Source organism: Rhizobium sp. 57MFTsu3.2, from assembly GCF_012932765.1.
Lineage (GTDB): Bacteria > Pseudomonadota > Alphaproteobacteria > Rhizobiales > Rhizobiaceae > Rhizobium > Rhizobium altiplani.
The window spans coordinates 57,672-115,342 of sequence record NZ_JDWI01000009.1 but is presented as its reverse complement, the minus strand read 5'-3'; the positions used below and the strand labels follow the sequence as shown (position 1 = coordinate 115,342).

Here is a 57,671-nt window from a genome sequence, read left to right as displayed (position 1 = left end):
TTGCCGCCGACATTCATGCGCGTGCGGATGACCGAACCGAGGAAGTGGGCGGATACGACCTGACCGGTCAGCTTCGTGTCGCATGGCGCGCTCTCGGCCAGCGATCCTGCCTCCGGACGCAGCGCCAGCGAGACTGTATCGCCAGCCTTGAAGGCGGCGACGGACTGCTTCAACGTCACGCCCTGGTCACCGATCTGGATGCGGTTGGCCGAGGGGTCGACAACCTTCGCTTCGATCATGTTGAGCGTGCCGACGAAGGAGGCGACGAAGCGCGTAGCCGGTGTGTTGTAGATTTCGAACGGCGTGCCGATCTGGTCGGCGCGGCCGGCGTTCATGACGACGATGCGGTCGGAGATCGAGAGAGCTTCTTCCTGGTCGTGCGTCACGAAGACGGTGGTGATGCCGAGCTTCTGCTGGATGGCGCGGATTTCCTCGCGCAGCGACACGCGGATCTTGGCGTCGAGGGCAGACAGCGGCTCGTCGAGCAGCAGGACCTGGGGGCGGACCGCCAGCGCACGGGCAAGCGCCACGCGCTGCTGCTGGCCGCCGGAGAGCTGATAGGGATAGCGATCCGCGAGGTGGTCGAGCTTGATCAGCCCAAGCATATCCTTGACGCGAGCGTCAATCTCGGTGGCCTGCGTGCCGGCGACCTTGAGGCCGAAGGCGACATTGTCGTGTACGGTCATGTTGGGAAACAGCGCGTAGGCCTGGAAGACCATGCCGATGTTGCGCTTGTTCGGCTTGAGATTGTTTTGCTCCTTGCCGCCGATGGCGATGCGACCGGCCGAGGGTGTTTCGAAGCCCGCGATCATGCGCAGGACAGTCGTCTTGCCGCAGCCCGACGGGCCAAGGAAAGAGATGAATTCACCCTTCTCGATCTGCATGTTGAAGTCATGCACGACCTGCGTGTTGCCGAAGGATTTCTTGAGGTTTGCGAGTTCGAGAAAGGCCATGAAAACCAGATACCTTACGACTTAGCCGGAGCGGCTTTGTGGAAGCGGGAGACGAGTTGCAGCAGGCCCATGCTGAGCCAGGTAATCGAGAAGGCGATGACCGCCAGGGCCGACGGCTCATAGGCGCGGTTGGCGCCAACCAGCTGCAGGTAAGGCCCGAAGGCCGGACGATTGAGGAGCGCGGCCATGGTGAATTCGCCCATGACGATCGCGAGCGTGATGAAGGCGCCCGAGAGTACGCCGCTCATGACGTTCGGAAAAATGCACTTGAACAGGATCGTCGCCCAGCCGGCGCCAAGGCTTTCCGCAGCTTCCGTCAAGGTGCGGACATCGATGGCACGCATGGCGGTGTCGACGGCGCGATACATGTAGGGCAGGGACAGCGTTATGTATGAAAGGACGAGCAGGATGTTCGTACCCGTGGTCGATCCCGTCAGCGGCAGGATCGAGGACGAGTTGTACATTCTGAGATAACCGAAGACGATCACGATTGCCGGGATGACGAGCGGCAGCAGCGTGATGAACTCGACGATCGGACGGATCTGCGGCAGGCGCAGGCGCACCCAATACGCCGTAGGCACCACGAGCAGCATGCCAAAGACGATCGTCAGAAGCGCCATCAGCATCGAATAACCGAAGGTTTCGCGGAACTGCGCCTCGGAAAAAACCGAAGCGTAGGCGTCAAAACTGTAGGCGCCGCGGCGCATGCGCAGCGAGAATTCAACGGTGGCGATGAGCGGCAGGACGAAGTAGATCGCGCCGAATCCGATCGATATCCAGGCTCCAAGGCGTGAAGTCTTCATTTTTGCCACCGTTCAGCGCGCATGCGCAGCATGATGTATAGGAGGTTGGACAGGCCGGTGATGACGATCATGCCGAGTGCCAGCGCATAGCCGAGGTTGGCGTTATGAAGCACGTCGCCGCGGATCTGTGCGTAGAGCAGGATCGGGACGATATTCAGCGAACTTCCCGTCAGCGCATAGGCTGTGGCGATCGCGCCGAAAGCGTTGGCAAAGAGCAGGAGTGTCGTGCCCATCAGGCTCGGCCAGAGAATTGGGAACGCGACCATGCGCCAGTATTGGCCGTTGGTGGCGCCGAGAATGAGCGCGGCTTCCTTCCACTCCTTTTTCATGCCGTCGAGCGCCGGCGTCAGGATCAGTACCATCAGTGGGATCTGGAAGTACATGTAGGTGAGCGTGAGCCCGAAGAAGCTCAAGAGGTTGAAACCGGTGGAATAGAGATTGAAGCCCAGCCAGTCGCGCATCAAGACGGTCACGAGACCCGTGCGTCCGAGCGTGGCGAGAAAAGCGAAGGCGAGCGGTACGCCCGCGAAATTCGAGGCAACGCCGGAAAAGGTCAGGAGGCCCGAACGAACCCAGGTCGGGAGCCCGCCGAGCACCACAGCCCAGGCAAGAAGGGAGCCGATCACCGCGCCACCGAGGGCTGAAACCACCGACACCTTGATACTGATCCAGTAGGCACTGAGGATCGACGGCGTGAACAGGTCGGCAATGTTCTTGAGGGTGAGTTCGCCTTCCGGGGTCAGGAATGCGCCGGCGACCAGATAAAGCGTCGGTATGATCAGGAACATCGCAGCGAAGATCATGAAGGGCGCGATGCCGAGCCAGTCTACGATCCTGTCGCGGTTTATCATGGGCGTGGCCGTAGCCACGGATGTTGAAACAGTGCTCATAGACGACGGCCTTATCGGGGCAATGAAAAATGAGACCTCTCCGCCCACAGAGGCGGAGAGGTCTTGCGTCAGAGATTACTTGACGTTGGCGCCAACGACGCTGTCCCACTTCGTCGTGATGGCGGCCTTGCCGGCAGCCTGTTCGTCGAGGGTGGGGAACACGGCCTTTTCGTAAGCAGCGGCCGGCGGCAGCTTGTCGAGGAGCTCCTGGGGGACCTTCTTGTTCTTCGCCAGATCGTTGAAGCGGATCGGGTGGCAATAGCCCTTCAGCCAGCCGAGCTGACCTTCGTCGGAGTAGAGGTATTCCATCCAGAGCTTTGCAGCGTTCGGGTGCGGAGCGAAGGCCGAGATCGCCTGAACGTAGACGCCAGCGACAACGCCCGAAGCCGGAACGACGACTTCAGCTGGTGGGTTGCCCTTGAGGGTATCGCGCCAGGAGAGACCATTGTAGTCCCAGGCAACGACGATGGGGGTCGAGCCCTGAGCGAGCGAAGCGGACTTGCCGATCACAGGAACGAGGTTTCCAGCCTTGTTGAGCTCGGCGAAATACGCGAGACCAGCTTCGCCAGCCTTGGTCGCGTCCTTTTCACCAGCTGCGATGCCGGCTGCGTAGACGGCCTGGACAGCCTGGTTAGAAGCGCGCGGGTCGCCAGCGAGCGCGATGCTGTTGGCGTAGTCGGACTTCTTCAGGTCGGCCCAGTCCTTCGGAACGTCCTTGACGATGTCGGTGTTCACGACGAAGGAGAGAACGCCGTAATAGTCGCCGTACCAGAAGCCATCGGCATCCTTGGCGCTGTCAGGAATGGAATCCCAGGTCGACACCTTGTAGGGCTGGATCAGGCCATCGGCCTTTGCGGAGGGGCCGAAGGAAAGACCGACGTCGATAACGTCAGGAGCCTGCGGTCCGGTGTTGCCCTTGTTGGCCTTGATGGCTTCGATCTCGTCGCCCGAGCCCGCGTCGGGGTTCAGTTCGTTGACTTCGAGGCCGTACTTGGCCTTGAAGCCGGCGATGACGTCGCCGTAGCCGCACCAGTCGTGCGGAAGCGCGATGGTCGTCAGCGTGCCTTCCTTCTTGGCGGCAGCGATAAGTTCAGCGCTTGGTTCAGCAGCTGCGATTGCAGTCGAAGCAACAACAATTGCAGTAGAAAGCGAAAGCATTTTCGAAATATTAGAGATCACTGTTGTTCTCCTTCGGGTTTTCAGTGTCCGACGATGCTGTTACTTACGTTACGTGAAGCTTTCGTGACAGTTTCATGACCTTCTTTTTTCTTTGTATAGCAGGCAGTTGGCGGCGATGTTTCATTTACGACACATTATTCGCTCAAGCGCCGAACGTCATCTCACTGTCGTATTTTCCCTCCTAACTGAGTTTGCGGAATAGCCTGGTCTGTTCGAACAGGCCCTCCAGGGTTTTCATGCGTTCTTTCGTCTCATCCCAGGTCGAGCTTTGAACGGCCTCGATCAGGGCTTCTACGATGAAGAGAGTGACGACGGACGTGTCCCAGGCCGATGGCGCCTCGATCTGCACACGGAACGTGTGACGCGCGAGCTTGGCGGCGGGCGATCCCCACTGATCGGTAAAGACGACGATCTCCGCGCCGCTTTTTCGGGCAGCGGTCGCGAGGCTGACCATTTCCTGCTCGTAGCGACGGATATCGAAGATGACCAGGAGGTCGCCGGGATTCATATTGAGTACGTATTGCGGCCAGCTGCTCGAGTTTGATGAGAGCAAAGCAGTGTTCGGACGAATGACTTGCATATGTGTAAAGAAGTATTCGGCCAGCGCGCCGGTGATGCGCCCGCCCACGAAATAGAGGCCGCGTTTGCGATCCGAGAGGAGCGAGGCGACGCTGTCGAACGTCGCCGTGTCGAGCGCGCTCAGCGTCTGGCGAAGATTGCCAATGATCGCGTCGGCAAAGCGATTGAGAATATGCGTGCCCGGCGCGTTGGAGGCCCATCGATCATGCTTGGCGATGGGGTTCGAGATTGTCGCTTCGACCTCCTGGTGGAGGTGCGCCTGGAAGTCGGGATAGCCCTTGAAGCCGAGCTTCTGCACCATGCGTACGACCGTTGGCGTCGATACGCCGGCGTTCTCCGCAATCGTCGTGATACTCCCCAATCCTGAGACTGGGTAGTTGTCCAGCAGGCTCTCGGCCAATTGCTTTTCGGCCCGCGTAAGCATGCCAAAATGCGAATGGATTACGTCCGAAACTGTCTTCGACGCAGCGCTCACGCGTTCTTGCTCCCCGGGATTGGTCTTGTGCCACTTTCCCACTGAAAGTTAACAACGCTGTCACAATCCATGTCAACTGCTGTCATGAAAAGAAATTTTCAGTCGCGCTTGACAGTCGGCAAAACCTGAAGAATTCTTTTCTTATACATTCTTTAATTAATGATCGGGATGCGCCTGTGGTGCCTGCTCAGTTCAAGGTCCTAAGTGAAGCGGAAGGCGACTGCGTTACCGTTGAGCGGCCGAATGGCGAGAGCCCGCTGCTGGTGATCTGCGAGCATGCGTCGCGTTTGATGCCCGAGCGATACGGTACCCTCGGTCTCTCCCGTGAGGCTCTGGAAAGCCATATCGCATGGGACCCTGGCGCATTGGCAGTCGCCCGCGGGATTTCCGAGGCGCTCGACGCCACGCTCGTCTACCAGCGATTTTCGCGATTGATTTACGATTGCAACAGGCCGCCGGAGTCAGCCGGCGCCATGCCCGAGAAGAGTGAAGTCTATGAAATTCCGGGCAATGCCGATCTCAGCGCGGAAGAACGCCTCGCGCGCACCGAAGCATTGTATATTCCTTTTCACGACGCCATTCGCGCACTGATTCGCGATCGCAGGGCGAGGGGGCAGGAGACGGTGATTGCGACGGTCCACAGCTTCACTCCTGTTTACCACGGCAAGACACGTGCCGTGGAAATTGGTATATTGCATGACGAAGACAGCCGCTTTGCCGACAGCGTGTTGAACGCCGCATCGACCGGCTCGCCTCTCTATAAAATCGAACGTAACGAGCCCTACGGCCCCGTTGATGGCGTGACCCACACGCTCATCCTGCACGGGCTTTCGAACGGGCTGCGCAATGTAATGATCGAGGTCCGCAACGACCTCATCTCAGATGAAGACGGCCAAGGGGTCATGGCCGGCTATCTGACGAGGCTTCTCCGGCAAAGCCTGGACGCCTGACAACGAAGAAAAAGACCCCAGGGAGCAGTCTAACTGCGATCCGCCCGTAGGCGAAAACGTCACGGGCACTTTGGCACTGGATGATCACTCGCAATCCCGCGGCTGATCGCTAACAGGGGGAAGTCATGTCCGACTACACGGATCACGACAAGAAGCAGGACACGCATATCCTGCACTCCATGGGCTATGCCCAGGAGTTGGAGCGGAGGCTGAGCGCGTTCTCGAATTTTGCCGTCTCGTTCTCTATTATCTGCATTCTTTCCGGCGGTATCAACTCGCTGGCGCAAGCGACTTCCGGCGCCGGCGGCGCGGCCATCGGCATCGGCTGGCCGGTTGGTTGCTTCGTTTCGCTGGTGTTCGCCGTCGCGATGGCGCAGATCAGCTCGGCCTATCCGACCGCGGGTGGCCTCTACCACTGGGGTTCGATCCTCGGCAACCGCTTCACCGGCTGGCTGACCGCCTGGTTCAACCTGCTCGGCCTCGTCACCGTTCTCGGCGCGATCAACGTCGGCACCTACTATTTCTTCATGGGCTCCCTTGGGACGAGCTACTTCGGCCTGACGGACACGACGACCGTTCGTATCGTTTTCCTGGTCGTCATCACCGGCGCACAGGCGCTCGTGAACCACATGGGTATCGGCCTGACGGCGAAGCTCACGGACTTTTCCGGTTATCTCATTTTCGCGACGGCGATCGCGCTCGCAGTGGTGTGCCTGTTGGCGGCTCCGTCCTACGAGTTCGGCCGTCTTTTCACCTTTGCCAACTATTCCGGCGAAGCCGGCGGCAACGTGTGGCCGGAGACTTCGGGCGCTTGGGTATTCCTGCTCGGTCTTCTGCTGCCGATTTACACAATCACCGGCTATGACGCTTCGGCCCATACGTCGGAGGAGACGGTCAAGGCAGCTCATTCCGTTCCGCGCGGCATGGTCTCCTCCGTTCTGTGGTCCGCGCTTTTCGGCTACATCATGCTTTGCGCCTTCGTGTTGATGCTGCCGAACATGGAAGAGGCGGCGAAGCAAGGCTGGAACGTGTTCTTCTGGGCGATGGACAGCCAGGTCAATGTCGTCGTCAAGGATGTGCTCTACTTTGCCATCTTCGTCAGCCAGTGGCTGTGCGGCCTTGCGACCGTCACCTCGGTTTCGCGCATGATCTTCGCCTTCTCGCGCGACGGCGGTCTGCCGGCCTCCAAGGCACTCGCCAAGGTCAGCCCGAAGTTCCGCACGCCGGTCGCGGCCATCTGGACTGGCTCGATCCTCGCGGTCCTGTTCGTCTGGGGCTCGTCGCTCGTTTCGATCGGCGAAACGCCGGTTTACACGATCGTCGTGTCGTGCACGGTTATCTTCCTGTTCTTCTCCTTCGCGATCCCGATCACCCTCGGCCTCCTCGCCTGGGGTTCGTCGAAGTGGGACAAGATGGGTCCGTGGAACCTCGGCGAAGGCATGTTCAAGCTGTTCGCGATTCTTTCGATCCTGGCGATGGTGCTGATCTTCGTCCTCGGCATCCAGCCGCCGAATGATTGGGCTCTCTACATCACCGTCGGCTTCCTCGTACTGACTGCGATCATCTGGTTCGGCTTTGAAAACCGCCGCTTCAAGGGCCCGCCGATCGGTGAGGAAGTTGCGCGCCGTCAGGCGGAGATTGCTGCTGCCGAAAAGGCAGTTGGCGAACGCTGAGGCTTCGACTTCCCTCTCAAACCGCGGGGCCGCGATGGCGGCCCCGTTTAACGGCTCAACGAAAACGCATCAGATGCGGCGCGCCCGTTTGACGGCATGCCCTTTCGTTGACCCGATTTTTTCAGTTCCAGGTTCAGGCGGATTCAATATGAGCATCTATACTCTCGACGATCTCAAGCAGGATGTTGCCGACGGGCGCATCGACACGGTTCTGGCATGCCAGGTGGATATGCAGGGCCGCTTGATGGGCAAGCGTTTCCAGGCCGAATACTTCCTCGAGAGCGCATGGAAGGAAACGCACAGCTGCAACTATCTCGTCGCCACCGACATGGAGATGGAAACCGTCTCCGGTTACAAGGCGACGAGTTGGGAAAAGGGTTATGGCGACTACACGATGAAGCCCGACCTTTCGACGCTGCGGCGGATTCCATGGCTTGAAGGTACGGCGCTCGTGCTGTGCGATCTGCTCGACCACCATTCCCACGAAGAGGTGCCGCATTCGCCGCGCGCGATCCTGAAGAAGCAGGTCAAGCGTCTGGAAGACATGGGCATGAAGGCCTTTATGGCCTCGGAGCTCGAATTTTTCCTGTTCGACCAGACCTACGACTCCGCGCACGCAGCCGGTTATCGCAACCTGAAGCTCGCCAGCGCCTATAACGAGGACTACCACATCTTCCAGACGACCAAGGAAGAAGAGGTTATGCGGGCAATCCGCACGGGGCTTCAGGGGGCCGGCATTCCGGTCGAGAACTCGAAGGGTGAAGCATCCGCCGGGCAGGAGGAAATCAATGTCCGGTACGCCGATGCGCTGACGATGGCGGACCGCCATGCCATCATCAAGAACGGCTGCAAGGAGATCGCCTGGTCGAAGGGCAAGGCAATCACTTTCCTCGCCAAGTGGCACTATAATGCCGCCGGTAGCTCGTCACATATCCATCAGTCGCTCTGGAGCGTGGACGGCAAGACGCCGCTTTTCCATGACGAGAAGGGCAAGTACGGCATGTCGCCGCTAATGGAAAACTACATCGCCGGCCTGCTCTCGCACGCGAGCGAGATCACGTATTTCCTGGCACCTTACATCAACTCCTACAAGCGCTTCATGGCCGGCACGTTCGCGCCGACAAAAGCGATCTGGAGCAAGGACAACCGCACGGCCGGTTATCGTCTCTGCGGTGATGACACCAAGGCGATCCGCATCGAGTGCCGTGTTGGTGGGTCTGACCTCAATCCCTATCTCGCTTTTGCGGCACTGCTTGCTGCGGGCATCGATGGCATCGAGAACAAGGTGGAACTCGAGGCTCCATTTGTCGGCGACGCCTATGGCGCTCGCCGCGTCCGCGAGATCCCGCGCACGTTGCGTGCGGCAACCGTTGCCATGACGAAATCGAAGATGCTGCGCAATGCCTTCGGCGATGATGTCATCGACCACTATACTCGCGCAGCCGAGTGGGAGCAGGAAGAGTACGATCGTCGCGTCACCGATTGGGAAGTGGCGCGCGGTTTCGAAAGAGCATAAAGCGTAGCCAAGCCGGACGGCGTCCTGTCACACGATTTCCATATCTCGGGAGATTGTTTGGGAGGTCCGCCGGTTTCGGCACGCTAAAACATAGGATGAAGATCATGGGAATGATCCAATGCATTTCACCGGTCGACGGATCGGTTTACGCCGAGCGCCCGGCGCTTTCGCTGGAGGCGGCGAAAGAGGCCGTTGCGCGTGCGCGCAAGGCGCAGAAGGCCTGGGCAAAACGCCCGCTGGAAGACCGTGTTCAGCTGGTGCTGAAGGGCGTCGCACGGCTCAATGAAATGTCCGACGTCGTCGTGCCCGACCTTGCCTGGCAGATGGGCCGCCCGATCCGTTATGGCGGCGAATACAAGGGCTTCAACGAGCGCTCCAACTATGTCGCCTCGATCGCTGCCGATGCGTTGGCGCCGCTTGTCGTCGAAGAGAGTGACAAGTTCGAGCGCCGGATCGAGCGCGAGGCGCATGGCGTCGTCTTCGTCGTGGCGCCCTGGAACTACCCCTACATGACGGCGATTAACACGATCGCCCCGGCGCTCATGGCGGGCAATGCGGTTGTTCTGAAACATGCCTCGCAGACGCTCCTGGTCGGCGAGCGGCTGGTGCAGGCCTTCGTCGAGGCCGGCGTTCCCGAGGATGTCTTCCAGAACGTGTTCCTCGATCACGAGACTACCTCGGCCCTGATTGCTGCTGGTAGCTTCAATTTCGTCAACTTCACCGGTTCGGTCGAAGGCGGTCGCTCGATGGAGCGCGCTGCGGCGGGTACGTTTACCGGGCTTGGCCTGGAGCTCGGCGGCAAGGATCCAGGCTACGTCATGGAAGACGCGGATCTCGATGCGGCGGTCGATACGCTGATGGACGGCGCGACCTACAATTCCGGCCAGTGCTGCTGCGGAATCGAGCGCATCTATGTGCACGAGTCGCTCTATGACAGCTTCGTCGAGAAGTCGGTCGCCTGGGTATCGAACTACAAGCTCGGCAATCCGCTGGATCCGGAAACGTCGCTTGGGCCGATGGCGAACAAGCGTTTCGCCAAGGTCGTGCGCGAGCAGATCGCCGATGCCGTCTCCAAGGGTGCCAAGGCGTTGGTCGATCCCAAGCTGTTCCCGCAGGACGATGGCGGCGCTTATCTCGCTCCGCAGATCCTGGTCAACGTCGACCACTCCATGGCCTTCATGCGCGAAGAAACCTTCGGTCCGGCTGTCGGCATCATGAAGGTGAAGAGCGACGACGAGGCAGTGGCCCTGATGAACGATAGCCAGTACGGCCTGACGGCTTCGCTCTGGACGAAGGATCCGGAGCGGGCAGGGCGGCTTGGTCGCGAGATCGAAACCGGCACCGTGTTCATGAACCGCGCAGACTATCTCGATCCGGCGCTCTGCTGGACCGGTATCAAGGAAACCGGCCGTGGCGGCTCGTTGTCGATCATCGGCTTCCACAATCTGACGCGTCCGAAATCCTACCATCTGAAGAAAGTCACAGCATGAGCAGCAACATCACAGCCAACTGGAGCTATCCGACCGCCTTCAAGTTAGGTCGGGGGCGCATCAAGGAACTGGCGGACGCCTGCAAGAGCCTTGGCATGAAGAAGCCGCTGCTGATTACCGATCGCGGCCTCGCGTCCATGGCGATCACCAAGACGGCGCTCGACGTTCTGGAAGACGCCGGTCTCGGTCGCGCAATCTTTGCCGATGTAGATCCGAACCCGAACGACAAGAACCTCGACGCCGGCGTCAAGGCGTTCAAGGATGGCGGCCACGACGGCGTGGTTGCCTTCGGTGGCGGTTCCGGCCTTGATCTCGGCAAGTGCGTGGCCTTCATGGCCGGCCAGACGCGCCCCGTCTGGGACTTCGAGGACATCGGTGACTGGTGGACACGCGCCGGCGTCGAAGGCATCGCGCCGATCGTTGCCGTGCCGACGACGGCGGGCACGGGCTCGGAAGTTGGTCGCGCCAGCGTCATCACCAATTCCGAAACCCATGTGAAGAAGATCATCTTCCACCCGAAGTTCCTGCCGGGCGTCGTCATCGCAGATCCGGAACTGACGGTCGGCATGCCGAAGATCATCACGGCCGGCACCGGCATGGATGCCTTCGCGCATTGCCTGGAAGCCTATTCCTCGCCCTTCTACCACCCGATGTCTGCCGGCATCGCGCTGGAGGGCATGCGCCTCGTCAAGGAATTCCTGCCACGCGCCTACAAGGAAGGCACCGACCTCGAAGCCCGCGCGAACATGATGTCGGCGGCCGCCATGGGCGCTGTTGCTTTCCAGAAGGGCCTCGGCGCCATTCATGCGCTGTCGCACCCGATCGGCGCGGTCTACAACACCCACCACGGCATGACGAATGCCGTCGTCATGCCGGCCGTGCTTCGCTTCAACCGTTCGACGATCGAAGACAAGATTGCGCGTGCTGCAGCCTATCTCGGTATCTCCGGCGGTTTCGACGGATTCTACAACTACGTGCTGCAGCTTCGCGCCGAGCTTGGCGTTCCCGACAGCCTGTCTGCGATGGGAATCAAGCCGGATCGAATCGATGAACTTTCGGCGATGGCGATCGAAGATCCGAGCGCCGGCGGCAATCCGGTCAAGATGACGCTCGAAAACACGAAGGCGCTCTTCAAGGACTGCTTCTGAATTTAGACAAGACGGCGGACCCAACTGGCCCGGAAAGCTTAGGCTTTCCGGGCCTTTTTATTCGTGGCGTCGTGTTTTCGAGGGGATGCAAGAAATGTCAGCCGCAATTTCAGGCGCCGTGTTTAGGAGTTGTTAACCATCATTGTAAAGGATGCGTTAACCGCACGATGTTTCGGAAAGTGCGCGACAGGGCCATAGAGAGGCTCACTTTTCCCTTCGAGGACCGTCCATGCCAGTCATCACTTTCGCAAACACCAAGGGCGGCGCCGGCAAGACCACAGCCGTGCTTCTTCTCGCCACCGAGCTTGCCCAGAAGGGCTATCGGGTGACAATCCTTGACGCAGATCCGCAGCACTGGATCACGAGATGGCATGAAGTATCCGGGCATGTGGCCAACATCTCGGTCATCGATTTCGTGACGTCGGCGTCGTTGCCGCTGCACATATCGGAAAACAAACACAATACGGACTACTTCATCGTCGATCTGCCCGGTGCGCGTAATCCGCTGCTTGCCACGGCAATCGGCCTCTCCGATCACGTGCTGGTCCCGATCCAGGGATGCGCCATGGACGCTCGGGGCGGCGCGCAGGTTCTCGAATTGCTGCAATATCTGGACGAGAAGGCCGGCATCCGTATTGGGCACTCGGTCGTGTTGACCCGTGTCAACTCGATGGTGACCACACGCGCGCTCTCCATCGTCAAGTCGCTGCTGAGCGAGCGCCAAGTGCCGGTGTTGGATACTGCAATCATCGAGCGGTCTGCCTTCCGAGACATCTTTGACTGTGGGGGCACACTGCATTCCCTCGATCCTGCCCGGGTAAGCAACCTCGACAAGGCGCGCGAGAACGCGCGCTGTTTCGCTGAAGAGATCATGGGCAAGGTCCCGGCAAAGCTCCCGGAGCCGGCGCGCAGCACTGGCCCGTTGATCCGCTCAGCCGCCTAGCGGAAACTGTCTGCTAAACAAAAAAATGCGCCCTTTGCGGCGCATTTTTTGTTGGTGGAATGGCAGGATCGATCAGTCGGTGAATTCGACTGTTACGCCCGGCTTGACCATCTTCGCCAGTTCGGTGGCGTCCCAGTTTGTCAGACGGATACAGCCATGGCTCTGGGTCCGACCGATCTTCGATGGTTCCGGCGTTCCGTGGATACCGTAAGTCGGCTTGGAGAGCGCCATCCAGACCGTGCCGACCGGGCCGTTCGGACCCGGCGGAATGTTCAAGATCTTGTCGTTGGCGCCCTGCTGGAAATTGATCTTCGGATTGTAGGTGTAGCCCGGATTGAAAGCTACGCGCTCGACGGTGACCGTACCCGAAGGCGAGGGCGTATCGGTCGAGCCAATCGAGGCCGGGTAGGCAGCAACCAAATTGCCCGCGTTGTCATAGGCAAAGACCTGCTTGCGGCCCTTGTCGGCAATGATTCGCGCGACCGATCCAGCTTTCACTTCGCCAGGATTGACAACCTTGATGACCGTGCCGGGAACCGTGAAGTCGATGCCCGGATTGATTTCCTTCAGGAAGCCTTCGTCCATATGGAAGCGCTCAGCGAGCATTTCCGTTGTCGAGGTGTAGCCGAGCGACGACATCGCGGCCTTGTGTGCGTAGTCCTCGGGGATCTCCGCGACATAGGGGCCAGCGGCATCCGCAGGCGTGATCGTGTAGCTCACCAGCGGCAGACCGCCGGTCATGCGAAGCTGCTCGAGGATGGCGTCCGTATTGTTCGGGTCGAGAGTCTCACCCGTCATCTGCTGGTAGGCATAGATCGCTTTGGTCACGTTCGCGCCCATGTGGCCATCGATCGCACCTGGGGACACGCCGGCGCGGTCGAGGAACACCTGAAGGGCGACGATCTCGGACTTCGACTTGTTCTTGAGCGTGATCACCGGCTCCTGAGGCGGCTTCGGCTGCGCCATCTCCGGCATTTGCTGGTCCGGCTCGATGGAAGCGTAGTTTTCGCCGCCTTGCGGGTAAGGCTGCTCGTCCAGGGGCTGTCGGTCGATAGCAGCGTCACGCGGGATCGAGCCGGTGACGGCGCCGCGTTCGGAATAGCGCGAATCGCCGTAGGGATCGTCGCCGTAGTAAGCGTCGTTATTGTAGGCATCACGCACGGGCGGGCGCGGGTAGTAACCGCGGGCGCGCATTTCGGTCGCAATCACATTGCCATAGGGATCGACCAGTACGCGGTTACCCCTGCGGTCGCGCGCGTAGGCGGCGCCGGATGGTACGTAGTCGAGGATATCGCCGTTCGGCGCCACGAAGACAATGTCGCCCTGGCGTCCGTTGTAAAACTGCTGCGCATCGGCAGAAGGCGCGACAGCGATGGCGAGCACGGCAGCTGCGGCAGACAATCCCGATCTTACAAAGCGATTCACGTCTTCATATCCTTCAGTGACTTGGCCGACACACACCTGCGAATTTTGACGCTAGTGTGGAATTTATGAAATCGTACTGAACAAAAGATAAATATTTGGTGATTTCTCCTTTGCTCATAAACCTTTGGGGTGAACTGCCGGTTCCCTGAAGCGGCATAGCAGCCGCGATTGACGAATGCCGCTGCGAGACATATCGCTGCATCAGTCGCCAGAACCGGGAGGAAGTTGGACAATGATCGAGTTTGCCGCGGCAAGAGGGCCGAAGCTGATGCTGGACGAGACGTCGCAGATGGATATCGGCGGCTGTATCGTCAATGGTGTCGACATCGCTCCCAAGAAGGCGGTCCCCGATGACGGCGACGCGCGCATCTCGCATTCTGTCGAAGGCTTTCTCTTTACCTGCGGACCGGACCATATCCGTCACCGCGAGCCGATTCCGGGTCGCGCAGACGGCAAGGTCTATCCTTTGCATGGATCGGGCCCTGGTCATGCAGCCAGGATCCTCTGGACGAAATTCGAGAATGGGAATGCCGAGTGCCGGGCGGATATCGATATCGTAACGGTCGAAGGCTTGCCGGCTCGAATTGAACGCCATTGGTTCATCAACGGTCAGACAGGCGAGGTCAGTCTTAAAGACAAGGTCGTCAACACCAGCGACAAGGTCGTGCCGACTTTCCTGATGTACCATATGAATATTGGCGGCAAGTGGTTCGATGCCGGCACGCGTCTCGAAGGCAAGATGCTCGAGGGTGGCGGCTTCCCCTGGAATTTTGGTGAAGAGCCGGGTGGCATCTTCTGCGTTAAGGCGCCGGCAACGCACAGCGGTTTTGCCGAGGTGCGTCTTGGCCCGATAGCCGCGATCGGCGGCAAGGTCCTCCGAGTGCGGGTCCTTGCCGAGACGTTGCCGCACCTGCAGGTCTGGCGCAATCAGAAGGCACCTGCCGACGTCCTCGGCATCGAGCCGGTGTCGCATCGCTGGGTATCTCGCTCCGAGCTGGAAGCAGCGGGTGAGTTCATCATGCTGAAGCCCGGCGAGAGCCGAAATTATGCGCTCAGCTTTGCCTTCGTGTGAGTGATCTGCGGTTGACGCTTGGCATGGGGCGGCGTAGTCATTCAGCCCATGATTTCAGGAGGATTAGCGATGGACATTCGCCAAATCGACGACGAATATTCGGTTTCCGGACAGATTTCGGTCGAGGATCTCGATCAGATCAAGGCCATGGGCTTCAAATCGATCGTTTGCAATCGCCCGGACGGCGAAAGCCCGGATCAGACGCCTTATGCCCTGGTCGAAGCGCGCGCAAAGGAACTCGGCCTCGATATCGCACACGTGCCGGTCGGCCCGATGGGCGTCAACGAAGAGGCGATTGCCGGGATGGTCGACGCGCTTGGTGAGTTCCCGCGTCCGATGCTCGGCTATTGCCGCTCCGGTGCCCGTTCGACCGCGATCTATCAGAAGACGCAGCACATCCGCGCATAACACAATCACTGACCCGAGTCCGACGCCGCTTCTTTCCAGCGGCGTCTTTCATTTCACCAATAGGAGACAATCATGAGCATTAAGCGCATCGACGTTGGCGCCCGCATGAGCGGCGCGGTCGTCCACGGCAACACGGTCTACCTCGCAGGTCAGGTCGGCGAAGGCGAAAGCGTCACCGAACAGTGCAAGTCGGCACTGGCTGAAGTCGATCGTCTGCTCGCTGCGGCCGGTTCGAACAAGTCGAAGATCCTGCAGACGCTGATCTATCTCTCCGACATGTCCTACTTTGCCGAAATGAACGCTGCCTGGGAAGCCTGGGTCGACCCGGCCAACACGCCGGCTCGCGCTACCAGCGAAGCCAAGCTTGCTGCACCGAAGTACAAGGTCGAGTTCACGGTTACCGCCGCCCTCGACTAAGTCGACGGTGTTGTAATCTCGAAGGCCGGTGGGTTTTACTCACCGGCTTTTTGTTTGGGCAATTTCCGAAAGGGTACGTGTCGGCGTAATTGCTTCCGGATCGAGCCTTACCTCGATGATCGAGGGCTTGCCGCTTGCCCGCGCGCGTTCGAAGGCGGCGGCGAAGCTTTCCGTCGTCTCGACGGTTTCCCCATGGCCGCCATAAGCACGCGCAAGTGAAGCAAAGTCCGGGTTGGTCAGGTCGGTGCCGCTGACGCGGCCGGGATATTCCCGCTCCTGATGCATGCGGATGGTGCCATAGATGCCGTTGTTGATGACGATCGCGATGATCGGCAGGCCATAGCGTACGGCAGTCGCAAACTCCTGGCCGTGCATCAGGAAGCAGCCGTCTCCGGCGAAGCAGATGACCTCGCGTTCGGGAAAGAGCTGCTTGGCCGCGACAGCGGCCGGCAGGCCGTAGCCCATGGAACCTGATGTCGGGGCTGCCTGGGTGTTGAACTGGCGGAAGCGATGGAAACGATGGAGCCAGGTGGAATAGTTTCCCGCGCCGTTGGTGAAGATCGCATCGGGGCGTGTGTTTTCTTCGATCCACTCCATGATCGGTCCCATGTGGACCGGTCCCGGGCCGCTCTGCGGCGGTGTCGACCAGGTGATGTAGGCTTGGTGCATCCGTTCAGTGCGCTCCGCCCATCTGAGTTCGCTTGGCGCCTCGAGATCAGCAAGATCCGCCACGAAGTCACTCGGGCTCGCGCAGATTGCCAGGTCGGGGCGATAGACACGGCCGAGTTCTGAAGGATCGGGATGAATGTGGACGAGCGATTGCTGTGGGTAGGGGATGTCGATCAGCGTATAGCCGGAGGAGGGCATTTCCGACATCCGGCCGCCGAGCAGGATCAGCAGGTCGCTCTCCTTGATTTCCTTCGCCAGCGCAGGGTTGACGCCGATGCCAACATCCCCGGCATAGTTCGGGTGTAGGTGATCAAACAGCATCTGCCGGCGGAAGGAGCATCCGACGGGGAGCGCGAAGCGTTCCGAGAAGGCTTTCAGGTCGGCGACCGCATCCGCATCCCAGCGCGTGCCGCCGACGATGACCATCGGTCGCTCCGCCTTCAGCAGGCGAAGATAGAAGTCGTCAATCTGGCGGCGGCCGGGATGGGCTTCGACGCGCGAATAGCGTTTTGCGCTGGGCGCCTCCACCTCGTCTCGCAGCATGTCCTCAGGCAGTGACAACACAACAGGGCCGGGACGACCGGATGTTGCGATCGCAAAGGCGCGGGTGACGAACTCCGGAATGCGAGCCGCGTCGTCGATCTCGCCGACCCATTTGCTGAATTCGGTGAGGGCGCGGCGATACTCAACCTCCTGGAAAGCCTCCCGCTCGCGGGCATCGCGCTGGACCTGCCCGATGAAGAGGATCATCGGGATGGAATCCTGCCTGGCAATGTGCAAACCCGCCGTTGCATTGGTGGAGCCCGGGCCGCGGGTGACCATGCAGATGCCGGGCTCGCCGGTGAGCCTGCCCCAGGCATCCGCCATCATGGCCGCTCCGCCTTCCTGTCGGCAGACCACCACGTCGATGTCGCTGTCATAAAGCGCATCGAGGACGGCAAGGAAACTCTCGCCGGGTACGCAGGAGAGGCGTTTCACCCCATTTGCTTTCAGGGCCTCGACGATCAGTTCCCCGCCGGTCTTCTTCATGATGCTCTTTTCCCCTCCAGTTCGGCGAGTTCCGCCAGAACTTCCTCCTGATGCTCTCCCAGCCTCGGGCTCGGCCGCTCGTAGCGCAAAGGCGTTTGCGACAGCACGACCGGCGTCCTCACACCGGGAATGACGGTACCCTTTGCGTCCGCGAGATCTACCCGCAACCCACGCGCCTGGATTTGCGGATCCTCAAACATTTCTTCGATTGTATTGATCGCACCGGCCGGAACCGCATCCGCCTCACAGGCTTTCAACAGGTCGGCTTTCTGCCATTTCAGCGTTTCGGTGGAAACCAGCTTGCGTACCTCGTCGCGGTTCGCGACTCGCGCCTTGTTCGTGGAATAGCGTGCATCGTCGGCAATGCCCTGGAGGCCGAGGATCGCGCAGAGGCGGCGGAACTGGCCGTCATTGCCCACTGCGAGGATCAGATAGCCATCGGCGGCGGGGACGACTTCATATGGCGAGATATTCGGATGCGCGTTCCCAAGCCGGGTCGGGGCTCGGCCAGAAACGAGATAATTCATGTTTTGGTTGGCGAGCACGGCGGATTGTACGTCGAGTAGCGCCATATCGACCAGCTGACCTTCGCCGGTCTTCTGCGCGTGGATGAGGGCGGCCTCGATGGCTGCGACGGCATAAATACCGGTAAAGACGTCGGCGATCGCGACGCCCGCTTTCATCGGCTGTCCGTCCGGCTCGCCGGTGATCGACATGAAGCCGGACATGCCCTGAACGATATAGTCGTAACCTGCCAGGCTGGCATAGGGACCGTTCTGGCCGAAGCCGGTGATCGAGCAATAGACAAGCTTCGGATTGATCTTTTTCAGGCTCTCATAATCGAGACCGTATTTCACAAGGCCGCCGAGCTTGAAGTTCTCGATGACGACGTCGGCCGTGGCGATAAGGCGGCGGACGAGGGCCTGATCCTCTTCGCGCTTCAGGTCGGCGGTGATCGAACGCTTGCCGCGGTTGGCAGCGTGGTAATAGGCCGCAGAGAGGTTTTCGCCGTCGGCACCTTCGACAAAGGGGGGCCCCCAATGCCGCGTGTCGTCGCCTCCATCGGGGTTTTCGACCTTAATCACGTCGGCACCGAGATCGGCCAGCATCTGGCCCGCCCATGGCCCGGCAAGCACTCGCGCAAGCTCGATGACGCGTATGCCTGATAGCGGCGGTTTTTGGAGCTGATTGTCTGTCATGTTCCTCCCACGATCAGATCAGGGCGCCAGGGCCGATTGAGGTGTATCGGATACGGGCTTCGATGCAAAGCGGCGCTCGCGCCAGATGATGTACAAGCCCGATGCGATAATGATCAGGATACCGACCCACTTGAGCGCATCCGGAAAGTCATCGAATACGAGCCAGGCGAAAAAGGTCGCCGACACGATCTCGAAATACTGCAGTGGTGCCAAAATGGAGGCAGGTGCTGCACGATAGGCATAGACGCCGAAGATGCCGGCAATGGCCGCCGTGACACCGACGCCGACCAGATAGAAGTAGCCCCGGCCATCCGGCATCACCGCGTCGAAGATGTCGGAACCTGTGCCGCTGCCAAAGGCAAGCAGGATCGCGCAGAACAGCAGACCCCAGATGCCCATCTGAAGCTGCATCGCCCACGGATCTTCTCGGTGCGAAAGCACGCGGGTCATCAAGGCGAAGATGGCGATGCAGAAAGCGCTGACGACGGGCAGAAGCGCGACGTAGCCGACCTCTTGAAAGCTCGGCTGGATAATCAGCATCGCGCCGAAGAAGCCGACGCCGCAGGCAATGTAGCGGCGCCAGCCGATCGTCTCCTTGAGGAAGATACTGCTCAGGATCGTCAATATGATCGGCTCGACGAAGAAAATCGCGATGGCGTCAGCAACCGGCATGAACTTCAGCGTCGTAACAAAGGAGACCATGGAAATGGTAATGATGGCGCCTCGGATGGCGTGAAAGATATTGGCTCGCCAGGAGAAGGTCTTCCAGCTTCCTCGCCAGACAACGATCGGTAACATGCAGAGAGCCTGCACCACAAAGCGGGCGGCGGTGATTTCCGCTGCAGGAATCGTAGCGATCGCGAGCTTGGAAAAGATGTCGATGATCGGGGACACCAGCACCGACAGGAACATCAGGAGAATGCCGGTCGAAACCTCCGAAGCGGAGGCAGAACGGGACGAAATGCCATTGCTCATCGCGAAACCCTTCAGTTCAGGATCTTGCGATCGCTTCGTCGCACCAGTCGGCGAATGCGGCGATGGCCGCGTCCGCTCCAATTTCATTCAGCGTTTCGTGGCGCATGTCCTGATATATCTGTGTCCTGATACGGGAGAAGCCGTGAGCTTTCAAATGCTTTGACAGCCAGATCACCGCTTTTCCGTTATCTGTTGCCGGATCCTGTCCGCCGCCGACAAGGTGGATCGGCGTGTGCTTCGGCAGCCGGTCCAGTTGCGCCTCTTGTGGTGCGCGAAACGTCATCTCGAAAATATCGAGCCAGAGCGACACGGAAGCATCGAAGCCACACAGAGGGTCAGCAATGTATTTGTCGACCTCAACAGGATCGCGGCTTAGCCAGTCGAACTCGGTTCGACGGTTGGCAATGGACTTCCCCCAGGTGCCGAAGGTGAGCTTCGGTAGGATGCCGCTTGGAACATCGGAGCCCTTAAGGGCTCGTTCTGCCAAGAGGACCGCCTGGGCGGCCCGTCCCGATAGACCCGGGTTGAAATTCGAATTCCAGACGGCAATGGCGTCATATTTCTCCGGATAGGTGATCGCCGCGTTGAGCGCGATGAGCCCGCCCATCGAGTGCCCGAAGAGGATGACGGGGAGGCCGGGATATTGCTTTACGGCAAGCTCGCGGACAGAGCCGACATCGTCGATAACCTGTCGCATGCCGTTGCGGCGGGAAAAACGTCCGATTGGCGCATCCGGGCCAGTCGTTTCGCCGTGCCCACGGTGATCGAAGGCGAACACATGGTAGCCGCGGGCTGCCATCGCTGCCGCAAAACGGGAGTAACGTCTGGAATGCTCGGCCAGCCCATGAGACACAAGGAGAATTCCGCGTGCCTCGGATTGCGCCGGCTCATGATGAAAGGCGAGTGAAGCGTCCGCCGTTTCAAGGCGTTGCGTTTCTGCGAACATCATATCCTCCCGTTGCCGGGAGAAGACCAGATCGGCCGTGAAAAGCAACACGCCCAGATATTTATGCCAAGGGATTTTTCGTACCCTACGGATTGAGGGTTGTGAAAACAAACGCGGCGTGATCTCCTGTTCATGAATTGTTCTTTGTGGGGGTGAGAATGAGCAATCCATTTCTGCGGATGGCTGTAGTCTTGATAGGAATTGCGGCCGCTGGCGTTGCGGGAGCCCAGGACGGCGGCGGAAGGACGCGCTTCATTCTGGCGGCCAGCTGGCAACCCGCGTTCTGTAAAACCAACCAGCGCAAGCCGGAATGCCGCAGCCAGACCGGGGAGAGGTTTGACGCGACCAATTTTTCGCTGCACGGGCTCTGGCCGATGCGGAAGGACTATTGCGACGTCTCTGGTACCCTGCGGAGCGCCGACAAGGACGGCGAATGGGGGAAGCTGCCTGAGGTAGAGCTTTCGGCGGATACCAAGGCGGCCCTCGAGAAGGCGATGCCCGGTACGCAATCCGGCCTGGAGCGGCACGAGTGGATCAAGCACGGCACCTGCACGAAGATGAGCGCTGACGACTATTTCGGCGCGTCGGTTCGGTTGATCAACGAGCTGAACGCCTCGGCAGTCCGCGATCTGTTCGCGACCAATATCGGCAAGTCACTGACGGCGGACGCGATCAAGGCGGCTTTCGACAAGAGTTTCGGCCCGGGTGCCGGAGATCGGGTCAAGATGAGCTGCCGACGGGCCAGCGGAGGCCGCGTTATCAGCGAACTTACGATCGGGCTGTCGGAGGACGCGACATCGAACGAGCCAGCAAGCCTTCGTGACCTTATCCAAGGGGCAGGACGGTCGTCGTTCGGCTGCAATGAGGGCGTCGTGGACGCTGCAGGGTTCTGAGACTGCCTCTCATCGAAAACGAGCCTTCGTCCGTCCACGCGCCGCGGCTAGCTGCGCCTTGATCATGCGACGCTACGGTAGAGGAGCGTGCCGAGTTCGGCTATGAATGCTGCAAAAGCCTCTGATTTTTGGCCGCCGCGCGTTGCTCCTTGGCCCCAATTCGCCTAAATAGCGGCAAAACTCAAATTCCCGCGCGGAGCGAATTATCTATGGCACGTCAGTTCATCTACCATATGGCCGGCCTCAACAAGGCGTACGGCAACAAGAAGGTGTTGGAAAATATCCACCTTTCTTTCTATCCGGATGCTAAGATCGGTATCCTCGGCCCGAACGGTGCTGGTAAGTCGACCGTTCTGCGCATCATGGCAGGCCTCGACAAGGAATATACCGGCGAGGCGTGGCTCGCCGAAGGCGCTACCCTTGGCTACCTCGCGCAGGAGCCGCAGCTCGATGCGTCCAAGACGGTCCTTGAGAACGTCATGGAAGGCGTTGCGCCGAAGAAGGCGATCCTCGATCGCTATAACGAGCTGATGATGAACTATTCCGACGAGACCGCGGAAGAGGGCACCAAGCTCCAGGACGTCATTGACAGCCAGAATCTCTGGGACCTCGAAAGCCAGGTTGAAATGGCCATGGACGCGCTGCGCTGCCCGCCGGGTGACTCCTCGGTCGAAAAGCTCTCGGGGGGTGAAAAGCGCCGCGTGGCGCTCTGCCGCCTGCTGCTCGCCCAGCCGGACCTGCTACTGCTCGACGAACCGACCAACCACCTCGATGCCGAGACGATCGCCTGGCTCGAAAAGCACCTGCGCCAATATCCGGGCGCCGTACTGATGATTACCCACGACCGTTACTTCCTCGATAACGTCACGGGCTGGATCCTCGAGCTCGACCGCGGCCGTGGTATCCCCTACGAAGGCAACTACTCGGCCTACCTGCAGGCGAAGGCCAAACGGATGCAGCAAGAAGGCCGCGAAGAGGCCTCTCGCCAGAAGGCGATCAGCCGCGAGCAGGAATGGATCGCCTCCAGCCCGAAGGCGCGTCAGGCAAAATCCAAGGCGCGTATCCGCGCCTACGACGAACTGGTCGCAGCAGCGGACGCCCGTCGTCCGGGCGATGCGCAGATCGTCATCCCGGTCGGCGAACGCCTCGGCCAGGTGGTCATCGAAGCCGAGAACCTCACCAAGGGTTACGGCGATACCGTGCTCATCGAGAACCTCACCTTCAAGCTGCCGCCCGGCGGTATCGTCGGCGTCATCGGTCCGAACGGCGCCGGCAAGACGACGCTGTTCCGTATGATCACGGGCCAGGAAACGCCCGATAGCGGCGAGATCCGCATCGGCGAGACCGTTGATCTCGGCTATGTCGACCAGAGCCGCGACGCACTCGACGGCAACAAGACGGTCTGGGAGGAAATCTCCGGCGGCAACGACATCATCAAGCTCGGCAAGCATGAAGTGAATTCGCGCGCCTATTGCGGCGCTTTCAACTTCAAGGGCGGCGACCAGCAGCAGAAGGTTGGCACGCTTTCCGGCGGTCAGCGCAACCGCGTTCATCTCGCCAAGATGCTGAAGGCCGGCGGCAACGTCATCCTGCTCGACGAACCGACCAACGACCTCGATACGGAAACGTTGGCAGCACTTGAGGATGCGCTCGAAAACTTCGCCGGTTGCGCCGTCATCATCAGCCACGATCGCATGTTCCTCGACCGTCTGGCGACGCATATCCTCGCCTTTGAAGGCGACAGCCATGTCGAGTGGTTCGAAGGCAACTTCGAAGACTACGAAAAGGACAAGATGCGCCGTCTCGGTGTCGATTCGATCAACCCGCATCGGGTGACTTACAAGCGCCTGACGCGCTGATCACCCAAGATCGCGTTGGAGACCTGGAAGCCCCGGTTCGCCGGGGCTTTTTTGCGCGCATCGATGTCGCGATCCGAGCAGCTAATTTCGTGAACGGATGGAATTGCGGCTTGCCACACTCAATCGTTTCACATAAAGATATCTTTATATGTTGATTGGATCGGGTATGGGTGAGCCTATCAGACTTGGATTGGATGCGTTGGTGGACGTCCTCAGGGCGGCCGGCGAGCCGACGCGTCTTCGCCTGCTGGCGCTCCTTGCAGCAGGGGACCTGACGGTCACCGATCTTACAGAAATCCTTGGCCAATCCCAACCCCGCATCTCTCGCCACCTCAAGCTGCTCGGCGAAGCGGACCTCATCGACCGTTACCAGGAGGGCGCTTGGGCCTATTTCCGGCTTCGGCAGGATGGCAAGGCGGCCGCGTTCGTGCGTAGCCTGCTGGCTCATGCCTCCGAGAACGATGCTGTGATCCTGCGTGACAGCGAACGGTTGGCGGCGGTCAAGCGCCAGCGGGCTGAGCGGGCGCAGGCCTATTTCAGCCGCAATGCCGCCGAGTGGGACGAACTTCGCCGTCTGCATGCCGCTGACGAAGAGGTCGATGCCGCGGTCATTCGGCTGCTCGGCAGCCAGCCCATAGACTCGCTTCTCGACCTCGGCACCGGAACGGGTCGCATCCTCGAGCTTCTATCTGGCCTCTATCGCCGGGCGATCGGCGTCGACGCCAGCCGCGACATGCTGAGCGTGGCGCGCGCCAACCTCGACAAGTCAGGGATTACCAAGGCATCCGTCCGACACGCCGATATCCTGAACCTGCCGTTCGAGGCGCAGGATTTCGACGTGGTGACGATCCACCAGGTACTGCATTTCTTCGACCAGCCCGAGATCGCGATCGGCGAGGCAGCGCGCATGCTGCGGCCAGGCGGGCGGTTGGTCATCATCGATCTTGCCCCGCATGGGCTGGAGTATCTTCGCGACGAGCATGCGCATGTTCGCCTCGGCTTTTCGCATCAGTCGATGTCCGACTGGCTGCGCAAGGCTGGGCTGGATGTCGAGCAGGTCGTCGATCTTCATCCGGGTCATGAAAGCGGGCAGGGGCTCACCGTCACTGTCTGGCTTGCGCGCGACCCCCGGCGCCTTATGGCCTCCGCAGCGAGCGAAGGCGCCGAACCCATACTTGCCGGGAGATAATCATATGGCTTTGAACAGCGACGCGCGCCGCAAAATCGGCATTTCCTTCGAGTTCTTTCCGCCTAAGTCGGAAGAGATGGAAGGTCAGCTGTGGAATACGGTCACCGATCTGCAGGACTGGAATCCCGACTTCGTATCGGTGACCTATGGCGCCGGTGGCACCACCAAGGCGCCTACACTGGCGACTGTCTCACGGTTCCTTTCCGAGACCCCGCTCGCCACGGCGTCGCATCTCACCTGCGTCGGCGCGACGAAGGACGAAACGCATAGCGTCATCGACAGCTTCCGCAAGGTTGGCGTGAAGCATTTCGTGGCGCTGCGTGGCGATGCTCCGGGCGGCGTTGGCGCGCCCTATCAGCCGCATCCCGGCGGCTATGCGAATGCGGCGGCATTGGTTGCCGGTCTGCGTGAGATCGGCGATTTCGAGATTTCGGTGTCGGCCTACCCGGAAAAGCATCCGGAAAGCCGCGATACCACCGCCGACATCGAGATGCTGAAGCAGAAGGCGGATAACGGCGCGACCCGCGCGCTGACGCAGTTCTTCTTCGATAACGACAATTTCGAGCGCTACCTGGAAAAGGTGCGGGTTGCGGGCATCAAGATCCCGGTTGTGCCGGGCATCATGCCGATCCAGAACCTGACGCAGCTGAAGCGCTTCGCCGGTGCCTGCGGCACGGTCATCCCTGCATTTCTCGATGAACGCTTTGCAGGCTACGACGACAAGCCGGAAGAAAGAGCCAAGGTTGCCGCTGAGGTTGCCGCCGAACAGATCGAGGATCTGGCTCGCCGCGGGCTCACCGATTTCCACCTTTACACGATGAACCGGGCGCCGCTCGTTTCGGCCGTGCTGACCAATCTCGGCTTCACACGGGAAGGCGCCAGGAAGGCTGGCGCTGCCGCGTAGGCTGCTCCGTCAGTGACGACAAAAAGAAAAGCGCATCTCCTCGTGGGATGCGCTTTTCTGATTCATTGAACTGTTTCGCTACTCAGGAGTCTCGGTACTGTTCGCTTGCCTCGGCGTTCAGATGAAAAGCATTGTCAATACAAATGCAAACGCCGCGCTGACCAAAAGGACATTCAAGGATTGTGTAAGTCCCATGTCTGTCTCCTCGCGTTAACAGTTGCGATAATATGTCGTGATTGTGTCGCTTGGAAAGCGGATTTTATATTGCGCTGCGGCGAAAATGTCACATTGCGGCCGTGATGCTTTCTTTAATTTGTTGAAATCGCAAGATAAATCTCCGTGGAAAAATATTCACAGATTTTAACCGGCCGTTAAGGTCGGCGATCCAGCCTTCACACTTGCGGCAAGATGAAGGCTTTGCCTGAAGCGCCTGAAACCATGGAACAATCCCCGAAAATGAAAAGGCCGGGTGCGAAACCCGGCCTTAAAGTGCTCGCTTGAGGAAACGTGATCAGAGCGAGTTGAGGAGCGTCGGCGTTGCCCAGCCATCGGCGGGAATACCGAGACGCTGCTGCTCCTTCTGGATGGCGACGCGCGTGCCTGAACCAAGGATGCCGTCGACCTTGCCGACGTCGTGACCGAGCGTTCCGAGCTTGGTCTGCAGTTCCTTCATCTGGTCGTTGGAAAGTCCCTGTTCGGGCGTGCCCTTGAGATAGGTCTCAGCGCCGGCAAGGCGTGTCGCGAAATAGGCGGCCGAGGTCGTGTAGATGAACGACTTGTTCCATTCGAGATAGATCTGGAAATTCGGATAGGCAATGAAGGTCGGGCCAAGGCGACCCTGCGGCAGTATCAGGTCGCCATGCAGGTTGCCGAAGCTCGTGTTGCCATCGCGCGGCTTGACGCCAAGGGCGAACCACTCACCGGCCGTCAGTGGGCCACCGATACCGGATTTCTCCCAGGGAGGTTCTCGGGAAGCGTGACTTCCTGGATCCACGGCTGGCCCTTCTGGAAGCCGAGATGCTGGATGAACTTGGCCGCAGTCAGAATGGCGTCGGGGCCGCTCTGCTTGAGGCGGACGTGACCATCGCCGTCGCCGTCCATGCCATAGGCGACTATGTCACGAGGCAGCATCTGGACCTGGCCGATCTCGCCGGCCCAGGCACCGGTGTTGGTTGCCGGGTCGAGGTCGCCATGCTGAACCATTTCGATGAGGGCGATCAGCTGCGGACGGAAAAGCTCCGGACGGCGGCAGTCGTGAGCCAGGGTCACGAGGGCGTTGCGGGTGTTGAAGTCGCCCTGTACGGCGCCGAAGTCGGTTTCCATCGCCCAGAAGGCGGTGATAACCCCTGCGGGTACACCAAATTCCTGCTCAGCACGGGCGAAGACATCTGCGTATTGCTTCATCTTCTGGCGGCCAATGTCGAGCCGGCCCTGGCTGACAGTGCGTTGCGAGAATTCCAGGAAAGTCTGCTTGAACACGCCCTGAGCGCGGTCGCGGCTCAAGACCTTCTGGTCGATCTGTGCGCCTTCCAGAGCCTTGTCAGCAGCTTCGGCCGATGCGCCCGCTGCGATGGCGTCGGCCTTTACGCCGGCCAAGAATTCGCTGAGGTCGCCGTCACATGCTACCGCCGGTGTCTGCGAAGCCGGGGCACTCGGTGCCGGCGTCTGCGCGGCTGCGCCGGTCGCCAGACCGGCAGCGAAAAGGAGTGCAAGTGCCGTGCGGCTTGCGGGCGAGACGTACATAGTTTCGATCCTCGTCATAAAATGGAATTTCCGTCGATTTCCCAAATGATTGTGACGGAAGCAAGAAAGACGAGGCGACGTTACTAAGAATTTGTGTCCTTTGATACAGCCGCTACCCAGTTGTGCCAATTCTGGGTCGATCCGGCAAAGACATTGATGTCCGTTGGACCCTTGATACCGGGGATGACGCCCGTCGACGTGTATTGCCAGAAGGCCCAACGGCGGTCGGCATAGGTGACTTCGGGATGCTTGGCGGTGGAGCGGACCCAGAAGTGGTAATTCTGGAAGTAGCCGACGAGATTGTCGCGGTGGAAGTCTACCGAGGTATAGATGATCGGCCGCTTGCCGTAATGGGCCTCGAGGCGATCCATGAAGCGCTGAAGCTGGGCGCGGACCGTCGCCGGATCGGGGCGATAGCGGCATGTCTTCGATTCCGCATTCCATTCGGCGTCGAGGACCGGCGGCAGGCGCATGGATTCCTTGGGCACGTTACGGATAAACCAGTCAGCCTGCTCATCGGGCGTCGAGCAGAAATAGTAGAAATGATAGGGAGCGTGCGGAATGCCGACGGCGCGGGCGCGCTGCCAGTATTCGTTGAAGCGCGGATCGATGCGGTCCTTGCCTTCGGTCGCCTTGATGAAGGCGAAAGCAACGCCGGAACCCTTGACCGTCTGCCAGTCGATATTGCCCTGCCACTTCGACACGTCGATACCGTGGATCGGCTGCTGCTCAGGATGCTTTGATCCGAAGTCCTGGGGATCGGTGTCCTTGAAGCGCGTCTTTGGCTTCACGGACGCTGTTTCGAGAAAATCATAGCCCGATGACGTGCATCCGGCGAGCATGACAGCCAACGGCAAAACGCAAAACAGAAGCCGGCGCATAGATGTTCCGTCGCGAAACGAATGGATTTTTTGCCCCACAGCTCGACCCCGTTAAAGACGCGTCCAGCAGAGGAATGTCCCCTCTATTTTCCATATCAACGTAAAAAAACGGTTAGTTTCAAGCGAAATGTCAAGGTTTGGTCACAATGACGGCCCGCCAGGCATAGCCGCCACTAATGGTCTCGAAGGTCAGTCGCGCTTGATTTTCAGAGGCTTGCGACGCGAGAACCTGCCGCAAATCGGCACGCGGCGACACGTGAAATTTTCGCAGCCACGCCTTGAGAAAGCGTGCAAACCAGCCCGGAAGGCGCTCCTGCTGGCCGAAATCGACGATGTGCAGCTCGCCGCCGGGGGCGAGGGCGGCCATGGCCGAGTCGACGGCGCGTTCCCAATCGGGGATCATCGAAAGGGCGTAGGAAATGAGAATGCGGTCGAAGCCGCTGACGCCGAACTCGCGCGGCGTGAAGGCGGTCGCGTCCGCGACGCGGAAATCCGGAAGCGTTGCTTTGGTCTCGAATGTTTTGCGCGCGGAGATCAGCATCTCGTGCGAGATGTCCAGGCCGAACAGCCGAGCCCGCGGGTAATATTGATGGGCGAGCGCCAGGTTGCGGCCGGTTCCGCAACCGACCTCCAGCAGGGTGCCGTCTTCCGGCACATTCAGATTGCGGATCGTCTCATCACGGCCGAGAAGGTAGTACTTGCGCGTCAGGTCATAGATGTGGCGCTGATAACGGTACATGCCGTCCATCAGGGCGGCGTGGCCGTCGTCCTTGGTGACGGGATTCGTGCCGACCCCGCTCACGCATTCTTCCCGTAGATATGGAAGCCGCCATAGATTGCCGAGCGATCAAGCGCCGTGAGTTCGGCGGAGCGATTTTCCATGTACGTCCACTGATCGCGGATTGCAGGCGACAGACGGCCTTCGATGATGCTCTTTTCGGCCGCCGTACGGAAGATCGCCCGGGCACCTTCGCGCGCCGTGCGGCTGATCTCTGCCCATAGGTCGTTGAGTTGCTGGTCCGTCATCCAGTCCTGTGCATCCAGGAGGACGTAGCGATCGCGCGATCCGGCCGGCTCGCCGGCGAGCAGTTCCGTGAAGCTTGCATGATGAACGGTGACGCGATCCACATTGCCACGGATCGCCTCGTAGTTCGCGGGCTCGAGATAGGTTGGGAGTGTGCCTTCGCCCTTCGGCGCGTAGCGGCGAGCGAAAGCCTGCCAGGCAAAATAGTTTTCCTGCATGGGGAAGTGACAGGCCAGCTTCTCAAGTCGGTGCCGTAGGACCGGCGCGATTGACTGCTCGGCGGCGAGGCTTGCCAGTTCGTCGTATTGCTGTGGCGGGATACCGAGGCCGAACAACGAGCTCTTGCGGCCGGTGATCCAGCGTACGACCGGCTTGTCGAAGAGTGGTGCGATCTTCTCGTCGAAGAACTGGCGCTGCTCGCGCAGGGAGCGCGTCTTGGTCATTTCCGTCAGGTCGACGCCATGCAGGCGGGCCAGAAGGTGTGCTGCTCCAATGAACCGACCGAGGAGACCTGTTTCGTAGATGTTGCGGTCGAAAACCGTGACCCGCCGACGGCCGAACTTGCGGCCGTTCCAGTAGTTGCGGGTCGCGTCGTCAAGATTTGCAGCGAGGAATTGGTCGAAGGCGTGGCTGTTCGACAACTCGCGCGGTGTGGCGAGGAAGCGAACGAGATCGGCGTGTGCGGGAAGGTGGCTGAACGCGGCAAGCTTCAGGCGATTGAGGGCAATATGATGCGGATTGAGATCGACCACATCAATCGACGCCGGGCTCCTGGAAAGATAGGCAAGCATGTTGCAGCCGCCGGAGCCGATCGTCACGATGCGGTGGTGAGGCTGAAGCTCCATCGCCAGCATGTCGAGGTCGGGATCTTCCCAGATTTGCGGATAGACCAGGCCGGAAAACAGCAGCCCAAAGAGCCGTTCCGAAAAGCCTGCCTTGGAGAAGGCATTGTGGCGGAGAAGAGCTGCCTTGAGTTTCCGGTTCTTGCGGAAGCCGGCATCCGGTGCAAATTCCGTCATATGAGTCTTTCACCCTTTTAGCGTTCAGGGCGTTTAGCGCGCCGTCACTACAGTTTGATGACGCAAGCTGTGGGCGCGTGCTTCCGTCGGTGGAAATGGAAAAACATCCGGGCATTGGGGGGCTTTCGCGCTGCCGGCTTTCCTGCTTCTCTTGTGGGCAAGGAGGATCGCATATGCGATTTGTGCTGCGTGTCGTGAGGCCACTCGCTCTTTTGCTGGTCGCGATCGTCGCTATGAGCGCGGCTTGGCTTTATGCGCGGCCACCTGAATTGCTGCGAGTCGGTGATGGTTACGCAGCCAAGATCGTTTGCTCGAACGTATTCCTCGCAGGGCGTGACCCCGAACAGGTGCTTTACGAGGACGTTCAGGCGCCGGGAAATCCGTTGCTACGACTGGTACGCGTCACTGTCGACAGGCAGGACAAGCGGGTTACCGCTCGTATCCTCGGGCTCTTCGCGCCGGGCCATGCGATCTATCGCGGCGCACTCGGCTGCAGCAGCGTGCCGGATGGTGACTTCGAGGCCGCGGCGCGCGCCGTGCCCGAGGTTCCGGTGACTCCGGAGCCGCAAAATGAGGCCCCATGGCCGGAGGGAAATGCCGTCGCGAAGGCCAATGACAGCCGTGTCGATGCACTGCTTTCAGATGCCGAGCTGATCGGTCCTGCAATGCGCGCGGTTGTCGTGGTTCGCAACGGCCGCATCATCGGGGAGCGCTATGGTGATGGATTCGGTCCGATGATGCCGCTCACCGGCTGGTCGATGACGAAGACCGTGAATGCAGCCATCGTCGGGCGGCTGATGCTCGACAACAAAATCGCGTTCGATGAGGCTGGCCTTCTGCCGCAGTGGAAGGGGGGCGACCATTCGGCGATCAAGCTGAGTGACCTGCTCGGCATGGAGAGCGGCCTGGTGTTCAACGAGAGCTACGGCACGGTCGCCGATGTCACACGGATGCTCTATCTCGATGCGGATATGACGGCGCTGCCAGCAAGTCTGCCATTGGAGGCAAGCCCGGGCCAGCGTTTCAGCTATTCAAGCGGTTCGTCGGTGCTGATCTCAAAGATATGGATGAACAGGATTGGCAACATGCAGGCGGCGCTTGCCTATCCCAAGACGGCGCTGTTCGACCCGATCGGCATGTCGAGTGCTGTCTTGGAGGTCGACGCACGGGGCACCTTCGCCGGCAGTTCCTATCTTTACGCCACAGCGCGGGATTGGGCGCGTTTCGGCCAGTTCCTTCTTCAGGACGGCGTCTGGAACGGCCAGAGGCTGTTGCCGGAACGGTTCATGGCAGCGATGAGGACGCCGACCGTGGCCTCGGGCGGCAAATATACCCGGGCGCAGGCCTGGCTCGCCGCGCCGGGCGGTGACACCAGCGCCGTTGCCGGTCTTCCCGAAGATACGTTCTGGATGGAGGGGCACGATGGGCAGAGCATTGCGATCGTGCCGTCCGCGAAGCTTGTCGTCGTCAGGCTCGGATTGACGCCAAGCTGGCTTCGCTACAAGCCGCAGATGCTGGTCAAAGAGATCCTAGCCGCGCTGCCCGGCAGTGATCAGTAGTTGCCCTGGGCGACGTCGTCCATGCCCTTGCGCTTGGCTTCGTAGTAATAGCCACGGGCATAGAGGCGGACAGCATCGTCTTCGCTGCTGTCAGAGACGAGCCAAGCGCCGCGAAGATACTTGGCGGCGTATTTGATGTTCGTTTCGGCATCAAAGAGGCCAGCGGGATCACCTTCGTAGCCCATGGACTTGGCCGTGTTGTACTTGATCTGCATCAGGCCGAAATAGCCGCGCTTGTTATAGGCCTTGGAATTGTAGCGGCTCTCGCGATGCACGACGCGGTGAAGCAGCGAGGCGGGCACCTGGTAGAGCTTCGAATATTTGTCGATGATCTTGGTGATTGCGCTTTTCTCAACCGTCGGCGCGCCATCGTCGTCGCTGTCGCTGAACATCGGCGGTGCGGCCGGTGGATCCGAGGGACCTGAGGTGTCGAAACCGTAATCCATCATCGGGTGCGGCGTCGTATCGATAGCGGAAAGAGCTGCAATCGCGCTGCTTCCAGCCTGAGGTGTTGCGGCAAAGGCGAGTTGAGTCGACGGGGAAGGGGTGCCCGGGCGCGGGATCGGTACAACGGACTGAATCGCTGTCATTTCAGGCGTGAGCGGAATCTGCGCGTAACCCGTTGCCGTCGTCGCCCCGGCCTGACCGCTCAACTGAGAAGGATCGGTTGCCGGCATGGCGGGTGCCGCGAGGGCCGTTGTCGCCTGGTCGGCGGTGGTGATCATCGCCGTCTGGGCCGCTCCGTCGCCGGCCGGCACGGCTGCAAGCGTGGCGTCTTCGCCGGGCTTTGGTGTCGGAACAACGGTCTGGATTGCGGTCAGTTCTTCCACCGACGTGTATTCGACGCTCGTGCATCCGGCAACGACGCCGCAGAGCATCGTCGAAACGATGAGACTGCGTTTCAGGCCGGAAAAACCGATCGCTACCATACTCTCACTTTCGTGAACGCGCCGCCCCGGCAGCGTTAGAAGTTACCAAAAACCTTAAGCCTGGAATCCGCAATTAACGTATTCGTTGCGTTGCTGCAACCCGCTGGAAATATTTACGCGGCTATCCGCCTATAACCGGCTGTTACGGCGCCTGCGGCAATGAGCAGAGTGCCGCCGGTGCGGTTAACCGCACGCTGGATGCTTGCCTTGCGAATAAGCCCGCGAGCCGCGTTTGCTGCCAGTGCATAGGTCGAGGCATTGATGGTTGCGAGGACCAGGAACGTGGCTTCCATGATGAGCATCTGGCCGAAGAACGGCAAAGCGGGATTCAGGAACTGCGGAACGAAGGCGACGAAGAACACGATGCTCTTCGGATTGAGCGCCGTGACGACATAGGCGTGCAGGAAAACCCTGATCGATTTCTTTTCGGGCAGGTTGTCATTGTCCGCCATCGGTTCGGACATCACGGGTGCGCGCCAAAGCTTGATCCCGAGCCAGATCAGGTACGCGCCGCCGATCCATTTCAGCACCGTAAATAGGGTCGCGGAGGCCGCAAGCACGGCCCCCAGTCCGAAAAGGGATGCAGTCATCGCGGTAAAGTCGCCGAGCGCGACGCCGGTTACCGTCGCGAGCGCCGTCTTGCGCCCATGGCCCAGCGCATAGGAAACAACGAGAAGGATCGTCGGCCCCGGTATCGCCAGCATGATTGCAGACGCAGCGGCAAAAGCGAGCCAGGCTTCGAGCGACATGGAATCTCCTCCTATTCCCTAAGGGAAAGCAAAGACACCATATTAACCCTCAGTCAATCATGCCGCGCTGTATTTCTGCCCGATCGTGTCCATGACTTCGCCGAACCACTTGGTGGAGGTGTCGAAGGCCTTGCCACCCTTGATACGCGGGAACTCGATTGTCCGGAGCTTACCATTCTCCGCTTCATCGTGACCTGTGACACCGGAGACCTTGTTCAGGGCGCTTTCGACGGCAAGGTCGGTCATGCTCTGAATCAGACGAAGGTCATCGCCGTTTGCGGGGGCCGAACGTGCGAAGTAACCCGATTTCTGCACGAGCGAGCGCTCGGCATCGATGAGGCCTGCGAACTGTTTCTGGAACCAGCCGCCGACATTGATCGTGTCGATCTTCACGTGGCCGAAGGCGTCGCGCTTGATGGTCTCGCCCGCGGCCTCGCGCTCGGCGACGATGGCGTCAAGGCAGGCGCCTTCCGAAACGAACACGGTCGCATGACCGGTGCGGTCCATGACTTCCTTCAACCGGGCCGCTTCCGCATCGAGATCGAATGCCAGTTCGGGCAGGTAGACGGCGTCGATGCTTTTCATCCTGGCGTTCGTCATCAGCCCATCGACATATTCATAGTTCTTCGTCCGCTGCAGATAGGCCCGAGCAGTTGCCGCCGTCAGCCAGCCGCAGTGGCGCCCCATGACTTCGTGGATGATCAGTGTGCGCGGTGCCGCGGTCTGCTCGTTGCTGACGTTGTCGAAGAAGTGTGCGCCGACTTCGGCGGCTGTCCATGCGCCAAGCGACTGGCGGATCGGGACGACGTCGTTGTCGACCGTCTTCGGCAGTCCGACGACCGTCAGATTGTAGCCGTTGGCCGCCAGATATGCCGCAAGATCGGCAGCGGTAGTGTTCGTGTCGTCGCCGCCGATCGTGTGAAGAATGGTGACGCCATCGTTGGCAAGCCGCTCGGCCGCCACACGCAGCGGGTTTTCGCCTTCCTTGACGAGACCGCGCTTCACGCAATCGGCTGCATTGGTGAGCTTGACGCGGCTGTTGCCGATCGGCGACCCGCCGTAGCGATGCAGAAGCGAAGCCTTCTCCCGCATGTCTGCCGTGATCTTGATGCTGTCGCCGAGGAGTACGCCCTGGTAACCGGAACGATAGGCGACGAGCTCGATGTCGGGCGCAACGTCGCTGTAGCGTTCGATCAATCCGCCGACTGCGGAGGAGAGACAGGGCGCCAGGCCTCCGGCCGTGAGCAATGCGACTTTCTGTTTGGCCATGATCCCTCCATTGTGTCTCGTATCGGTGCAAGCGCGTCTGCTTACCTAACGCATGGATGCGGCAGGGAAAGGGCCATGTAAAGTGTTGTTATTGTGAAAATCGCGCCCCTGACGGCGAAGGTAGATGGAAGCGCGGATATAATCGTTTCAAGCCAAGGATAGCTGTTCAGATGGCTTGTGGAAATTCCCGAGCGCGTGGAGCCGACTGTACAACTGCATGCTTCTCTGATGCGTTAACAGCCTATCCCTTGGTGTCATATGACGCCGTGCGAATACGGCGTATGCTTGGATGCCGGAGCGACAATTACCGAATTGTGAAAGCAGTATTCGCTCCTATGACCAATCGTCGCCTTGCAAACGCAGGCTTTATTTGGTCAAGGTGTCTAATCTTATTTGCACTGTGAGAGACTCTTATGTCCTTCTGGGAAAAACTGCTGAATGCCATTGGCAACACCGCGGGCAACGTCCTTTCGGCGGTGGTCGAGGCTATCCGGACAGTTTTCGAAGGCGATCCGGAGACCCGCCGCAAGGTGGCTTTCTCAGTCGCGATCATTGCTCTGTCGGCAAAAATGGCCAAAGCGGACGGGATCGTCAGTGAGAAGGAGGTTGACGCCTTCCGCGAGATCTTCGAATTCCCGCCCGAGCAGGCGAAGAACGTTGCGCGTCTTTATAATCTGGCGCGCCAGGACGTGGCCGGCTATGAGGCCTATGCGGAGCGCTTGTCGTCCCTGTGCGTGACATGCGCCGCCAATTGCCCGGTACTGGAAGAGGTACTGGACGGTCTCTTTCATATCGCCAAGGCTGACGGGCTCATTCATGAGAAGGAATTGGCGTTCCTGCGGCACGTCGGCCAGATCTTCCATATGAATGACGAGCATTTCGAAAGGATCGCCGCGCGCCATGTCTCCGTGGGACGTGATCCCTATAAGGTGCTCGGTGTTTCTCCCTCCGATGATTTCACCACGATCCGTCGCCGTTACCATGGTCTTGTCAGCGAGCATCATCCGGATCGGCTGATTTCCCGTGGTGTGCCGGCCGAGTTCCATGCCATTGCCAATGAGCGCATGGCGGCGCTGAATGCCGCCTACGAGGCGATCGAGAAGGAACGCCGCGCAGCATGACCTCGTTCGAGGCCGACTACCGGAAGGCAATTGTTCGCCCTTCGCCCAATCACGGCGAGCGTGCGGATGGACGCAAGCCAGATATGATCCTTCTTCACTATACAGGTATGCCAACGCCCGACGGAGCGCTGGAGTGGCTCTGTCGCGACGAAAGCCAGGTCTCCAGCCACTACTTTGTCCAGGAAGACGGCGAGGTTCTGCAGCTCGTGCCCGAGGAGCGCCGTGCCTGGCATGCTGGCAAAAGTTACTGGCAGGGCGAGACCGATATCAACTCGTTGTCAATAGGGATCGAGATCGCCAATGCCGGTCATCCCGGCGGCCTTCCAGAGTATCCCCAAGAACAAATCCAAGCCGTGATCGAATTGTGTCGAGATTGCGGCCAACGTTGGTCAATTGCCCCTGAAAGGGTGCTTGGACATTCCGACGTTGCACCGATTCGGAAGGTCGATCCGGGGGAAAAATTTCCCTGGGCGGAGCTCTCCAGGGCCGGTATCGGCCACTGGGTCGAGCCCGCACCGATCTCCGGTGGAAGATTTTTCCAACGCGGCGACCGCGGCCAGCCGGTCGAAGCCCTGCAGTCGATGCTGTCGCTCTACGGCTATGCGACTGAAATCACTGGCGAATTCTCGGCCAAGATGGCAGGCGAGGTCGAGGCCTTCCAGCGTCATTTTCGGCCCGCCCGAATCGACGGAATTGCGGACTTTTCGACGATAGACACCCTGCACCGTCTGCTGGCGTCGCTTCCACGCTACTCCGCATAAGTAGTACTTTTGAGTCGCGCCAATTTACCGGGATTCTGAGAGTTCGTCGGCTCGCCACATCATTTCCCTATTATCTCCTCATTGCGATGGTCTAACGCCAAACGTCGAACGGCGCCGCTTGTGTTGTTTGGGGTTCTTGGCGGTCGTCAATTGAAACAAGAAGAATTGCTGCAGTATCTCTAATAAATATCTGCCGCATAAAACTGGATCGTTATTTGAAACGCGGTCCAGAAATTCTTTGGGTCGGAGTAATTAGACTGAATGAATAGGATTATTTCTGCTGCGGTGTGCGCAAGCGCACTGTTGATGGGTATGAATTGCGCTTTCGCGGGTGAATGGGGCGCAAGGGCACAGACGGTTCCTTTGAAGACTGTTGATCGGACTAGCGGCTATGCAATGCCGGACTTCACGGCCAACAAATATTCGGCTCTCATTATCAAGTACGCAAAGCAATATAACGTTCCTGCCGAGCTCGCTCAGGCCGTCGTTCGCGTCGAGAGCAATTTCAATCCGAACGCACGCGGTAGTGCCGGTGAAATCGGTCTCATGCAGATCAAGCCGGCGACAGCAAGGATGATGGGTTACTCGGGGACGAGCAAGGGGTTGTTCGATCCCGAGACGAACATCAGGTTCGGCATGAAATACCTGGCCGCTGCACATGAACTCGGCGGTGGTGAGACCTGCGACACGATCCTGAAGTACAATGCCGGCCATGGCGCAACCCGCATGAACCCGGTCTCCAAGGCCTATTGCGGTAAGGTCTTGGCGATGCTCGACTGATCACCTGAAACTGCCTGTCTGATAATTACTTCGACCGGGCACTTAAGAATATGATTCAACATGGTGCCTGTGTTATCTGGCCTCCGAAATGAGGTGATACATGGCAGTTGATTTCAAGGTGATCATCGTCGGGCGCGGAATGATGGGCGCGGCTGCGGCCCGCCATCTCTCCGGGATGATCGAGGGTGTTGCGCTCATCGGCCCCAGTGAGCCAGTCGAGCGCAAGAGCCATCATGGCGTCTTTGCCAGCCACTACGACGAGGCCCGCATCACGCGGACCTTCGACGACAATGCCGTTTGGGCGACGCTGGCGGCACGCTCGCTCGACCGCTACCACGAAATCGAAGCGAAGAGCGGCATTTCCTTTTTCACGGAAGCGGGTTGCCTCTTTGCCGGACCACCTGCCCAACCGGGGGAGCGATATCTCGGACGGGCGCTGCAGGTCAGCGAAACGCTCGGTCTCGACGTCGAAACGCTGACGCCGACGGCGTTGCGGGACCGCTTTCCTCCGTTTGATCTCAACCCGTCGTTCAATGGTTATTTCGAAGCGAAACGCGCGGGCCACATCAACCCGCGCGCTTTGGTTCGAGCGCAAGCCAAGCTTGCCGAGCAGGCGGGCGTGACGGTTATCGATGCGACTGTTGCCTCTGTTCGCGATGAGGGTACGTTCGTGGAGGTTCATGCCGGCGGCAAGCGCTATACCGCCGAGCGGGTGCTGGTCGCTGCCGGCGGTTTCAGCAATTTCAACGGTCTTCTCCCTGCTGCTATCGATGTCAGGATCGCGGCGCGCACCGTGGCATTCTTCGAACTTGGCGCCCGGGAGATGGCAGTTTTTTCCGAAATGCCTTCAGCCATTATCTTCGGCGACCGCGACGAGGACCATGTCTACATCCTTCCGCCGGTGTGCTATCCCGACGGCAAGTTCTATCTCAAACTCGGCGGCGAGTTGGAAACGCGCTCATTCGAGACGCTTGAGGATGTCGGAACATGGTTTCGCTCCGATGGCGATCTGGCGGAGCGCGACCTGCTGGTGTCAACGGCCCTGCAGCACATGCCCGCATTGGCGGGTTGCGCAACAACCTCGGCGCCGTGTGTGGCAACCTTCACGGCAACAGCCTATCCCTATGTGGGCTATACGGATTCTCCACGAATTGCGGTTCTGGCCGGTGGCAATTTCGTTGCCGCGAAATCATCGGATGAGCTCGGCCGACTGGGCGCGGTCGTCATGACGCAAGGCTGGCTCGGCGCCGAGGACTTCGGCAGGGAGCTGACGCCGGTCTTCCGCTAGGCACGCTCCGGTCGGGGAGGGGCGCCCGTTGCGAGTACGCGCAGAGCTCGAAGATATTTCAGTGGCATTCGCTTCGCGTCTCCGCTAAGGGAGCCATGCCAGTTGGCCGGGCAGCCGCGCTTTACCAATGCCGAAAGGCGGTAGGGTGAGGAAAGTCCGGGCTCCACGGAAACACGGTGCCGGATAACGTCCGGCGAGGGCGACCTCAGGGAAAGTGCCACAGAAAGCAAACCGCCTGCCTCGGCAGGTAAGGGTGAAAGGGTGGGGTAAGAGCCCACCGCATCTCCGGTAACGGCGATGGCAAGGTAAACCCCACCGGGAGCAAGACCGAATAGGGATGACGTGGGAGGCGAAAGCCTTCCGGCTGGTTTCCAGGTCAGTCATCCGGGTGGGTTGCGTGAGGCAGCGTGCGAACGCTGTCCCAGAGGAATGGCTGCCACGTTCCGGCTTCGGCCGGGGCCATACAGAACCCGGCTTACAGGCCAACTGGCGAACTACCTTTGCTAAGACGCGTCTTGTTGATGTCGTCGATTGCTAGTGGGCGGTCGGTGCCTTTGCCAGGCATTCATCGCAGGTGGTGCTGCTGCGCGCGAGAATGGACCAGCGCTTGAATATCTTGCCGCAGGAATCGCATTGGATGTCGGTCGTCATGCCTGACTGCGACAGTGGAATACGCTTTTCCGGTTCAAAGCGCCCGTAAAGAAGTCCCTTTAATGTGAAGTTTGTCATACTATTACTCCACGGTTACTTATTTAGCCTTCATTAATATGCGGCAGCGCTGAACCGATTCAATTCTCCGCCTCCTTATTATTTTGCACATGGCAATATCCGAATAGCTTGGTCGCTTACTTCAAAGGGGATAGCGGCTGCATACCTCTTCATGGGGCGCCTTGGATCGACGCCTGCCACTGTTGAAGAGCAAGCCTTAAGCCTTTGTTGGAAATTGCATATTTGGTTGTGCCGATCTGAGCCATCGGTCGCCTTCGGGCGCGTGCTGGCAGGGCTGGTTCGCGGCATCGGTAAGTGCGGAACTAACCCTTTGTTAAACTTAACAGCTTATAAATTTTCGATACGGCGCTCATCGTGAGACGGGCGTTTCCCATTGACGCCCATATGGTCCCATGTTATCCCATTCATGCACTGCGCAAGGGCAAGTAGGTGCCCACCAATCGCAAAGCCAAGGTGTCTTCTGTTCCGGAAGCTCCGGATGGGGTCTTGCCCATTCGGCTCGCGAAGCTGTGCCTGAATTTCAGGGTTCCGGGCTTTTGAGTTCAGTCCGGGCTCTTTCGGGAACGGATGTTTCTTGTCATGAGCCGCTTCCTTTCAAATGCGACCAACAGAATCGATTCCAAGGGCAGGGTTTCCGTGCCGGCGGCGTTTCGATCCGTGTTGGCGCAGCGCAATGTTCAGGAGCTCTATTGCTTCCAGGACTTTGTGTTTCCGGCGATCAGTGTCGGCGGTCCGGATCTCCTGGAGAGGTTCGAGCGTCAAATCTCTGCGGAAGATCCGTTTTCGCCGGACGCGAACGAGATGTCGCTTCTCATCCACGGGGGCGGTATCTTCATGAAGCTCGATGCGGAAGGCCGGCTGATGGTCACGGATTTCATCCGCGACTTCACCGGTATCTCGGACGAAGTGACCTTCGTTGGTCGGGCGGATCATTTTCAGCTGTGGCAGCCGCAGGCATTTCAGGCTGCTCAGGTGCAGGCACGAGGAGGGCGTCGGCTGGCGGGCAGGCGTTCCTAAAAATACGAGGGAACGGAATGGCGGCGAATCCTGGCGGAGATTCAACTGATGCCGGTGGCGGACCGGTTCGCCACATTCCGGTTCTTCTCAATGAGGTGCTTGCCGCGCTCGAGCCGTTGCCCGGCAAGATCATTCTCGATGGCACCTTCGGTGCGGGCGGCTATACTTCTGCCATTCTGGGTGCTGGCGCCAATGTGATCGCCCTGGATCGCGATCCGACCGCCATCGAAGCCGGTCAGGCCCTTGTCGCTGAAAGCCAAGGCCGCTTGAAGCTCGTTCATTCGCGGTTTTCTCAATTGGCCGATGCTGCTCCATCGGGCGGGCTGGATGGAGTCGTGCTCGATATCGGCGTGTCCTCAATGCAGATCGATGAGGCCGAGCGCGGCTTCTCGTTCCAGAAGAATGGTCCGCTGGACATGCGGATGTCGGCGGCTGGCGTTTCGGCGGCCGATGTGGTCAATCGTGCCAAGGTGGCTGATCTGATCCGCATCTTTCATTTTCTCGGAGAGGAAAATCAGTCGCCGCGCATCGCGCATGCGATTGAAAAGCGGCGGGCTGAAAAGCCGTTCGAGACGACGCGCGATCTGGCTGGTCTGATCGAGCTCGTTACCCCACGTAAAATGAAGGACAAGATTCATCCGGCGACCCGGGTCTTCCAGGCGTTGCGGGTTTTCGTCAACGACGAACTTGGCGAGCTGGCGCGGGCGCTGTTTGCCGCCGAGCGCGTGCTGAAGCCCGGCGGGCGTCTCGTTGTGGTTACCTTCCATTCGCTCGAAGATCGGATCGTCAAGACCTTCTTCTCTGATCGCGCCGGCAAGGCTTCGGGCTCGCGTCATCTGCCCGTCGCGCACGAGCGTGCGGCGACCTTCGAGCGGATCGGCAAACCCATGGTTGCTGCGACCGAGGCGGAGGCGCAGGCAAACCCGCGGGCGCGATCTGCCAAGCTGCGGGCAGGGCTGCGCACTGCCGCACCCGCTGAAGCGGCGGATATTTCCATCTTCGGGCTGCCGAATCTGGCGAGTCTCGGAAAGCTCGGAGCCTGATATGCTGAGAACCTTGGACCTCATCCTCGTCGGTGTCATGACAGCAGCTGCTGCTGTCACCTATACGATCAAGCACCATGCCGAGCTCAAGCTCGAGGAAGTTCATCGCCTTGAAGCGGAGATCAAGCTCGAGAAGGATACCATCGATCTGTTGAAGGCCGATTGGGCTCTGTTGTCCCAGCCGAACAGGCTCGAGCGGCTCGTCAACAACTACAATGGTGAGCTTCAGCTGCAGCCGACGGCTTCCACGTCGCTGGTTCATGCCAAGGAACTGCCGATGCTGAAGTCGCAAGTTCCGGTTCCAGACATTACCGAAGCGAAGGCCGGTGCCAAGGCGAAGCCAAAGGCGGTGGCGCCTGAACCCGAAGAAGAAGACATGATGGCAACCGGATCGGTGGAGTAGAGATGTCGTTTCTTTCACGCATCATGGTCTTGAAGAGCCAGGCGCATTTCTCCGCCGGCACGCACAACCGCCTCGGCGGCAATAGGCCGATCGAGGGATCGCGAAAAAAGAGGGCGGGACAGGCCAAGAGCCGCGTCGGGCTCCTGATCGTCGGCTTCGTTGCTGTTTATTGCGTGATCGGCGGGCGTCTCGTCGAATACGCAGTCCGCGACCCCGATGTCGTGTCCAGTATCCTGCCGCCTGATCGTCTGATGGCGTCGCGCCCGGATATCCTGGACCGAAACGGCGAGGTGCTGGCGACCGATATCCGCACCGTCTCGCTATTTGCCGAGCCGAACAAGGTTGTCGATCCCGACGAGGCGGTCGAGAAACTCGCCACCGTTATGCCCGACCTCGACATGAAGGGGACTTACAAGAAGCTCGCGAACCGCACGTCCCACTTCGCCTGGCTGCGTCGCCAGCTGACGCCGAAGCAACAGAGCCAGATCCTTGCGCTCGGCATTCCGGGCATCGGCTTCCGCCCTGAGAAGCGCCGCTTTTATCCGGGTGGCGCCACCGCAGCGCACATTCTCGGTTACGTCAACATCGACAACCGCGGCGTTGCCGGCATGGAAAAATACATTGACGATCAGGGCCTTGCCGACCTCGCCTCCGTCGGCATGACAAGCGACCAGCCGCTGGAGCCCGTTCGCCTGTCGATTGACGTCCGCGTCCAGAACATCGTGCGCGATGTCGTCGTCAACGCGGTCAAGAACTACGAGGCCAAGGGCGCCGGCGCTGTCATCCTCGATATTCATACCGGCGAAGTGCTCGGAATGGCATCGGCCCCGGATTTCGATCCGAACAACCCGCTGGAGGGCGCCAAGGAGGGCTGGCTGAACCGCATGTCGAACGGCACGTTCGAAATGGGCTCGACCTTCAAGACGTTCTCGCTTGCCATGGCGCTCGACACGGGCAAGGTCAGCCTGAACGACAGCTTCGATGCGACGCAGCCGATCCGCATCGGCGGCTTCACCATTCACGACTTCCACGGCCAGCGCCGTTGGCTGACGCTGCCTGAGGTGTTCCAGTATTCGTCGAACGTCGGCACCGCTCGCATCATCGACATTGTCGGGATGGATGCTCAGAAGGATTATCTTACGAAGCTCGGCCTTTTGACCAAGATGCAGACCGAACTGCCGGAAGTGAAGATGCCGAGCCAACCGAAGGTTTGGAAGAAGATCAACTCGATCACGATTTCCTTCGGCCACGGCGTTTCCACGACGCCACTGCAGACGGCGGTTGCCGGCGCGGCGCTCGTCAACGGCGGCAAGCTCATCGAGCCAACCTTCCTGCCGCGCAATCGGGAACAGGCGGACGAGGTTGCTGAAGTGGTTGTCAAGAAGTCGACCAGCGACGACGTGCGTTATCTCTTCAAGCTGAACGGCATCAAGGGCTCCGGCCGCAATGCTGACGTCCCCGGCTTCAACGTCGGCGGCAAGACTGGCACGGCTGACAAGGTGGTCAATGGCCGCTATGCGACGAACCTCAACTTCAATGCGTTCCTCGCCGCATTTCCGATCGAGGATCCGAAGTATGTCGTGCTGACGTTCTGCGATGAACCGCACAATGGCGAGAAGGGTCAGAACATCGCCGCGTATACTGCTGCACCGATGGTGAAGAACATCATTGCCCGCGCAGCGCCAATTCTCGGTGTGGAACCCAAGTTCGGTGACGACGGATCGGCCATGTTGGTGTCTTATTGAGTCTGAATGAATGTCGGAGCCGATTCGCCACGGGGGCGCGGCGGCTTGAAAGAGAAAAGTACATTCGATGAACTTGCGAGACATCGCCGGAGATGCATTTCCGGAACTTGAAAATCAATTAGCCGGGTCTGTCGGGGCGCTGGCGGTTTTGGGCATCTCGTCCGACAGCCGCAAGATCGAACGCGGAATGGTGTTTGTAGCTGTCGCCGGGACGAAGGCAGATGGAGCAGGTTTTATCGCCGATGCGGCGACGCGCGGTGCTGTCGTGGCCATTGCCTCCCATGGCATTGATGCTTCCATACCTGTTCTCGTCGTGAACGATCCGCGCCGCTTCCTCTCGATCGCGGCCTCTCACTTCTATGGCAAGCAGCCGGAAACGATGGTTGCCGTGACCGGTACTGCAGGCAAGACGTCGGTTGCCTCCTTTACGCGGCAGATCTGGGCTTATGCCGGCCATCCGGCGGCGATGATCGGTACGACTGGTGTCGTCTCTCCGACACGCAATGAATATGGCTCGCTGACGACGCCCGATCCAGTTTCGCTTCACAAATTACTGGCTGAGCTCTCCGGGGAGGGCGTTACACATGCCTCGATGGAAGCCTCCAGCCATGGCCTCGATCAGGGCCGTCTGGATGGCGTCAGGCTCACTGCCGCTGCCTTTACCAATCTAGGCCGCGATCACATGGACTATCATCCGACGATCGAAAGCTACATGGCCGCGAAGATGCGGCTTTTCGATACGCTGCTGCCAAAGGGCGCACCGGCGGTGATCTTCGCTGACGATGCGTGGTCTGAGCAAGCCGTCAAAGCGGCGCGCGACTCGGGTCATGACGTCCGCACCGTTGGTCGCAAGGGTGACTACCTGACGCTGAAGCGCGTCGAGCATTTCCGCCACAAGCAGGTGGCTGAAATCCATGCCGAGGACGAAATCTTCGAGGTCGACATTCCGCTTGCGGGCGACTTCCAGGTGGCCAATGCGCTCGTCGCGGCAGGTCTCGCCATGTCGACGGGTGTGCCGGCGAAGGTTGCCATGGCGGCCCTCGAAAAGCTGCAGGGCGCATCGGGTCGACTGGAGCTGGTGGGCCACACCAGGGACGGCGCGCTTGCTTATGTTGACTACGCACACAAGCCAGACGCGCTTGCCAACGTCCTGGAATCCGTTCGTCCGTTTACTACGGGCCGCGTCATCGTCGTGTTTGGCTGCGGTGGCGACCGCGATCGCGGCAAGCGCCCGATCATGGGCGAAATCGCCTGCCGTCTGGCCGATGTGGTGATTGTCACGGACGACAATCCGCGCTCCGAAGAGCCGTCGAGCATCCGTGCCGAGATCATGGCGGCCGCTGGCTGCGCAACCGAAATCGGCGACCGCGCCGAGGCGATCCGAACGGCGGTCGGGATGCTGACATCCGGCGACACGCTGATCGTCGCCGGCAAGGGGCACGAGGAAGGGCAGACGATAGGGGGCGTCACCCTGCCGTTTTCGGATCACGCCGAATTGCGTAAGGCTTTGGAGGAGCTGAAACCGTGAACTGGCTTTGGACGACGGAAGACATGATTGCCGCCATGGCAGGGCGGCCGTTCGGCACTTTGCCTGAGGGCATTACCGGGATTTCCATCGACAGCCGCTCCATTGCGCCCGGCGAAGCCTTCTTCGCCATCAAGGGCGACCGCGTCGATGGCCACGACTTCGCGTCGATGGCGATGGCAAACGGAGCCGCTCTTCTCGTCGTCAGCGAAGCGCGCCTGCCAGCCATGGGGCGGCTCACCGTCCCAGTGATCGTTGTCGAAGATGTGTTGGCGGCACTCGGAAAGCTCGGACAGGCTGCTCGCGCCCGTTCGCGCGCCCAGATCATTGCCGTCACCGGTTCGGTCGGCAAGACGACCACCAAGGAGATGCTGCGCCGGGTCTTGTCTCCATCGGGCAAGGTGCACGCTTCCGTTGCCTCATTCAACAATCACTGGGGCGTACCCCTGACGCTCGCCCGGATGCCGCTCGACACGTATTTTGGTGTCTTCGAAGTGGGCATGAACCATCCGGACGAGATCCGCCCGCTGGTCAAGATGATCAAGCCGCATGTCGCCGTGATCACGACAATCGCGCCGGCACACCTTGGCAACTTCAAGAGCATTCGTGAGATCGCGACGGCCAAGGCCGAGATTTTCGAAGGCGTCGTGTCCGGTGGGCAGGTCGTGCTCAATCGAGACAACGACCAGTTCAACTTTCTGGAGCGGACGGCACAAGCTTGCGGTATCCACCACATCCATTCCTTCGGTCAGCACGCGAAAGCGGATTTCCGCCTGGCAGAGTTTAACGGCTCGGACCAGAGTTCGACGCTCTGGATCACCATCGACGGCGACACGAAGGAAGTGGCAATCGGTGCGCCGGGCCGGCACATCGCGGAGAATGCGCTGGCTGCCCTCGGGGTCGTGAAGATAGTCGGTGCGGACATGCAGCAGGCGATCGGCGCCCTCGCGACGCTCCAGCCCGAGAAGGGCAGGGGCCGCCGTCATCGGCTGATGATCGACCACGGCGCCTTCACGGTCATCGACGAGAGCTACAACGCCAATCCCGCCTCTATGAGGGCGGCAATCGCCGTGCTTGCGAGCGCGGTGCCGACGGGGGCGGGGCGGCGCATCGCCGTACTCGGCGACATGCTGGAGATGGGCGACTACGCGGAAAGGGTCCATTCGGATCTGGCGGGGCCGTTGCTTGCTGCCGGCATTGAGCATGTCTGGCTGGCCGGTCGTGAAATGGCTGCGCTGAAGGAATCGCTCCCGGAGAGCGTCCAGGTCGTTCACTACGAGACGACAGAAGAACTAAGCGAATACGTACTGAACTCCGTCGTGGCTGGCGACGTGCTGATGGTAAAATCGTCACTGGGCATAGGTTTCGGAAAGATCGTCGCCGCGCTTCTTGACAAGTTCCCGCCATTTGCCGACACGCAACGCGATTTTTGAGCGGGTAAACAAGGGGCCCTGAATGCTGATTTGGCTTGTCGAACTGTCGGAACACCTGAAATTCTTGAATCTGTTCAGGTACATTACCTTCCGCACGGGCGCCTCCCTGTTTACGTCCGCCTTCATTGTCTTCCTCTTTGGTCCGACGATCATCAACTCGCTGCGCATCCGCCAAGGCAAGGGGCAGCCGATCCGCGCCGACGGTCCGCAGACACACTTCAAGAAGGCAGGTACGCCGACCATGGGCGGCCTGATGATCCTCGCGGGTATCGTCGGGTCGTCGCTGCTATGGGCTGATCTTTCCAACGTCTACGTGGTTGCCACGCTGCTCGTCACCCTCGGTTTCGGCGCGATCGGCTTCTATGACGACTACCTGAAGGTCACCAAGCAAAGCCACAAGGGCTTCTCCGGCAAGGCGCGACTCGGCATCGAGTTCGTGATCGCAGGCATTGCCGTTTACTTCATGATGCGAACGGCGCTTGCATCCGGAACCGCGGGTTCGACCTTCGGCTCATCGATCGCGTTCCCGTTCTTCAAGGACTTCATGATCAACCTCGGCATCATGTTCGTCCTCTTCGGCGGCTTCGTGATCGTCGGTGCCGGCAATGCCGTGAACCTGACCGATGGTCTCGATGGGCTCGCCATCGTGCCGGTGATGATTGCCGCAGCATCCTTCGGGGTGATTGCGTATCTCGCGGGTAACGCCGTCTTTGCAAACTATCTGCAGATCAACTTCGTACCGGGCACCGGCGAGCTCTCGGTGGTGCTTGGGGCCGTCATCGGCGCCGGCCTCGGATTCCTCTGGTTCAACGCGCCGCCCGCCGCAATCTTCATGGGCGACACCGGCTCGCTGGCGCTTGGCGGCACGATCGGCACGGTTGCCGTCGCTACCAAGCATGAGATCGTCATGGCGATCATCGGTGGCCTGTTCGTGATGGAAACGCTCTCGGTCATCATCCAGGTTGGCTACTTCAAGATGACCGGCCGGCGCGTCTTCCTGATGGCGCCGATCCATCACCATTTCGAGAAGAAGGGCTGGACGGAAAGCCAGGTGGTGATCCGGTTCTGGATCATCGCGGTCGGTCTTGCCCTGCTTGGTCTCTCCACCCTGAAGCTGCGGTGAGGCGGCGATGATTCCCGTTACGACGCTATCAGGAAAGAAGGTCGCGCTATTCGGGCTCGGCGGTTCCGGCTTTGCCACGGCGCGCGCGCTGAAACTGGGCGGCGCCGAGGTGACCGCCTGGGATGATAATCCGGATAGCGTTACCAAAGCCGCCGCCGAGGGCATCCATACCGCCGATCTGCGCACCATCGACTGGAGCGCGCAGTCGCTTTTCGTGCTCTCACCGGGTGTGCCGCTGACGCATCCCAAGCCGCACTGGACCGTTGATCTTGCGCGTGCCGCCGGCGTCGATGTCGTCGGCGACGTCCAGCTCTTCGTGCGCGAGCGCCGGGCTCATGCGCCCGATTGCCCGTTCATTGCCATTACCGGTACCAACGGCAAGTCGACGACGACAGCGCTGATCGCGCATATCCTGAAGTCGAGCGGCCGCGATACGCAACTCGGCGGCAATATCGGGACGGCGGTGCTGACGCTCGACCCGCCGAAGGATGGACGTTTTTACGTCGTCGAATGCTCGTCCTACCAGATCGACCTCGCGCCGACGGTCAATCCGTCCGCCGGCATCCTGCTCAACCTGACGCCGGATCATCTCGATCGTCATGGCACGATGCAGCACTATGCCGACATCAAGGAGCGGCTGGTTGCCGGCAGTGACGTCGCCATCATCGGCGTGGACGACAGCCACTGCCAGATGATCGCGGATCGTATCGAGCGGGCCGGCGGCAAGGTCATGCGCATTTCCCGCCGTCATGCACTTCCCTACGGCATCTACGCGGATGGAACGAAGCTCATCCAGGCCTCGGGAGGCGCAACAAAGTCGATTGCCGATCTCGACGGGATCCAGACGCTGCGCGGCAGCCACAACGCACAGAATGCCGCAGCGGCGCTTGCCGCATGCCTGGCCGTCGGCGTCTCCGAAGAAGAGATACGCGCCGGGCTCGCATCCTTTCCCGGCCTCAAGCACCGGATGCAGCCGGTCGGGCGTCGCGGCAACGTCGTCTTCGTCAACGACTCGAAGGCCACCAACGCCGATGCCGCGGCTCCGGCGTTGTCGAGCTACGACCGCATTTACTGGATCGCCGGCGGCTTGCCGAAAGCCGGAGGCATTACCTCACTGACGGGGTTCTTCCCGCGGATCGCCAAGGCCTATCTGATCGGCGAAGCCGCGGCCGAGTTTGCCGCGACACTCGGCGAGGCCGTGCCCTATGAGATTTCGGGGACGTTGGAGCGCGCCGTCGCTCATGCAGCTGCCGATGCCGAAAAGGACGAAAGCGGTCCTCTGGCCGTGCTGTTATCCCCGGCTTGCGCAAGCTTCGACCAATATAAGAACTTCGAAGTCAGGGGCGATGCATTTGTCAGCCATGTGGCAGCGCTCGACGGAATCACCATGCTGATCGATTCGGCAACAGGAGATAAATAACATGGTAAGCCGCGCGGAACGTGGGCCTCTGGCCGATTGGTTTTGGACCATCGACCGCTTCTTCCTGGCGATGTTCATCTTCCTGATGGGCATCGGCTTCATGCTGTCTTTCGCCGCGTCGCCCGCCGTCGCCGAGCGCATCGGGCTGGAGCCGTTCCACTTCGTCAAGCGCCATGCCGCTTTCATGATCCCGTCGCTCGCGGTGATGGTTGGCCTCTCCTTTCTGACGCCCCGCCAGGTGCGGCGAACGGCGATCATCCTGTTGATCGTCGCCCTTGGCATGATGTTGCTGGCGTTGTTTTTCGGTGTCGAGGTCAAAGGCTCCCGCCGCTGGGTCACGCTTGCCGGCATCTCTATCCAGCCCTCCGAATTCATGAAGCCGGCCTTTGTCGTCGTCTGTGCCTGGCTCTTTGCCGAGCATGCAAGGCAGCCGGAGATTCCGGGTAACCTGTTTGCCATCATACTTTTCGGCATTGTCGCTGCACTTCTGGTCGCGCAGCCCGACCTTGGGCAAACGATCCTGACGACGGCGGTGTGGGGCGGCATGTTCTTCATGGCCGGCATGCCGTGGATCTGGATCATCCTGCTCGGCGCAGGCGGTGTCGGCGGCCTTGTCAGCGCCTATTACATCTTCCCGCACGTGGCGCTGCGCATCGACAAGTTCCTGACCGGCGAAGGTGATACTTTTCAGATCGACACGGCACGCGAAGCCATCATTCGTGGCGATTGGTTCGGCCAGGGACCTGGCGAGGGCATCGTCAAGCGGATCATCCCCGACGCGCATACCGACTTCATCTTCTCGGTCGCGGCCGAAGAGTTCGGCATCGTCTTCTGCATGGCGCTCGTTGCGCTGTTTTCCGTCCTCGTGCTGCGCGGTCTCTCGCATGCCTACAAGGAGCGGAACGACTTCAACCGCTTTGCCGTCGCTGGCCTCGTGCTGCAGATCGGCATACAGTCGATCATCAACGTAGGCGTCAATCTCGAACTGCTACCGGCGAAAGGCATGACCCTGCCGCTGATTTCCTACGGCGGTTCGTCCATGGTCGCCATCTGCGTTACCGCGGGGTTCATTCTCGCGCTGACGCGTCACAGGCCGGAAAAACGTGCGCAGGATCGGAGCCTCTTCCGCGTCGCGCACGGAATGCCGGCGGAGTAATTGCTTATGAGTAAAGGCATTGTCCTGCTTGCCGCCGGGGGAACCGGCGGTCATGTGTTTCCTGCGGAGGCTCTGGCCTACAAGCTGAAGGAGCGCGGCTATTCCGTGCACCTGGTCACCGATAGCCGTGCCGAGCGTTATGCCGGCAAATTCCCGGCCGATGAGATTCATGTCGTGCCGTCGTCGACGATAGGCTCCAAGAATCCGGTCGCTGTCGCGCGCTCGCTGTGGACGCTGTGGACCGGAATGCGGGCTGCCAAGAAGCTTATCGCGCGTCTCAAGCCTGTGGTGGTCGTTGGCTTCGGCGGGTATCCCACCGTACCGCCGCTGCTCGCTGCAACGCGCCTCGGCGTGCCTGCGATGATCCACGAGCAGAACGCCGTGATGGGCCGCGCCAACAAGGCGCTGGCTAGCCGTATGCAGGCGATTGCAGGCGGGTTCCTGCCCGAAGGCGACGGCCAGTTTCCGAGCAAGACGGTGACAACGGGCAATCCGGTGCGACCGGCCATCATCGAGGCGGCGAAAGTGCCGTATTCTCCGTCCAATCCCGGTGAGCCTTTCAATCTCGTCGTCTTTGGCGGCAGCCAGGGCGCGCAGTATTTCTCCAAGGCGATGCCGACAGCCATCAGCTTGCTCGAGGACGGGCTTCGCGATCGCCTGCGCATCACCCAGCAAGTGCGTCCGGAAGATATGGGCATGTTGAGCGCTTGCGTCGCTCAATTGAAGATGGCTGCTGATACGGCGCCGTTCTTCAGCGACATGGCCGAACGACTTGCCGCGGCACATCTCGTCATCTGCCGTTCCGGTGCATCCACGGTTTCGGAGATTTCCGTGATCGGGCGGCCGGCAGTGCTTGTGCCTTACCCACATGCTTTGGACCACGATCAGGCGGCGAACGCGGCAGCGCTTGCGGCGACCGGCGGAGCCAAGGTCATTCCGCAGGCCGAGCTTTCGCCGGAGAAGATCGCTTCGATACTCACTCATGCGATGAACGATCCGGAAAAGCTCGCCCGGATGGCCGCTGCAGCCAGGCAAGCGGGTAAACCCGACGCTGCGAACTTGCTTGCCGACATGGTAGAGGCTATTGCGGCACGACGTACAATTGCAGAGTTCAAGGGGAAACGCGCATGAAAATGCCGAAGGCCATCGGCCTCGTTCATTTCATCGGCATCGGCGGCATCGGCATGAGCGGCATTGCCGAGGTGCTCCACAATCTCGGTCACCGCGTGCAGGGATCGGATCAGGCCGACAGCGCCAACGTGCAACGCTTGCGTGACAAGGGCATCGAAGTCTTCGTCGGCCACAAGGCAGAAAACCTCGGTGACGCCGAAGTGGTGGTCGTCTCGACTGCGATCAAGAAGAACAACCCCGAGCTTGTCGCGGCGCGTGAAAAGCTGCTGCCGGTCGTTCGCCGGGCGGAGATGCTTGCCGAATTGATGCGGTTCCGCAATGCGATCGCGATCGGCGGTACGCATGGCAAGACCACAACCACGTCGCTGGTGGCAACGCTGTTGGAGGCAGGCGGTCTCGACCCTACCGTCATCAACGGCGGTATCATCAATGCCTATGGCACCAACGCTCGCATGGGTGAGGGTGAGTGGATGGTGGTGGAGGCCGACGAGTCCGACGGCACGTTCCTGAAGCTTCCCGCCGACGTTGCCGTCATCACTAACATCGACCCCGAGCATCTGGACCACTACGGCAATTTCGATGCGGTTCGCGGCGCATTCCGCCAGTTCGTCGAGAACGTGCCGTTCTACGGCTTCGGCGTGCTGTGCCTCGACCATCCGGAAGTCCAGGCGCTCGTCGGCCGGATCGAGGACCGCAAGATCGTTACCTATGGCGAGAATCCGCAGGCCGACGTTCGTTTCATGAATGTCCGTGTCGAGGGTCCGCGCTCGATCTTCGACGTAGAGATCCGCCGCCGGAGAACCGGGCAGGTGATCAGGCTCGACAATCTCGTGATGCCGATGCCCGGACGGCACAACATATCCAATGCCACCGCCGCGATCGCGGTTGCCAATCGCCTCGGTATGTCCAGCGAGGACATTGCCAAGGGACTGGCCTCCTTCGGCGGCGTCAAGCGCCGCTTCACGCTGACCGGCGAATGGAATGGCGTCCAGATCTTCGACGACTACGGCCACCATCCTGTCGAGATCAAAGCCGTGCTGCGCGCTGCGCGCGAAGCCTGCAAGGGTCGCGTGATCGCAGTTCATCAGCCGCATCGCTATTCGCGGCTATCCAGCCTCTTCGAGGAGTTCGCGTCTTGCTTCAACGATGCGGACAGCATTTTCCTCGCGCCTGTCTATGCGGCGGGTGAGGATCCGATCGAAGGGGTGAATTCCGAGGCACTCGTATCCCGGATCAAATCGGGCGGTCACCGCGATGCCCGCTTCCTGCCTTCCCAAGAGCTTTTGCCTGAAATGGTCGCAGAGATTGCAAAGCCGGGGGATTTTGTGGTTCTGTTGGGGGCTGGGAGTATCACATACTGGGCGGCAGCGTTGCCCAAGCAATTGGAAAGCCTTTCGGGAATATCTGCATGAAACAGGTGAATGGGGAAAAGCTTCTTGCGTCGCTCGGCGACGGTGTAAAGAACATCCGCGGTAGGATCACGCCGGATGCGCCGATGGACCGCGTCACGTGGTTCCACGCTGGCGGTCTGGCCGAGTTGATGTTCCAGCCGCATGATGAGGACGACCTGATTGCTTTCCTCAAGCTTTTGCCGGAGGAAGTCCCGGTCACCGTCGTTGGCGTCGGATCGAACATCCTGGTTCGTGACGGCGGCATTCCCGGCGTGGTGTTGCGGCTTTCGGCAAAGGGCTTCGGCGCCGTCGAGCTTGCGGGCGAGAACCGCATACGCGCTGGTGCGATCTGCCCCGATAAGCATGTCGCAGCCATGGCTATGGACAACGGCATCGGCGGCTTCCATTTCTACTACGGTATTCCCGGCAGCATTGGTGGCGCAGCGCGCATGAACGCCGGCGCCAACGGCGGGGAGACGCGCGAGCGGCTCGTCGAGGTGAATGCGGTTGATCGCAAGGGCAACAAGCTTGTCCTGTCGAACGCGGATATGGGCTATTCCTACCGTCATTCATCGGTGCCGAGCGATCTGATTTTCACCTCGGTGCTCTTCGAAGGGTACAGCGAGGACCGCGCCAAGATCCGGGCCGAGATGGATGCCGTGCGCAGTCATCGTGAAACGGTCCAGCCGATCCGCGAGAAGACCGGCGGCTCGACCTTCAAGAATCCGGACGGCCATTCCGCCTGGAAGCTCATCGACGAAGCGGGATGCCGCGGGCTGGTGATCGGTGGCGCCCAGATGTCGTCGCTTCATTGCAATTTCATGATCAACATGGGGCAGGCGACGGGATATGATCTCGAATATCTCGGCGAACAGGTCCGTCGCGAAGTCTTCGAAAAATCCGGTATCAAGCTCGAGTGGGAAATCAAGCGTCTCGGCGTCTTCATGCCAGGACGTGAGGTTCGTCCTTTCCAAGGCGTAACCAACGAGTAACGTTAGGTGAGGCGTTTGCTGAAGGCGGTGGAGAAAGTTACGCCGCCCCTGTCGTCACTGGCTTCGCCGATCGCTACATCCATCGTGTTGCTTGTCACCCGGACAAGGCAGAAGCCGCCCATGAAGGCGGCTTTTGCTTTGAAAACGTCCAGCTTGCCGACCCGATAGGCCATCGGCGTGTTGTGCTCGTGGCCGTGGAAAATACCGATTACGTTGTAGCCTTCGAGGGTTGCGAGGAGTTCCTGACGTTCCGATTCACCCCACCAGTGGGGCGCACCGCTTCCTCTTAACGTGAATGTCTTCATTTCAGGATTCCAGCGCTCGAGGGAAAACCGGTCCCATCCATAGTGCTGGAAGATGACCACCGGGCGGCCATCGGACGCATAGGTCTCGAGATCGCGTTTCATCCAATCGAGGCTGCTCGCTGAACCTCTTGTGTTGTCCCAGCGTAACGCTGCGCCTGAATCAGATGCAGGCCACCCCAATTCCAGGAGTAGTTGTCCGATGCTTCGTCGTAGTTGTCGACAGGCACCAGCGGCTTGAAGAAGACGCTCGGCTTGTGGTTCATCTGCACGTAATCACGCAGTTCGTCGCGGTACCAATCGATTTGCGGCGGGCGCCCGTCCTGATCGAGATCGTGGTTGCCGAGCCCAACATAGACGGGAAAGTGCACGTGGTCGGCACCGCGTCCTTGCTGGTAGCGTTGAGAAGACTCCAGTAGCTGCGACCCTTCTGCGAACTCCGCAGTCTGGCCGCCGCGATCATCGGTCACATCGCCACACACGGTAATGCCCTGCGGCCTCGCAATCGGCTGACCGGCGAGCAGAAGGCCGCTCGGCTCCCCTGCGATCTCAGTGGGCCATGCCTGGTGGTGAATGCCGTTGAGCGCAAGAATGTGACGGAGCAGATTTGCGTCGGTCTTGCCTTCACACTGGCAGTTGGGACTTAGCCCGTCTCCGAAGCGGCACGCATGGACGTCGTTGATGACAAGGAAGGTGACATTGATCGGCGGGACGCTGGCCGGCTCGCAATGGACGGCAGTGTCAGCGAGATTCCGGCGCCTACACTTTGTGCCAGCAGTGATCGTCGTGTCAGCATCCCGGCTCTCCCCGTTTTCGAGAATCTAGGGGCAAGGCGTTAGCCGGCAACAATGAAAAGGGCCGCGGCAGTTTCCGGTCGCGGCCCTTCGAACTGGACTGTTTTCGTGATCAGACTTCGTTGCGGCCGGAGGCCAGAATGCAGATCAAGGTGATGACGGCAGAAAGACCGAGATAGTAGCCGACATATTGCATGCCGTAGTTTGCCTGCAGCCAAGTGGCAATGTAGGGCGCCAGCGAAGCGCCGAAGATGCCGGCAAGGTTGAAGGTGATCGACGAGCCGGTATAGCGCACGGCAGTCGGGAAGGGCGCAGCAAGCGCCGTGCCGATCAGACCGTAAGTCATGCCCATCAGCGCCATGGAGACGATCGCGAACACAACAATGCTGCCTTCGCCGCCGGTCATCAGACCGGGCAGGAAGAACGAGAAGATACCGATCAGCAAGGTGGTGAGGATCAGCATCTCGCGGCGGCCGAAGCGCTCGGCGAGTTTGCCTGATATCGGGATGAAGATACCGAAGGCGACGGAACCGACGATCTGGATCTTAAGCGCGTCCGGGAACGGGATCTTCAGGACCTTGACATTGTAAGACAGAAGGTAAGCCGAGCCGATGTAGAACAGCACGAAAGTGGCGAGCGCCACGAAGGTGCCGAGGAACAGGCTGCGCTTGTGCTTGCGGAAGAGTTCGGCAACCGGGACTGCAACGCGCTCCTGCTTGTCAATCGCCTTCTGGAACGCCGGCGTTTCGGTGATCGAGAGACGAACCCAGAGACCGATGGCGATCAGCAGAATCGAAGAGATGAACGGCACGCGCCAGCCCCAACTCAGCAGATCATCTTGCGACATGACCTGCAGCAGCAGCCAGAAGATGCCCGAGGAGAGGAACAGGCCAACCGGCGCGCCGAGCTGCGGGAACATGCCGTACCAGCTGCGCTTGCCTTCCGGTGCATTCTCGGTGGCGAGCAGCACGGCGCCGCCCCATTCACCGCCTAGGCCAAAGCCCTGGCCGAAGCGGCAGAGCGCGAGCAGCAGCGGCGCGAGAACGCCAATCGACTCGTAGGAGGGCAGAAGACCGATCACGACCGTCGAAATGCCCATGGTGAGCAGGGCGGCGACGAGCGTCGTCTTGCGGCCGATCCTGTCGCCGAAATGGCCGAAGACTACGGCGCCCAGTGGACGGGCGAAGAAGGCGATCGAGAAGGTTGCAAAGGAAGCAAGCAGGGCCGTGGTCGGATCACTGTTCGGGAAGAACAGCGTCGGGAAGATCAGCACGGCGGCTGTGGCGTAAACGTAAAAATCGAAGAATTCGATCGTGGTGCCGACAAGGCTCGCGATCAGAACACGCGCCGGCGAGTTGACTTGCGCATTGTTCGATAAAGCGGGAGTCGGCGATACTCTTGATATCGCGTCTGACATTCTCATTCCAATTGGGATTACACCTGTGCCCTTCGGAGGCAGGCGGCTCTTAACGCAATTTTAATTCGGCGCAAATGCCCATCGAGTAACAAACGAAAAAAAATTAGCACGCTTTGCATTTTTCCGACGATTCAGCGCTTCTGGGTGGCCGACCCTCAAAGTTGACGGGCGGAAAAGCCATCGAACTGGTGCGGATTCCTGATGGGATCCTGCACGAAAGCCGCCGTTGTCGAGGGGTTTTCTGAATGTTGCACGGCCCCCTTCCGGAGGGGCGTTCGAGCCAAAAATTAACGAAAGTAAACACTTCATTAACCATAATCAGGCTCTAATACACCTGCATCACCGAGCGAGATTCGGACGGGAAACAAGCTTGGTGCAAGCGTCGAAATTCACAGTGCAGGTTATTTTTTGGGGGTGTTGATGAGTCGCAAGCATGTCGCTGTCCTGATGGGCGGGTTTTCCTCGGAGAGGCCGGTAAGCCTTTCCTCCGGGACGGCGTGCGCGGATGCTCTCGAGGCTGAGGGCTTCCAGGTGACGCGGATTGACGTCGATCGCGATGTGTCTGCCAAGCTTGCTGCCTTGCGGCCCGATGTCGTCTTCAATGCGCTGCACGGCCCCTATGGCGAGGATGGCACGATCCAGGGCGTCCTCGAATATCTTGAGATTCCCTATACGCACTCCGGCGTGCTTGCGTCAGCGCTCGCCATGGACAAGGAGAAGGCCAAGGGCGTTGCAGCTGCTGTCGGCATTCCGGTTGCTCAATCCGAGGTGATCAATCGATTCGCCTTTCCGGCGGAGCACCCGATGAAGCCTCCCTACGTCGTGAAGCCTGTGCGCGAGGGTTCCAGCTTCGGCGTAGTGATCGTTCAGGAAGATCAATCCCATCCTCCGCAAATCATCAGCTCTCCGGAATGGCGCTATGGCGAGCAGGTTCTTGTCGAGCGCTACATCTACGGTCGAGAGCTGACCTGCGGTGTGATGGGCGATCAAGTGCTCGGCGTCACCGAAATCGTGCCGGTCGGGCATGGCTTCTACGACTACGATGCCAAGTACGTGGCAGGTGGATCGAAACACGTCATTCCGGCGGAAATTTCACCGAATATTTACCAAAAAATACAATCATTGGCGTTAAGGGCGCATCAAGCAATTGGTTGCCGTGGCGTGAGTCGCTCCGACTTTCGTTACGACGATCGCTTCTCCGAAGATGGTGAAATCATCTGGCTGGAAATCAATACTCAGCCAGGCATGACTCCAACCTCCCTGGTGCCCGAAATGGCCGGTCATGCCGGCTACACGTTTGGTGAATTTCTCCGTTGGATGGTGGAGGACGCTTCTTGTTCTCG

50 protein-coding genes, 1 other RNA gene and 2 pseudogenes (3 of these 53 running past the window's edge) are annotated in these 57,671 nt (G+C 60.0%); 33 read left to right on the top strand and 20 right to left on the bottom strand.

Features of this window, described 5'->3' with window-relative positions:
- The 5 genes from AF71_RS12340 to AF71_RS12320 form a co-directional block, all read right to left on the bottom strand.
- Positions 1–953 carry the 5' portion of an ABC transporter ATP-binding protein gene (locus tag AF71_RS12340; RefSeq protein ID WP_113471572.1) on the bottom strand. The gene continues 109 nt to the left of window position 1, outside the view, so the window shows 953 of its 1,062 coding nt (coding positions 1–953); the start codon lies at positions 951–953; its stop codon lies beyond the left edge, outside the window.
- A gap of 14 nt (positions 954–967) precedes the next feature.
- A complete protein-coding gene (locus AF71_RS12335; RefSeq protein ID WP_018116406.1) occupies positions 968–1,756 on the bottom strand; it encodes an ABC transporter permease in 789 nt (262 codons plus the stop codon).
- Positions 1,753–2,646 carry an ABC transporter permease subunit gene (locus AF71_RS12330; RefSeq protein WP_026371779.1) on the bottom strand — a complete coding sequence of 298 codons (894 nt, stop codon included), beginning with the start codon at positions 2,644–2,646 and terminating at the stop codon, positions 1,753–1,755. The genes AF71_RS12335 and AF71_RS12330 overlap by 4 nt, the downstream gene beginning before the upstream one ends.
- A gap of 75 nt (positions 2,647–2,721) precedes the next feature.
- Complete coding sequence (locus AF71_RS12325) at positions 2,722–3,825, bottom strand: ABC transporter substrate-binding protein (protein WP_025659341.1); 1,104 nt, start codon at positions 3,823–3,825, stop codon at positions 2,722–2,724.
- Positions 3,826–4,006: 181 nt separating this feature from the next.
- A complete protein-coding gene (locus AF71_RS12320) occupies positions 4,007–4,879 on the bottom strand; it encodes a MurR/RpiR family transcriptional regulator (protein WP_018857119.1) in 873 nt (290 codons plus the stop codon).
- A gap of 176 nt (positions 4,880–5,055) precedes the next feature.
- Between AF71_RS12320 and AF71_RS12315 the strand changes: the two genes are divergently transcribed.
- From AF71_RS12315 to AF71_RS12290, 6 genes are all read left to right on the top strand, one after another.
- Positions 5,056–5,829, top strand: a complete 774-nt coding sequence (locus AF71_RS12315; RefSeq protein ID WP_018857118.1) for an N-formylglutamate amidohydrolase — start codon at positions 5,056–5,058, stop codon at positions 5,827–5,829.
- Positions 5,830–5,954: 125 nt separating this feature from the next.
- Complete coding sequence (locus AF71_RS12310) at positions 5,955–7,502, top strand: amino acid permease (protein WP_018857117.1); 1,548 nt, start codon at positions 5,955–5,957, stop codon at positions 7,500–7,502.
- Positions 7,503–7,650: 148 nt separating this feature from the next.
- Positions 7,651–9,018: a glutamine synthetase family protein gene (locus AF71_RS12305; RefSeq protein ID WP_018857116.1), complete on the top strand. Its 1,368-nt coding sequence runs from the start codon at positions 7,651–7,653 to the stop codon at positions 9,016–9,018.
- Between the two features lie 104 nt (positions 9,019–9,122).
- Complete coding sequence (locus AF71_RS12300) at positions 9,123–10,508, top strand: aldehyde dehydrogenase family protein (protein ID WP_169681479.1); 1,386 nt, start codon at positions 9,123–9,125, stop codon at positions 10,506–10,508.
- Positions 10,505–11,656, top strand: coding sequence for an iron-containing alcohol dehydrogenase (locus tag AF71_RS12295; RefSeq protein ID WP_169681478.1), 1,152 nt, complete (start codon positions 10,505–10,507; stop codon positions 11,654–11,656). The genes AF71_RS12300 and AF71_RS12295 overlap by 4 nt, the downstream gene beginning before the upstream one ends.
- A 229-nt stretch (positions 11,657–11,885) precedes the next feature.
- Positions 11,886–12,599 carry a ParA family protein gene (locus tag AF71_RS12290; protein ID WP_018858289.1) on the top strand — a complete coding sequence of 238 codons (714 nt, stop codon included), beginning with the start codon at positions 11,886–11,888 and terminating at the stop codon, positions 12,597–12,599.
- Positions 12,600–12,671: 72 nt separating this feature from the next.
- Here AF71_RS12290 and AF71_RS12285 read toward each other — a convergent pair whose 3' ends face one another.
- Complete coding sequence (locus tag AF71_RS12285; RefSeq protein WP_026371936.1) at positions 12,672–14,024, bottom strand: L,D-transpeptidase; 1,353 nt, start codon at positions 14,022–14,024, stop codon at positions 12,672–12,674.
- 232 nt (positions 14,025–14,256) lie between these two features.
- Here AF71_RS12285 and AF71_RS12280 point away from each other — a divergent pair, with 232 nt between their 5' ends.
- The 3 genes from AF71_RS12280 to AF71_RS12270 all read left to right on the top strand — a co-directional run bounded on the left by AF71_RS12280 (position 14,257) and on the right by AF71_RS12270 (position 15,921).
- Positions 14,257–15,096 carry a DUF4432 family protein gene (locus AF71_RS12280; protein ID WP_169681476.1) on the top strand — a complete coding sequence of 280 codons (840 nt, stop codon included), beginning with the start codon at positions 14,257–14,259 and terminating at the stop codon, positions 15,094–15,096.
- A 69-nt stretch (positions 15,097–15,165) separates the two neighbouring features.
- Positions 15,166–15,504: a TIGR01244 family sulfur transferase gene (locus tag AF71_RS12275; protein ID WP_169681474.1), complete on the top strand. Its 339-nt coding sequence runs from the start codon at positions 15,166–15,168 to the stop codon at positions 15,502–15,504.
- Between the two features lie 72 nt (positions 15,505–15,576).
- Entirely contained in the window at positions 15,577–15,921 is a 345-nt protein-coding gene (locus tag AF71_RS12270) for a RidA family protein (protein WP_018858293.1), read from the top strand.
- A gap of 39 nt (positions 15,922–15,960) precedes the next feature.
- Here the strand turns inward: AF71_RS12270 and AF71_RS12265 are convergent, their stop codons facing one another.
- The 4 genes from AF71_RS12265 to AF71_RS12250 are packed head-to-tail and all read right to left on the bottom strand — an operon-like array spanning position 15,961 to position 20,739.
- Entirely contained in the window at positions 15,961–17,619 is a 1,659-nt protein-coding gene (locus AF71_RS12265) for a thiamine pyrophosphate-binding protein (RefSeq protein ID WP_169681472.1), read from the bottom strand.
- Entirely contained in the window at positions 17,616–18,818 is a 1,203-nt protein-coding gene (locus AF71_RS12260; protein WP_018858295.1) for a CaiB/BaiF CoA-transferase family protein, read from the bottom strand. Before AF71_RS12260 ends, AF71_RS12265 begins: the two co-directional genes overlap by 4 nt.
- 18 nt (positions 18,819–18,836) lie before the next feature.
- Positions 18,837–19,793, bottom strand: a complete 957-nt coding sequence (locus AF71_RS12255; RefSeq protein ID WP_026371937.1) for a DMT family transporter — start codon at positions 19,791–19,793, stop codon at positions 18,837–18,839.
- Positions 19,794–19,809: 16 nt separating this feature from the next.
- On the bottom strand, positions 19,810–20,739 hold the full coding sequence (locus AF71_RS12250) for an alpha/beta hydrolase (RefSeq protein WP_026371938.1): 930 nt from the start codon (positions 20,737–20,739) through the stop codon (positions 19,810–19,812).
- Between the two features lie 158 nt (positions 20,740–20,897).
- On the opposite strand from AF71_RS12250, the gene AF71_RS12245 reads away from it, so the two are divergent.
- The 4 genes from AF71_RS12245 to metF all read left to right on the top strand — a co-directional run bounded on the left by AF71_RS12245 (position 20,898) and on the right by metF (position 25,584).
- Positions 20,898–21,632, top strand: coding sequence for a ribonuclease (locus AF71_RS12245; RefSeq protein WP_169681470.1), 735 nt, complete (start codon positions 20,898–20,900; stop codon positions 21,630–21,632).
- Positions 21,633–21,841: 209 nt separating this feature from the next.
- Positions 21,842–23,491 carry an energy-dependent translational throttle protein EttA gene (gene ettA, locus AF71_RS12240; protein WP_169681468.1) on the top strand — a complete coding sequence of 550 codons (1,650 nt, stop codon included), beginning with the start codon at positions 21,842–21,844 and terminating at the stop codon, positions 23,489–23,491.
- Positions 23,492–23,657: 166 nt separating this feature from the next.
- Positions 23,658–24,680 (top strand): metalloregulator ArsR/SmtB family transcription factor, encoded by a 1,023-nt coding sequence (locus AF71_RS12235; RefSeq protein ID WP_169681466.1) that lies wholly within the window; start codon positions 23,658–23,660, stop codon positions 24,678–24,680.
- A 4-nt stretch (positions 24,681–24,684) separates the two neighbouring features.
- Positions 24,685–25,584 carry a methylenetetrahydrofolate reductase [NAD(P)H] gene (gene metF / locus AF71_RS12230; RefSeq protein ID WP_113471575.1) on the top strand — a complete coding sequence of 300 codons (900 nt, stop codon included), beginning with the start codon at positions 24,685–24,687 and terminating at the stop codon, positions 25,582–25,584.
- A gap of 511 nt (positions 25,585–26,095) precedes the next feature.
- Here the strand turns inward: metF and AF71_RS12225 are convergent.
- The 4 genes and pseudogenes from AF71_RS12225 to AF71_RS12210 form a co-directional block, all read right to left on the bottom strand.
- Positions 26,096–27,327: pseudogene (locus AF71_RS12225) on the bottom strand (lytic murein transglycosylase).
- An 83-nt stretch (positions 27,328–27,410) separates the two neighbouring features.
- Positions 27,411–28,208: a GH25 family lysozyme gene (locus AF71_RS12220; protein WP_018858303.1), complete on the bottom strand. Its 798-nt coding sequence runs from the start codon at positions 28,206–28,208 to the stop codon at positions 27,411–27,413.
- 130 nt (positions 28,209–28,338) lie between these two features.
- On the bottom strand, positions 28,339–28,956 hold the full coding sequence (locus tag AF71_RS12215; RefSeq protein ID WP_169681525.1) for a class I SAM-dependent methyltransferase: 618 nt from the start codon (positions 28,954–28,956) through the stop codon (positions 28,339–28,341).
- Positions 28,957–29,006: 50 nt separating this feature from the next.
- Entirely contained in the window at positions 29,007–30,251 is a 1,245-nt protein-coding gene (locus AF71_RS12210) for a DUF3419 family protein (protein ID WP_169681464.1), read from the bottom strand.
- Between the two features lie 173 nt (positions 30,252–30,424).
- Here AF71_RS12210 and AF71_RS12205 point away from each other — a divergent pair, with 173 nt between their 5' ends.
- Entirely contained in the window at positions 30,425–31,810 is a 1,386-nt protein-coding gene (locus AF71_RS12205) for a serine hydrolase (RefSeq protein ID WP_169681463.1), read from the top strand.
- Here the strand turns inward: AF71_RS12205 and AF71_RS12200 are convergent.
- The 3 genes from AF71_RS12200 to AF71_RS12190 form a co-directional block, all read right to left on the bottom strand.
- Entirely contained in the window at positions 31,804–32,739 is a 936-nt protein-coding gene (locus tag AF71_RS12200) for a lytic transglycosylase domain-containing protein (RefSeq protein WP_169681461.1), read from the bottom strand. The two genes, AF71_RS12205 and AF71_RS12200, sit on opposite strands and share 7 nt — an antisense overlap.
- Before the next feature lie 113 nt (positions 32,740–32,852).
- Positions 32,853–33,488, bottom strand: coding sequence for a LysE family translocator (locus AF71_RS12195; RefSeq protein ID WP_018858308.1), 636 nt, complete (start codon positions 33,486–33,488; stop codon positions 32,853–32,855).
- A 57-nt stretch (positions 33,489–33,545) separates the two neighbouring features.
- Positions 33,546–34,757, bottom strand: coding sequence for a pyrophosphate--fructose-6-phosphate 1-phosphotransferase (locus tag AF71_RS12190; RefSeq protein ID WP_169681459.1), 1,212 nt, complete (start codon positions 34,755–34,757; stop codon positions 33,546–33,548).
- Between the two features lie 413 nt (positions 34,758–35,170).
- On the opposite strand from AF71_RS12190, the gene AF71_RS12185 reads away from it, so the two are divergent.
- From AF71_RS12185 to rnpB, 5 genes are all read left to right on the top strand, one after another.
- Complete coding sequence (locus AF71_RS12185) at positions 35,171–35,878, top strand: DnaJ family molecular chaperone (protein ID WP_018858310.1); 708 nt, start codon at positions 35,171–35,173, stop codon at positions 35,876–35,878.
- Positions 35,875–36,639, top strand: coding sequence for an N-acetylmuramoyl-L-alanine amidase (locus AF71_RS12180; protein WP_113471577.1), 765 nt, complete (start codon positions 35,875–35,877; stop codon positions 36,637–36,639). Before AF71_RS12185 ends, AF71_RS12180 begins: the two co-directional genes overlap by 4 nt.
- Before the next feature lie 261 nt (positions 36,640–36,900).
- A complete protein-coding gene (locus AF71_RS12175) occupies positions 36,901–37,419 on the top strand; it encodes a lytic transglycosylase domain-containing protein (protein WP_026371940.1) in 519 nt (172 codons plus the stop codon).
- 100 nt (positions 37,420–37,519) lie between these two features.
- The gene (locus tag AF71_RS12170; RefSeq protein ID WP_113471578.1) at positions 37,520–38,707 is read left to right on the top strand and encodes an FAD-dependent oxidoreductase; all 1,188 of its coding nucleotides are present in this window, start codon (positions 37,520–37,522) and stop codon (positions 38,705–38,707) included.
- A 98-nt stretch (positions 38,708–38,805) separates the two neighbouring features.
- An RNA gene (gene rnpB, locus AF71_RS12165) (RNase P RNA component class A) lies at positions 38,806–39,201 on the top strand.
- A gap of 40 nt (positions 39,202–39,241) precedes the next feature.
- Here the strand turns inward: rnpB and AF71_RS12160 are convergent.
- On the bottom strand, positions 39,242–39,436 hold the full coding sequence (locus tag AF71_RS12160) for a hypothetical protein (protein WP_018858314.1): 195 nt from the start codon (positions 39,434–39,436) through the stop codon (positions 39,242–39,244).
- 579 nt (positions 39,437–40,015) lie between these two features.
- Between AF71_RS12160 and mraZ the strand changes: the two genes are divergently transcribed.
- The 12 genes from mraZ to murB all read left to right on the top strand — a co-directional run bounded on the left by mraZ (position 40,016) and on the right by murB (position 53,815).
- Complete coding sequence (gene mraZ, locus AF71_RS12155) at positions 40,016–40,453, top strand: division/cell wall cluster transcriptional repressor MraZ (RefSeq protein WP_025659370.1); 438 nt, start codon at positions 40,016–40,018, stop codon at positions 40,451–40,453.
- A 17-nt stretch (positions 40,454–40,470) separates the two neighbouring features.
- On the top strand, positions 40,471–41,496 hold the full coding sequence (gene rsmH, locus AF71_RS12150) for a 16S rRNA (cytosine(1402)-N(4))-methyltransferase RsmH (RefSeq protein ID WP_018858316.1): 1,026 nt from the start codon (positions 40,471–40,473) through the stop codon (positions 41,494–41,496).
- Position 41,497: 1 nt separating this feature from the next.
- Positions 41,498–41,899, top strand: a complete 402-nt coding sequence (locus tag AF71_RS12145; protein ID WP_018858317.1) for a hypothetical protein — start codon at positions 41,498–41,500, stop codon at positions 41,897–41,899.
- Between the two features lie 2 nt (positions 41,900–41,901).
- The gene (locus tag AF71_RS12140) at positions 41,902–43,644 is read left to right on the top strand and encodes a penicillin-binding protein 2 (RefSeq protein ID WP_018858318.1); all 1,743 of its coding nucleotides are present in this window, start codon (positions 41,902–41,904) and stop codon (positions 43,642–43,644) included.
- Positions 43,645–43,711: 67 nt separating this feature from the next.
- A complete protein-coding gene (locus AF71_RS12135) occupies positions 43,712–45,172 on the top strand; it encodes a UDP-N-acetylmuramoyl-L-alanyl-D-glutamate--2,6-diaminopimelate ligase (RefSeq protein WP_018858319.1) in 1,461 nt (486 codons plus the stop codon).
- Complete coding sequence (locus AF71_RS12130; RefSeq protein WP_018858320.1) at positions 45,169–46,602, top strand: UDP-N-acetylmuramoylalanyl-D-glutamyl-2,6-diaminopimelate--D-alanyl-D-alanine ligase; 1,434 nt, start codon at positions 45,169–45,171, stop codon at positions 46,600–46,602. Before AF71_RS12135 ends, AF71_RS12130 begins: the two co-directional genes overlap by 4 nt.
- Positions 46,603–46,624: 22 nt before the next feature.
- The gene (mraY, locus tag AF71_RS12125; protein ID WP_018858321.1) at positions 46,625–47,725 is read left to right on the top strand and encodes a phospho-N-acetylmuramoyl-pentapeptide-transferase; all 1,101 of its coding nucleotides are present in this window, start codon (positions 46,625–46,627) and stop codon (positions 47,723–47,725) included.
- 7 nt (positions 47,726–47,732) lie between these two features.
- Positions 47,733–49,145, top strand: a complete 1,413-nt coding sequence (gene murD / locus AF71_RS12120) for a UDP-N-acetylmuramoyl-L-alanine--D-glutamate ligase (RefSeq protein ID WP_169681457.1) — start codon at positions 47,733–47,735, stop codon at positions 49,143–49,145.
- A 1-nt stretch (position 49,146) separates the two neighbouring features.
- On the top strand, positions 49,147–50,301 hold the full coding sequence (gene ftsW, locus AF71_RS12115) for a putative lipid II flippase FtsW (RefSeq protein WP_018858323.1): 1,155 nt from the start codon (positions 49,147–49,149) through the stop codon (positions 50,299–50,301).
- Between the two features lie 6 nt (positions 50,302–50,307).
- On the top strand, positions 50,308–51,432 hold the full coding sequence (murG, locus tag AF71_RS12110) for an undecaprenyldiphospho-muramoylpentapeptide beta-N-acetylglucosaminyltransferase (protein ID WP_113471580.1): 1,125 nt from the start codon (positions 50,308–50,310) through the stop codon (positions 51,430–51,432).
- Entirely contained in the window at positions 51,429–52,844 is a 1,416-nt protein-coding gene (gene murC, locus AF71_RS12105) for a UDP-N-acetylmuramate--L-alanine ligase (protein WP_113471581.1), read from the top strand. The genes murG and murC overlap by 4 nt, the downstream gene beginning before the upstream one ends.
- Complete coding sequence (gene murB, locus AF71_RS12100; RefSeq protein ID WP_018858326.1) at positions 52,841–53,815, top strand: UDP-N-acetylmuramate dehydrogenase; 975 nt, start codon at positions 52,841–52,843, stop codon at positions 53,813–53,815. Before murC ends, murB begins: the two co-directional genes overlap by 4 nt.
- A 2-nt stretch (positions 53,816–53,817) precedes the next feature.
- Here the strand turns inward: murB and AF71_RS12095 are convergent.
- Positions 53,818–54,913 (bottom strand): annotated as a pseudogene (locus AF71_RS12095) (metallophosphoesterase).
- A 110-nt stretch (positions 54,914–55,023) separates the two neighbouring features.
- Positions 55,024–56,328, bottom strand: coding sequence for an MFS transporter (locus AF71_RS12090; protein WP_018858327.1), 1,305 nt, complete (start codon positions 56,326–56,328; stop codon positions 55,024–55,026).
- Positions 56,329–56,748: 420 nt separating this feature from the next.
- Here AF71_RS12090 and AF71_RS12085 point away from each other — a divergent pair, with 420 nt between their 5' ends.
- Positions 56,749–57,671, top strand: partial view of a D-alanine--D-alanine ligase gene (locus tag AF71_RS12085; RefSeq protein WP_018858328.1) — the 5' portion only. It continues 4 nt past the right edge of the window; 923 of the gene's 927 nt are visible here — the first part of the coding sequence; it begins with the start codon at positions 56,749–56,751; the stop codon falls past the right edge of the window.
- Positions 57,663–57,671: the beginning of a cell division protein FtsQ/DivIB gene (locus tag AF71_RS12080; protein ID WP_026371941.1), read on the top strand. It continues 924 nt past the right edge of the window; only the first 9 of its 933 coding nucleotides appear in the window; the start codon lies at positions 57,663–57,665; its stop codon lies off the right edge, out of view. Before AF71_RS12085 ends, AF71_RS12080 begins: the two co-directional genes overlap by 13 nt.

Bases quoted from the DNA above. Each gene is read 5' to 3' on its own strand.
- AF71_RS12335 (WP_018116406.1), bottom strand. From the start codon at position 1,756: ATGAAGACTTCACGCCTTGGAGCCTGGATATCGATCGGATTCGGCGCG.
- AF71_RS12330 (WP_026371779.1), bottom strand. From the start codon at position 2,646: ATGAGCACTGTTTCAACATCCGTGGCTACGGCCACGCCCATGATAAAC.
- AF71_RS12310 (WP_018857117.1), top strand. From the start codon at position 5,955: ATGTCCGACTACACGGATCACGACAAGAAGCAGGACACGCATATCCTG.
- AF71_RS12305 (WP_018857116.1), top strand. From the start codon at position 7,651: ATGAGCATCTATACTCTCGACGATCTCAAGCAGGATGTTGCCGACGGG.
- AF71_RS12300 (WP_169681479.1), top strand. From the start codon at position 9,123: ATGGGAATGATCCAATGCATTTCACCGGTCGACGGATCGGTTTACGCC.
- AF71_RS12295 (WP_169681478.1), top strand. From the start codon at position 10,505: ATGAGCAGCAACATCACAGCCAACTGGAGCTATCCGACCGCCTTCAAG.
- AF71_RS12290 (WP_018858289.1), top strand. From the start codon at position 11,886: ATGCCAGTCATCACTTTCGCAAACACCAAGGGCGGCGCCGGCAAGACC.
- AF71_RS12280 (WP_169681476.1), top strand. From the start codon at position 14,257: ATGATCGAGTTTGCCGCGGCAAGAGGGCCGAAGCTGATGCTGGACGAG.
- AF71_RS12275 (WP_169681474.1), top strand. From the start codon at position 15,166: ATGGACATTCGCCAAATCGACGACGAATATTCGGTTTCCGGACAGATT.
- AF71_RS12270 (WP_018858293.1), top strand. From the start codon at position 15,577: ATGAGCATTAAGCGCATCGACGTTGGCGCCCGCATGAGCGGCGCGGTC.
- AF71_RS12265 (WP_169681472.1), bottom strand. From the start codon at position 17,619: ATGAAGAAGACCGGCGGGGAACTGATCGTCGAGGCCCTGAAAGCAAAT.
- AF71_RS12260 (WP_018858295.1), bottom strand. From the start codon at position 18,818: ATGACAGACAATCAGCTCCAAAAACCGCCGCTATCAGGCATACGCGTC.
- AF71_RS12255 (WP_026371937.1), bottom strand. From the start codon at position 19,793: ATGAGCAATGGCATTTCGTCCCGTTCTGCCTCCGCTTCGGAGGTTTCG.
- AF71_RS12250 (WP_026371938.1), bottom strand. From the start codon at position 20,739: ATGTTCGCAGAAACGCAACGCCTTGAAACGGCGGACGCTTCACTCGCC.
- AF71_RS12245 (WP_169681470.1), top strand. From the start codon at position 20,898: ATGAGCAATCCATTTCTGCGGATGGCTGTAGTCTTGATAGGAATTGCG.
- ettA (WP_169681468.1), top strand. From the start codon at position 21,842: ATGGCACGTCAGTTCATCTACCATATGGCCGGCCTCAACAAGGCGTAC.
- AF71_RS12235 (WP_169681466.1), top strand. From the start codon at position 23,658: ATGGGTGAGCCTATCAGACTTGGATTGGATGCGTTGGTGGACGTCCTC.
- metF (WP_113471575.1), top strand. From the start codon at position 24,685: ATGGCTTTGAACAGCGACGCGCGCCGCAAAATCGGCATTTCCTTCGAG.
- AF71_RS12220 (WP_018858303.1), bottom strand. From the start codon at position 28,208: ATGCGCCGGCTTCTGTTTTGCGTTTTGCCGTTGGCTGTCATGCTCGCC.
- AF71_RS12215 (WP_169681525.1), bottom strand. From the start codon at position 28,956: ATGGACGGCATGTACCGTTATCAGCGCCACATCTATGACCTGACGCGC.
- AF71_RS12210 (WP_169681464.1), bottom strand. From the start codon at position 30,251: ATGACGGAATTTGCACCGGATGCCGGCTTCCGCAAGAACCGGAAACTC.
- AF71_RS12205 (WP_169681463.1), top strand. From the start codon at position 30,425: ATGCGATTTGTGCTGCGTGTCGTGAGGCCACTCGCTCTTTTGCTGGTC.
- AF71_RS12200 (WP_169681461.1), bottom strand. From the start codon at position 32,739: ATGGTAGCGATCGGTTTTTCCGGCCTGAAACGCAGTCTCATCGTTTCG.
- AF71_RS12195 (WP_018858308.1), bottom strand. From the start codon at position 33,488: ATGTCGCTCGAAGCCTGGCTCGCTTTTGCCGCTGCGTCTGCAATCATG.
- AF71_RS12190 (WP_169681459.1), bottom strand. From the start codon at position 34,757: ATGGCCAAACAGAAAGTCGCATTGCTCACGGCCGGAGGCCTGGCGCCC.
- AF71_RS12185 (WP_018858310.1), top strand. From the start codon at position 35,171: ATGTCCTTCTGGGAAAAACTGCTGAATGCCATTGGCAACACCGCGGGC.
- AF71_RS12180 (WP_113471577.1), top strand. From the start codon at position 35,875: ATGACCTCGTTCGAGGCCGACTACCGGAAGGCAATTGTTCGCCCTTCG.
- AF71_RS12175 (WP_026371940.1), top strand. From the start codon at position 36,901: ATGAATAGGATTATTTCTGCTGCGGTGTGCGCAAGCGCACTGTTGATG.
- AF71_RS12170 (WP_113471578.1), top strand. From the start codon at position 37,520: ATGGCAGTTGATTTCAAGGTGATCATCGTCGGGCGCGGAATGATGGGC.
- AF71_RS12160 (WP_018858314.1), bottom strand. From the start codon at position 39,436: ATGACAAACTTCACATTAAAGGGACTTCTTTACGGGCGCTTTGAACCG.
- mraZ (WP_025659370.1), top strand. From the start codon at position 40,016: ATGAGCCGCTTCCTTTCAAATGCGACCAACAGAATCGATTCCAAGGGC.
- rsmH (WP_018858316.1), top strand. From the start codon at position 40,471: ATGGCGGCGAATCCTGGCGGAGATTCAACTGATGCCGGTGGCGGACCG.
- AF71_RS12145 (WP_018858317.1), top strand. From the start codon at position 41,498: ATGCTGAGAACCTTGGACCTCATCCTCGTCGGTGTCATGACAGCAGCT.
- AF71_RS12140 (WP_018858318.1), top strand. From the start codon at position 41,902: ATGTCGTTTCTTTCACGCATCATGGTCTTGAAGAGCCAGGCGCATTTC.
- AF71_RS12135 (WP_018858319.1), top strand. From the start codon at position 43,712: ATGAACTTGCGAGACATCGCCGGAGATGCATTTCCGGAACTTGAAAAT.
- mraY (WP_018858321.1), top strand. From the start codon at position 46,625: ATGCTGATTTGGCTTGTCGAACTGTCGGAACACCTGAAATTCTTGAAT.
- murD (WP_169681457.1), top strand. From the start codon at position 47,733: ATGATTCCCGTTACGACGCTATCAGGAAAGAAGGTCGCGCTATTCGGG.
- ftsW (WP_018858323.1), top strand. From the start codon at position 49,147: ATGGTAAGCCGCGCGGAACGTGGGCCTCTGGCCGATTGGTTTTGGACC.
- murG (WP_113471580.1), top strand. From the start codon at position 50,308: ATGAGTAAAGGCATTGTCCTGCTTGCCGCCGGGGGAACCGGCGGTCAT.
- murC (WP_113471581.1), top strand. From the start codon at position 51,429: ATGAAAATGCCGAAGGCCATCGGCCTCGTTCATTTCATCGGCATCGGC.
- murB (WP_018858326.1), top strand. From the start codon at position 52,841: ATGAAACAGGTGAATGGGGAAAAGCTTCTTGCGTCGCTCGGCGACGGT.
- AF71_RS12090 (WP_018858327.1), bottom strand. From the start codon at position 56,328: ATGTCAGACGCGATATCAAGAGTATCGCCGACTCCCGCTTTATCGAAC.